Origin of the sequence: Planktothricoides raciborskii GIHE-MW2 (assembly GCF_040564635.1) — a bacterium.
In the GTDB taxonomy this organism is placed as follows: domain Bacteria; phylum Cyanobacteriota; class Cyanobacteriia; order Cyanobacteriales; family Laspinemataceae; genus Planktothricoides; species Planktothricoides raciborskii.
Genome location: NZ_CP159837.1, coordinates 4,558,232 through 4,615,535 on the forward strand (window position 1 = coordinate 4,558,232; position 57,304 = coordinate 4,615,535).

61 protein-coding genes (1 of these 61 only partly in view) are annotated in these 57,304 nt (G+C 43.1%); 34 read left to right on the plus strand and 27 right to left on the minus strand.

From position 1 onward, the window contains the following. Window positions 1-1,264: 1,264 nt before the first annotated feature. The gene (locus ABWT76_RS19585) at window positions 1,265-2,491 is read left to right on the plus strand and encodes a glycosyltransferase (RefSeq protein ID WP_054467221.1); all 1,227 of its coding nucleotides are present in this window, start codon (window positions 1,265-1,267) and stop codon (window positions 2,489-2,491) included. Between the two features lie 206 nt (window positions 2,492-2,697). Here ABWT76_RS19585 and ABWT76_RS19590 read toward each other — a convergent pair whose 3' ends face one another. Next, window positions 2,698-3,306, minus strand: coding sequence for a DUF3318 domain-containing protein (locus tag ABWT76_RS19590; RefSeq protein WP_054467222.1), 609 nt, complete (start codon window positions 3,304-3,306; stop codon window positions 2,698-2,700). Between the two features lie 288 nt (window positions 3,307-3,594). Between ABWT76_RS19590 and ABWT76_RS19595 the strand changes: the two genes are divergently transcribed. The 12 genes from ABWT76_RS19595 to ABWT76_RS19650 all read left to right on the plus strand — a co-directional run bounded on the left by ABWT76_RS19595 (window position 3,595) and on the right by ABWT76_RS19650 (window position 13,128). Next, window positions 3,595-3,879 carry a hypothetical protein gene (locus tag ABWT76_RS19595; protein ID WP_054467225.1) on the plus strand — a complete coding sequence of 95 codons (285 nt, stop codon included), beginning with the start codon at window positions 3,595-3,597 and terminating at the stop codon, window positions 3,877-3,879. Window positions 3,880-3,895: 16 nt separating this feature from the next. After that, window positions 3,896-4,735, plus strand: a complete 840-nt coding sequence (locus ABWT76_RS19600) for a class I SAM-dependent methyltransferase (RefSeq protein WP_190877250.1) — start codon at window positions 3,896-3,898, stop codon at window positions 4,733-4,735. Window positions 4,736-5,104: 369 nt separating this feature from the next. Then, entirely contained in the window at window positions 5,105-5,740 is a 636-nt protein-coding gene (locus ABWT76_RS19605; protein ID WP_054467227.1) for a two-component sensor histidine kinase, read from the plus strand. A gap of 33 nt (window positions 5,741-5,773) precedes the next feature. Next, window positions 5,774-6,511: an ATP-binding protein gene (locus tag ABWT76_RS19610; RefSeq protein WP_354634829.1), complete on the plus strand. Its 738-nt coding sequence runs from the start codon at window positions 5,774-5,776 to the stop codon at window positions 6,509-6,511. A 27-nt stretch (window positions 6,512-6,538) separates the two neighbouring features. Then, window positions 6,539-6,838, plus strand: a complete 300-nt coding sequence (locus ABWT76_RS19615; protein WP_054467231.1) for a ferredoxin — start codon at window positions 6,539-6,541, stop codon at window positions 6,836-6,838. A 638-nt stretch (window positions 6,839-7,476) separates the two neighbouring features. Continuing rightward, a complete protein-coding gene (locus ABWT76_RS19620) occupies window positions 7,477-9,126 on the plus strand; it encodes an NAD(P)H-quinone oxidoreductase subunit 4 (protein WP_054467233.1) in 1,650 nt (549 codons plus the stop codon). A 184-nt stretch (window positions 9,127-9,310) separates the two neighbouring features. Further along, complete coding sequence (locus ABWT76_RS19625) at window positions 9,311-9,859, plus strand: J domain-containing protein (RefSeq protein WP_354634830.1); 549 nt, start codon at window positions 9,311-9,313, stop codon at window positions 9,857-9,859. A 9-nt stretch (window positions 9,860-9,868) separates the two neighbouring features. After that, complete coding sequence (locus tag ABWT76_RS19630) at window positions 9,869-10,879, plus strand: hypothetical protein (RefSeq protein ID WP_354634831.1); 1,011 nt, start codon at window positions 9,869-9,871, stop codon at window positions 10,877-10,879. A gap of 314 nt (window positions 10,880-11,193) precedes the next feature. Further along, window positions 11,194-11,352 (plus strand): type II toxin-antitoxin system Phd/YefM family antitoxin, encoded by a 159-nt coding sequence (locus ABWT76_RS19635; protein ID WP_231636832.1) that lies wholly within the window; start codon window positions 11,194-11,196, stop codon window positions 11,350-11,352. 593 nt (window positions 11,353-11,945) lie between these two features. Then, window positions 11,946-12,443: a hypothetical protein gene (locus tag ABWT76_RS19640; protein WP_054467239.1), complete on the plus strand. Its 498-nt coding sequence runs from the start codon at window positions 11,946-11,948 to the stop codon at window positions 12,441-12,443. Between the two features lie 12 nt (window positions 12,444-12,455). Further along, complete coding sequence (locus tag ABWT76_RS19645; protein WP_197285322.1) at window positions 12,456-12,692, plus strand: hypothetical protein; 237 nt, start codon at window positions 12,456-12,458, stop codon at window positions 12,690-12,692. Window positions 12,693-12,891: 199 nt separating this feature from the next. After that, window positions 12,892-13,128 carry a hypothetical protein gene (locus ABWT76_RS19650; protein WP_197285323.1) on the plus strand — a complete coding sequence of 79 codons (237 nt, stop codon included), beginning with the start codon at window positions 12,892-12,894 and terminating at the stop codon, window positions 13,126-13,128. Window positions 13,129-13,315: 187 nt separating this feature from the next. Here the strand turns inward: ABWT76_RS19650 and ABWT76_RS19655 are convergent, their stop codons facing one another. The 5 genes from ABWT76_RS19655 to ABWT76_RS19675 form a co-directional block, all read right to left on the minus strand. Next, a complete protein-coding gene (locus tag ABWT76_RS19655; RefSeq protein WP_231636833.1) occupies window positions 13,316-13,510 on the minus strand; it encodes a type II toxin-antitoxin system RelE/ParE family toxin in 195 nt (64 codons plus the stop codon). After that, a complete protein-coding gene (locus ABWT76_RS19660; RefSeq protein WP_054467241.1) occupies window positions 13,507-13,773 on the minus strand; it encodes a hypothetical protein in 267 nt (88 codons plus the stop codon). Before ABWT76_RS19660 ends, ABWT76_RS19655 begins: the two co-directional genes overlap by 4 nt. 155 nt (window positions 13,774-13,928) lie before the next feature. Further along, on the minus strand, window positions 13,929-14,222 hold the full coding sequence (locus ABWT76_RS19665; RefSeq protein WP_242049750.1) for a WD40 repeat domain-containing protein: 294 nt from the start codon (window positions 14,220-14,222) through the stop codon (window positions 13,929-13,931). Continuing rightward, a complete protein-coding gene (locus tag ABWT76_RS19670; protein WP_242049752.1) occupies window positions 14,155-14,613 on the minus strand; it encodes a hypothetical protein in 459 nt (152 codons plus the stop codon). Before ABWT76_RS19670 ends, ABWT76_RS19665 begins: the two co-directional genes overlap by 68 nt. Then, window positions 14,610-14,921, minus strand: coding sequence for a hypothetical protein (locus ABWT76_RS19675; RefSeq protein WP_054465323.1), 312 nt, complete (start codon window positions 14,919-14,921; stop codon window positions 14,610-14,612). Before ABWT76_RS19675 ends, ABWT76_RS19670 begins: the two co-directional genes overlap by 4 nt. A gap of 220 nt (window positions 14,922-15,141) precedes the next feature. Here ABWT76_RS19675 and ABWT76_RS19680 point away from each other — a divergent pair, with 220 nt between their 5' ends. From ABWT76_RS19680 to ABWT76_RS19690, 3 genes are all read left to right on the plus strand, one after another. Continuing rightward, window positions 15,142-16,167, plus strand: a complete 1,026-nt coding sequence (locus ABWT76_RS19680; RefSeq protein WP_054465321.1) for a C39 family peptidase — start codon at window positions 15,142-15,144, stop codon at window positions 16,165-16,167. 353 nt (window positions 16,168-16,520) lie between these two features. Next, entirely contained in the window at window positions 16,521-17,291 is a 771-nt protein-coding gene (locus ABWT76_RS19685; RefSeq protein WP_354634832.1) for an RNA methyltransferase, read from the plus strand. A gap of 272 nt (window positions 17,292-17,563) precedes the next feature. Then, entirely contained in the window at window positions 17,564-19,234 is a 1,671-nt protein-coding gene (locus tag ABWT76_RS19690; RefSeq protein WP_199317242.1) for a serine hydrolase, read from the plus strand. 76 nt (window positions 19,235-19,310) lie between these two features. Here ABWT76_RS19690 and ABWT76_RS19695 read toward each other — a convergent pair whose 3' ends face one another. From ABWT76_RS19695 to ABWT76_RS19710, 4 genes are all read right to left on the minus strand, one after another. Beyond that, a complete protein-coding gene (locus tag ABWT76_RS19695) occupies window positions 19,311-19,592 on the minus strand; it encodes a type II toxin-antitoxin system PemK/MazF family toxin (RefSeq protein ID WP_231636669.1) in 282 nt (93 codons plus the stop codon). Between the two features lie 48 nt (window positions 19,593-19,640). Next, complete coding sequence (locus tag ABWT76_RS19700) at window positions 19,641-20,156, minus strand: hypothetical protein (protein WP_354634833.1); 516 nt, start codon at window positions 20,154-20,156, stop codon at window positions 19,641-19,643. 80 nt (window positions 20,157-20,236) lie between these two features. Then, window positions 20,237-21,049, minus strand: a complete 813-nt coding sequence (locus ABWT76_RS19705; RefSeq protein ID WP_354634834.1) for a hypothetical protein — start codon at window positions 21,047-21,049, stop codon at window positions 20,237-20,239. Beyond that, window positions 21,042-21,521 (minus strand): hypothetical protein, encoded by a 480-nt coding sequence (locus ABWT76_RS19710; RefSeq protein WP_054465314.1) that lies wholly within the window; start codon window positions 21,519-21,521, stop codon window positions 21,042-21,044. The genes ABWT76_RS19705 and ABWT76_RS19710 overlap by 8 nt, the downstream gene beginning before the upstream one ends. Before the next feature lie 355 nt (window positions 21,522-21,876). Between ABWT76_RS19710 and ABWT76_RS19715 the strand changes: the two genes are divergently transcribed. The 5 genes from ABWT76_RS19715 (at window position 21,877) to ABWT76_RS19735 (ending at window position 26,112) form a co-directional block, all read left to right on the plus strand. Next, window positions 21,877-22,284: a DUF3887 domain-containing protein gene (locus ABWT76_RS19715; protein WP_082348773.1), complete on the plus strand. Its 408-nt coding sequence runs from the start codon at window positions 21,877-21,879 to the stop codon at window positions 22,282-22,284. 251 nt (window positions 22,285-22,535) lie between these two features. Beyond that, on the plus strand, window positions 22,536-23,732 hold the full coding sequence (locus ABWT76_RS19720; protein WP_054465366.1) for a TPR domain-containing glycosyltransferase: 1,197 nt from the start codon (window positions 22,536-22,538) through the stop codon (window positions 23,730-23,732). A 101-nt stretch (window positions 23,733-23,833) separates the two neighbouring features. Next, window positions 23,834-24,763 (plus strand): calcium-binding protein, encoded by a 930-nt coding sequence (locus tag ABWT76_RS19725; RefSeq protein ID WP_054465312.1) that lies wholly within the window; start codon window positions 23,834-23,836, stop codon window positions 24,761-24,763. Between the two features lie 118 nt (window positions 24,764-24,881). Continuing rightward, complete coding sequence (locus ABWT76_RS19730; RefSeq protein ID WP_054465311.1) at window positions 24,882-25,826, plus strand: calcium-binding protein; 945 nt, start codon at window positions 24,882-24,884, stop codon at window positions 25,824-25,826. A 106-nt stretch (window positions 25,827-25,932) separates the two neighbouring features. Further along, a complete protein-coding gene (locus ABWT76_RS19735; RefSeq protein ID WP_156331585.1) occupies window positions 25,933-26,112 on the plus strand; it encodes a hypothetical protein in 180 nt (59 codons plus the stop codon). A gap of 463 nt (window positions 26,113-26,575) precedes the next feature. On the opposite strand, the gene ABWT76_RS19740 is transcribed toward ABWT76_RS19735, so the two are convergent. The 3 genes from ABWT76_RS19740 to ABWT76_RS19750 form a co-directional block, all read right to left on the minus strand. Beyond that, window positions 26,576-26,800, minus strand: coding sequence for a hypothetical protein (locus ABWT76_RS19740; protein WP_354634835.1), 225 nt, complete (start codon window positions 26,798-26,800; stop codon window positions 26,576-26,578). Then, on the minus strand, window positions 26,797-27,006 hold the full coding sequence (locus ABWT76_RS19745) for a hypothetical protein (RefSeq protein ID WP_054465310.1): 210 nt from the start codon (window positions 27,004-27,006) through the stop codon (window positions 26,797-26,799). The genes ABWT76_RS19740 and ABWT76_RS19745 overlap by 4 nt, the downstream gene beginning before the upstream one ends. Window positions 27,007-27,081: 75 nt before the next feature. Beyond that, window positions 27,082-27,222, minus strand: a complete 141-nt coding sequence (locus tag ABWT76_RS19750; protein ID WP_354634836.1) for a hypothetical protein — start codon at window positions 27,220-27,222, stop codon at window positions 27,082-27,084. 121 nt (window positions 27,223-27,343) lie between these two features. Between ABWT76_RS19750 and ABWT76_RS19755 the strand changes: the two genes are divergently transcribed. After that, complete coding sequence (locus ABWT76_RS19755; RefSeq protein WP_190877254.1) at window positions 27,344-27,601, plus strand: hypothetical protein; 258 nt, start codon at window positions 27,344-27,346, stop codon at window positions 27,599-27,601. Window positions 27,602-27,616: 15 nt separating this feature from the next. Continuing rightward, window positions 27,617-27,949 carry a hypothetical protein gene (locus tag ABWT76_RS19760; protein ID WP_354634837.1) on the plus strand — a complete coding sequence of 111 codons (333 nt, stop codon included), beginning with the start codon at window positions 27,617-27,619 and terminating at the stop codon, window positions 27,947-27,949. A gap of 52 nt (window positions 27,950-28,001) precedes the next feature. Here ABWT76_RS19760 and ABWT76_RS19765 read toward each other — a convergent pair whose 3' ends face one another. Then, window positions 28,002-29,249, minus strand: a complete 1,248-nt coding sequence (locus tag ABWT76_RS19765; RefSeq protein ID WP_354634838.1) for a UvrD-helicase domain-containing protein — start codon at window positions 29,247-29,249, stop codon at window positions 28,002-28,004. A 414-nt stretch (window positions 29,250-29,663) separates the two neighbouring features. Here ABWT76_RS19765 and ABWT76_RS19770 point away from each other — a divergent pair, with 414 nt between their 5' ends. Continuing rightward, on the plus strand, window positions 29,664-31,055 hold the full coding sequence (locus ABWT76_RS19770) for an NB-ARC domain-containing protein (RefSeq protein WP_354634839.1): 1,392 nt from the start codon (window positions 29,664-29,666) through the stop codon (window positions 31,053-31,055). A 253-nt stretch (window positions 31,056-31,308) separates the two neighbouring features. Here the strand turns inward: ABWT76_RS19770 and ABWT76_RS19775 are convergent, their stop codons facing one another. The 5 genes from ABWT76_RS19775 to ABWT76_RS19795 form a co-directional block, all read right to left on the minus strand. Then, window positions 31,309-32,154, minus strand: a complete 846-nt coding sequence (locus ABWT76_RS19775; RefSeq protein WP_054465303.1) for an ABC transporter permease — start codon at window positions 32,152-32,154, stop codon at window positions 31,309-31,311. Window positions 32,155-32,575: 421 nt separating this feature from the next. After that, window positions 32,576-33,514 (minus strand): ABC transporter permease, encoded by a 939-nt coding sequence (locus ABWT76_RS19780; RefSeq protein WP_082348772.1) that lies wholly within the window; start codon window positions 33,512-33,514, stop codon window positions 32,576-32,578. 189 nt (window positions 33,515-33,703) lie between these two features. Next, a complete protein-coding gene (locus tag ABWT76_RS19785; protein ID WP_054465302.1) occupies window positions 33,704-34,825 on the minus strand; it encodes a PotD/PotF family extracellular solute-binding protein in 1,122 nt (373 codons plus the stop codon). A 147-nt stretch (window positions 34,826-34,972) separates the two neighbouring features. Continuing rightward, the gene (locus ABWT76_RS19790; protein ID WP_054465301.1) at window positions 34,973-35,380 is read right to left on the minus strand and encodes a hypothetical protein; all 408 of its coding nucleotides are present in this window, start codon (window positions 35,378-35,380) and stop codon (window positions 34,973-34,975) included. Window positions 35,381-35,445: 65 nt separating this feature from the next. Further along, window positions 35,446-36,600 carry an ABC transporter ATP-binding protein gene (locus ABWT76_RS19795; protein WP_054465300.1) on the minus strand — a complete coding sequence of 385 codons (1,155 nt, stop codon included), beginning with the start codon at window positions 36,598-36,600 and terminating at the stop codon, window positions 35,446-35,448. A gap of 580 nt (window positions 36,601-37,180) precedes the next feature. Between ABWT76_RS19795 and mrdA the strand changes: the two genes are divergently transcribed. From mrdA to ABWT76_RS19840, 9 genes are all read left to right on the plus strand, one after another. Continuing rightward, window positions 37,181-38,971 carry a penicillin-binding protein 2 gene (gene mrdA / locus ABWT76_RS19800; protein ID WP_354634840.1) on the plus strand — a complete coding sequence of 597 codons (1,791 nt, stop codon included), beginning with the start codon at window positions 37,181-37,183 and terminating at the stop codon, window positions 38,969-38,971. Between the two features lie 499 nt (window positions 38,972-39,470). Next, window positions 39,471-40,169 (plus strand): hypothetical protein, encoded by a 699-nt coding sequence (locus tag ABWT76_RS19805; RefSeq protein ID WP_054465298.1) that lies wholly within the window; start codon window positions 39,471-39,473, stop codon window positions 40,167-40,169. A 54-nt stretch (window positions 40,170-40,223) separates the two neighbouring features. Continuing rightward, complete coding sequence (locus ABWT76_RS19810; protein WP_054465297.1) at window positions 40,224-40,811, plus strand: DUF1822 family protein; 588 nt, start codon at window positions 40,224-40,226, stop codon at window positions 40,809-40,811. Window positions 40,812-41,039: 228 nt separating this feature from the next. Next, on the plus strand, window positions 41,040-42,215 hold the full coding sequence (locus ABWT76_RS19815) for a F420-0--gamma-glutamyl ligase (RefSeq protein WP_054465361.1): 1,176 nt from the start codon (window positions 41,040-41,042) through the stop codon (window positions 42,213-42,215). A gap of 210 nt (window positions 42,216-42,425) precedes the next feature. Then, the gene (locus ABWT76_RS19820; protein WP_054465296.1) at window positions 42,426-43,658 is read left to right on the plus strand and encodes a GNAT family N-acetyltransferase; all 1,233 of its coding nucleotides are present in this window, start codon (window positions 42,426-42,428) and stop codon (window positions 43,656-43,658) included. A gap of 107 nt (window positions 43,659-43,765) precedes the next feature. Then, entirely contained in the window at window positions 43,766-44,260 is a 495-nt protein-coding gene (ruvX, locus tag ABWT76_RS19825) for a Holliday junction resolvase RuvX (RefSeq protein ID WP_190877264.1), read from the plus strand. Window positions 44,261-44,686: 426 nt separating this feature from the next. Continuing rightward, entirely contained in the window at window positions 44,687-45,265 is a 579-nt protein-coding gene (locus ABWT76_RS19830) for a DUF3727 domain-containing protein (RefSeq protein ID WP_054465294.1), read from the plus strand. Window positions 45,266-45,414: 149 nt separating this feature from the next. Further along, complete coding sequence (gene mltG / locus ABWT76_RS19835) at window positions 45,415-46,440, plus strand: endolytic transglycosylase MltG (protein ID WP_313890597.1); 1,026 nt, start codon at window positions 45,415-45,417, stop codon at window positions 46,438-46,440. A gap of 126 nt (window positions 46,441-46,566) precedes the next feature. Continuing rightward, entirely contained in the window at window positions 46,567-47,085 is a 519-nt protein-coding gene (locus ABWT76_RS19840; protein ID WP_054465292.1) for a YqeG family HAD IIIA-type phosphatase, read from the plus strand. 368 nt (window positions 47,086-47,453) lie between these two features. Here ABWT76_RS19840 and ABWT76_RS19845 read toward each other — a convergent pair whose 3' ends face one another. The 3 genes from ABWT76_RS19845 to ABWT76_RS19855 all read right to left on the minus strand — a co-directional run bounded on the left by ABWT76_RS19845 (window position 47,454) and on the right by ABWT76_RS19855 (window position 49,610). Further along, a complete protein-coding gene (locus ABWT76_RS19845) occupies window positions 47,454-47,612 on the minus strand; it encodes a hypothetical protein (RefSeq protein ID WP_231636662.1) in 159 nt (52 codons plus the stop codon). 24 nt (window positions 47,613-47,636) lie between these two features. Beyond that, window positions 47,637-48,125 (minus strand): hypothetical protein, encoded by a 489-nt coding sequence (locus tag ABWT76_RS19850; RefSeq protein WP_313890601.1) that lies wholly within the window; start codon window positions 48,123-48,125, stop codon window positions 47,637-47,639. Window positions 48,126-48,200: 75 nt separating this feature from the next. After that, window positions 48,201-49,610 carry an adenylate/guanylate cyclase domain-containing protein gene (locus ABWT76_RS19855; RefSeq protein WP_054465359.1) on the minus strand — a complete coding sequence of 470 codons (1,410 nt, stop codon included), beginning with the start codon at window positions 49,608-49,610 and terminating at the stop codon, window positions 48,201-48,203. A gap of 347 nt (window positions 49,611-49,957) precedes the next feature. On the opposite strand from ABWT76_RS19855, the gene ABWT76_RS19860 reads away from it, so the two are divergent. Beyond that, the gene (locus ABWT76_RS19860) at window positions 49,958-50,683 is read left to right on the plus strand and encodes a trans-aconitate 2-methyltransferase (protein WP_054465290.1); all 726 of its coding nucleotides are present in this window, start codon (window positions 49,958-49,960) and stop codon (window positions 50,681-50,683) included. A gap of 184 nt (window positions 50,684-50,867) precedes the next feature. Here ABWT76_RS19860 and ABWT76_RS19865 read toward each other — a convergent pair whose 3' ends face one another. From ABWT76_RS19865 to ABWT76_RS19885, 5 genes are all read right to left on the minus strand, one after another. Further along, window positions 50,868-52,751 (minus strand): DUF3370 family protein, encoded by a 1,884-nt coding sequence (locus ABWT76_RS19865; protein WP_354634841.1) that lies wholly within the window; start codon window positions 52,749-52,751, stop codon window positions 50,868-50,870. Between the two features lie 113 nt (window positions 52,752-52,864). Further along, entirely contained in the window at window positions 52,865-53,209 is a 345-nt protein-coding gene (locus ABWT76_RS19870) for a nucleoside triphosphate pyrophosphohydrolase (protein WP_054465288.1), read from the minus strand. A gap of 82 nt (window positions 53,210-53,291) precedes the next feature. Next, a complete protein-coding gene (locus tag ABWT76_RS19875) occupies window positions 53,292-55,364 on the minus strand; it encodes an AAA family ATPase (RefSeq protein WP_054465287.1) in 2,073 nt (690 codons plus the stop codon). Then, entirely contained in the window at window positions 55,361-55,609 is a 249-nt protein-coding gene (locus tag ABWT76_RS19880; RefSeq protein WP_054465286.1) for a hypothetical protein, read from the minus strand. The genes ABWT76_RS19875 and ABWT76_RS19880 overlap by 4 nt, the downstream gene beginning before the upstream one ends. A 491-nt stretch (window positions 55,610-56,100) precedes the next feature. After that, window positions 56,101-57,304, minus strand: the 3' portion of a protein-coding gene (locus ABWT76_RS19885; protein ID WP_197285233.1) for a DNA phosphorothioation system restriction enzyme. 179 nt of this gene lie beyond the right edge of the window; 1,204 of the gene's 1,383 nt are visible here — the last part of the coding sequence; its start codon lies beyond the right edge, outside the window; it ends in the stop codon at window positions 56,101-56,103.

The window sequence follows — 57,304 nt, forward strand, 5'->3', positions numbered from 1 at the left end:
ACTTAATATGGTTGCGAAAGGCAAAACTCAATGATCAACAAGACTCGACAATAGGATCTAGGGTCAAGTTCGTCCAAGCGATCGCTCCTTCTTCCATATTTTTGCTGCTTGCATTTATCTCTTACCCAAATACTAAGACCGATATATATACATATCTACATTCAGGTTTAATGATTTTGAATGGAATCAATCCATACATTGTTCCTGCCGGAGACTTTTACTCTCAAGTATCTCCATATTTTTCCTGGCTTCAAACCTCGACTTACGGCCTAATTTCTCAATTTTTATTTGTCATATCAGCCTTATTCACAACCATTAATATTAGTTTAGGAATATATATATTTAAGTTTTTATGTTTGATATTTCATGTGCTTAACGCTTGATTGATATGGAATTTACTGAAAGAGGATTATTTGAAAAAAATTATAGTAATTGCTTATTTGGTCAATCCTATATTACTTTTTGAACAAGTGAGTCAGGCTCACATTGATGTTTTTCTGTGTAGGTCTTTGATTCTACTTATCCGTAGCATTCGTTTTCAGTATTTGTTTCTATCAGTTATGCTAATTTGGGTGGGTATTCTCACTAAAACTATACCAATTATTTGGATGCCCCTAATGTTATTCTATTTAATTAGTAAGAAAAAATACAATACTATTATACTCTCTTTCCTGGCCTCGATCGCTGTCATTTGTATTGTAAGTTTTGTCTGTCTGGGGTCTTTAGATGCCTGGTCAAGCTTAACTAACCCTGGTGTTTCGTTCAGAACGAATAGATCATTACACATATTTTTGATAACTATATTTAGGAATATTACCAATATCCTTCCAAGCTTTTTGAGTGGAGAATACGCATATCGAGTTTATCTATTATCTAAATGGATAAGTTATATGGCCTATATTTTATACTATGCTGCAACTTTGTACGGAATGTATTGGAGAATTAGAAAAAAAAGCTATTCAGAGATTCATCTAATATTAACCATAGGATGGACATCTTTACTACTTTTCTTGTTTGCCACACCCTGGAATCCATCCTGGTACGTTACAATTCTGATTCCGATCGCATTCCTGGTTTTTCCGATCAAAGATTCCGATGTGCAACGATTTGTGAATACTAGCTTAATTTTTTGCCTGAGTAGTTATACTTATTATTTGTTCACATTGAAGGGAAGCTCTGATTTTTTACTGGGTGTTGATGGCTTGATTGCCTTTATACCAACGACAATTTACTTAATTCTACCAAAAACGTCTAAGGAATTAAAATGAATAAACAGCAAACCAATTCACTTCTTGATGTTCCCTCTAGTTCATTACAGATTTTGTCACACAATACAAGAGCAAATGAAAGTCAATTATTATTATCTTTAGTGCTGCCAACTTACAAGGAAGCGAAAAATATTCCGGCAATTGTAGAACAAATAACCCGGTTATTAAATTCAGTTATTCCTGGCCAATATGAGTTAATTGTGGTGGATGATAATAGTCCAGATAAAACCTGGGAAATTGCCCAATCTATCATGGGAGAATATCCTCAATTACGAGTCATGCGTCGGCGAGATGAACGGGGACTTTCTACGGCGGTGATTCGCGGTTGGCAAGTAGCAAATGGAGAAATTTTTGGCGTAATTGATGCGGATTTGCAACATCCTCCAGAAGTGTTATTACAAATGTTGGCCATTATCAAAGAACAAGCTGATGTGGATTTGGTGGTGGCTTCTCGCCATGTAGAAGGGGGTGGGGTGAGTGATTGGAGTTTGATTCGCCGTTTTTTATCGCGAGGAGCTCAGACATTAGGGTTAATTATTTTGCCCGGAGTGGTGGGGCGGGTTTCTGACCCCATGAGTGGTTATTTTATGGTGCGTCGCCAAGCCCTGGTTGGTAAAACCATGAATCCTCTGGGTTACAAAATTTTGATTGAAACCCTGGGACGGGGAGATATCGGCAAAGTGGCAGAAGTGGGCTATGTGTTTCAAGAACGCTTAGAGGGCGAAAGTAAGGTGACATGGAAACAGTATGTCGATTATTTGCGCCACTTGGTGCGTTTACGGTTAGATTTATGGCGGATTGGCCGTTTTTTGCGGTTTGGCATTGTGGGTTTTTCTGGGGTGTTTGTGGATATGGCGGTGCTTTATTTATTAAGTGACCCGACTACTTTGGCCTGGGGATTGACTCGCAGTAAAATTATTGCGGCGGAAGCGGCAATTGTGAATAATTTTTTGTGGAATGATGCCTGGACTTTTGCCGATATGTCCATTCATCAACGGGGTTGGAAGAAGCGATTTAAGCGGTTTTTGAAGTTTAATTTGGTCTGCTTAGGAGGAGTCGGATTAAATATTGTGTTGTTGAATGTGATGTTTAATTTGTTAGGGTTTAATTCGTTTCGCGCAGGTCGCTATGTGGCGAATTTTATTGCGATCGCAATTGTCACGCTTTGGAATTTCTGGCTAAACCTGAAACTTAGTTGGCGAGTGACAGAAGTAGATCGATAAATTGGTTTTTGATTGTTGGGTAAAGATTCTTTGATTGTTGATTGTTGTTTGTTGGGTAGGGATTCTTTGAGTGTTGAGTGTTGATTGTTGATTGTTGATTTTTGGCAAATGGCGAAAAGTAATAAAAAACAACAAAAAATAAACAACAAACAACAAAAGAATCCCTACCCAACAACAATCAACCAACAACAATCAACAAATAAAAACTATTCACGAATTTCTCCTTCGGGAACACTGAAAGCCGAAAGACCAGCGATCGCCCGTAAATTTTGACAGCGAATCAGTTCGGTAAAACTTAAGCTGGGTCGCCCTTCAATTTTGGCCACTATTTGAATTGATTCAAGCAAATATTGGGCGGCTTCGGCTTCGCTGTAGCCCCGCCGTTGGGCGACTTGAAGTGCTGCTTCATCGGCCAATAACTCCGATTGGGAACTGCGTTGATTGCGCCAAATTTGAGAAACAGCTAGTCCGGTTAGACTCCCGGCAATGACGATACCGACGGCATCCACTTGCACCATTTCTAACAAAGTTCCTAAGACCCCGGCTGCCACTAATCCTTGATAAATATCGATTTTGAACCATTGGATATTCAACTGCCAACAAACGGTTCTTAACATTAATAAATCTCGCTGACTTTGAGATAATCGCGCCCAAAGGTCAAAATTAACTAAAATCAATCTGGGTTTATCCCAAGGTTTGGGAAATGGACTCGAAATTACCGTGGGTTGTTGGGGCTGGCTTTGAATTTTTGTCAGCATCCGTCCGCTGGCAGGCATGATATCGAGTAAGCGGTAAGTTTCAATCGCTGGATCCATAATGAGTTAATTCTCAGACTTTGGGCAATATCTCTGAAAATAAAATACGATAACTTGTAACCTGGGTATTGTAGACCGCTTAAATCCACTGCGGCATTCACCGAATGCTAAAGCCGGGGGCTATTTGATTTCTCTGCTTTTCCGCAGGCTTTGCAGCGATCGCCACCCCAGAAAATCCGTGGCGACTTTTGATTTGATCAAAAAGGCTAAATTCAAAAGCCACCCCTGTGATGCCAAATCATTAACTTTAATATTGTCACCTAATTGTCACCTATAGTATTGTCACCTATGGATGCTTTTGCGCCAATTCCTCCCGAATGGACGAAAGAGGCTGTTCACGCTTATCAGTTTTGTTGTCCGACTTGCTACGCTAGTTCTTTGGAAGCCACCCAAGTTTGGATTAACCGGCGATCGCCCGTTTATACCCCAGAAAATCGCCGCAAGTGGCAGGAGTTTTATCAGTGTAAATGTGGCTGCGCTTGGTGGGCTTGGAGTAGCGATCGCCCCCCGTCTAATTTGGGCGATCGGGAAGTTGCAGATAATCCCATAGATCATCCAGATGATTTGGTTTAAATTAAGGAGCAACATTATGGCCAACCCAAATATTAATCTTCCTTATTTCGATCTCCTGTTTGAAGAATTTGGCAAACAAAACCCAGAGGCATTAGAAGCATTTGGCCGTCATGTTCACTGGGGATATTGGGATTATCCCGCTGCTGCCGATGGTTCGATCTCCGACTTTGCCAAAGCCGCAGAACGTCTGTCTCGTCGGGTTTGTGATGCCGGAAAAGTCGGCAATGGAAAGCGAATTCTTGACTGTGGTTGTGGATTTGGCGGCACTATCGCCAGCCTAAATGAACGCTTTTCTGATCTGGAATTAGTCGGATTAAATATCGACGAACGTCAACTCGAACGCGCCCGAGAACAAGTACAACCGCAAAATAACAATCAAATTCAATTTGTCCAAGGCAATGCCTGTGAACTGCCCTTTGAGGATAATTCATTTGATGTGGTTACAGCGGTAGAGTGCATTTTTCATTTTCCTAGCCGAGAGCAATTTTTCCGAGAAGCACGAAGAGTCCTTAAGCCCGGTGGCCAACTGGCGATTAGCGACTTTGTTCAAGCAGAAACTTTTATGCCTGTACTCAAATTTATGGGCAATTTTATCCCATTTGACATAGACTTTACTTACGGAAAAGTGGACAGTAATATTAGCTTGACTGACTATCAAAATTTAGCCAAAACCACTCAATTTATCAGCAAAATTGAGGATGATATTACCGTAAATACTCTGCCAACTTATCCCATAGTCAGAAAACTCCTGCATGATGGCAAGCTCAAGAAAGGCGAAAATGTCACCTTGGCAACTGAGTGGTTATCTCGGTTGGGAATTTTGCGCTATTTAATTTTGTCTTTTCAAGTCTCTTAAAGCATATTTTTGCCTCATGGGGTTTGGACAATCTAGAAACTTAGACTAATTCTAGAATATCTTCTCGTCTGCATTTTTCTGTATCTGAGTAAATTTACCTAAATGTTACACCCAAATTTTACTCAGATATCTGGTTCAATTAAATCTTAATTAATTGCTAAAATCAACCCTGATCAAGACGATGCAAACCTTCAGAATCAACTGCCAGAAATTAGACATCATTCAAATCAATGGGTATTGGGTATCACTGGATTAACCTTAGTCCTATTGCTTGTGCTTTTAGCTAGATTAAGTGAATTGTTCATTACCAGCTTAATCACTATTTAAGTGTATTTAATTCTCCATCGTCAATTTTTATTATAAGTAGCGGTGCAGCAGCGAACTAACAAAAATTTACAAATCAGTGAACAACTGGCAGCAGCAATCCGGGAACAGCAAAAAGCAGAGAAACTTTTAGCGGCATATAATCAGACTTTAGAGCAGGAGGTGATGCAGCGAACTGAAGAACTGATTGATTCTAATAAAAGACTGGAACTGGCTAAGGAAAAAGCGGAAATAGCCAGCCAATATAAGAGCAATTTCATTGCCAATATGAGCCATGAGTTCCGCACCCCAATGAATGCCATTCTTGGGTTTTGTGAATTGCTGAAAAATAGCCCACTTGAAAATAAGTCAAAAAGCTATGTTGAGGCGATCGCCTCTAGTGGCAAACTGCTCCTGGCTTTGATTAATGATATCCTAGACTTGTCGAAAATTGAATCCGGGAAACTAGATGTCAGTTATGAACCCGTTGACATCAGGATGGTGATTCAAGAAATTGAACAAATTTTCTCTCACCCCGCGAGTCAAAAAAATTTGTTACTTTTTAGTGAGATTGACGAAAAGCTTCCTCAGAACCTTTATTTTGATGAGGTACGGCCGCGTCAAATACTTTTTAATGTTGTCGGTAATGCTCTCAAATTTACCGAAGAGGGTTTTATTAAAATTTCTCTCAGCACCAAATAAAATACCCATAGTTTTCCAGAGAGTGAGTCATCCTTGAATGAGTGCTTACCAGGTTCGGAAATCATCAATCAATCTGCTTTACAACTCGTCAGTTTAACCCTGAGCATAGAAGATACGGGAATCGGGATTAGCCCTCAAGATCAATTGCATATTTTTGATGCTTTTGCCCAAGGCAATAGACAGAGTAAACGTAAGTATAGTGGTACAGGTTTAGGATTAGCAATTACCAAACGACTTACAGAAATTTTGGGGGGAACCATTGAACTCGAAAGTGAGTTAAATTCTGGTTCTATTTTTACGTTTAAGTTTCCTAATGTGAGGGTGTTTGATTCCGCGATCGCTGAGAGTAAATTGCCGATCGCGATCGAGCCAAATTTAGATCCAGTTCAATCCAGCGTCAAGCCTGACCGAGAGCCAAACAATTCTATTATAGATATAGATCGAGCCAGCGATCGCCTGAATCCTGAAATGATGCAGTCACCAGTGCCATTAATCAATGAGGCAGCATTTCGGGAATTAATGGATCAACTGGACATAGAACAAACACATATTTGGCCAGAATTATGTCAAAAAATGAAATTTAGAGAATTACAAGCATTTTCCGAGCGCTTAAACCAGTGGGCAGAGAAATATCCTTTAGGGGATTTGTTAAACTATGCCAATCAGGTGGCAAATCAACTAGAACCATTTGATTGGGATCAATTACCCGATACTATCGCTCAATTTACGGAAATTATTGAATCTATAGAAGCCAAATTTAATCAAAAATAAATGATATCATCAATCGCCGATAAAAATATGGTAATCGTACAGCAATCTCAGAGAAAAGTTTTGGTTTGTATTAATCGAACTTGTCGGAAGCAAGGGGCAGAAAAAGTGTTACAAGCGTTTCAACAAATGCCCATAGAAAATGCGATCGCCGAGGGGACGGGTTGCCTGGGACAATGTGGCAATGGTCCGATGGTATTGGTGGAACCAGAACAAGTTTGGTATTGCCAAGTTAGACCCGAAGAAGTTCCAGCGGTGGTCGAACGACATTTAAAAGGAAATCAACCGATTAAAGGGATGCTTTATCGCAAGTTTCACCCAAGGGAATAGGCAGCTTTTTGGGGTGTAGGGTGTAGGGTGTGGGGTGTGGGGTGCAGAGGAGCTTCTGGTGCGGGGGAGCAGGGGAGAAGAGGAGGAAAGAGGATAGAGGAAAGAGGATAGAGGAAAATTCTCTTCTCTCTATCCTCTTTTCTCTTTTCTCTCTTCGCGGGGGAGCGGGGGAAAATAATTAACAATTGCCAATAGTTAGGCACCGTATCTTATAATGACTATATTACCAAAAAATGCTGAATTGTCAATAGTTTTTATAATTTTTTTGATTTTACAAAGATATGTGAAAATAACATTTTGCGGAAAATTAATCTCTTTGCCGGTGATAAGTGGGGATTAAGTTAATCTCTATTATTGGGTTTGATAATTTGGTTTTTATAATTACTTATATTGCTTATGATTATTATCGATAAATTATTATGGAAAACCATTGAGCCAACGATCGCGATCGCCTCTGTCCCTTATGGCCTAGGCCGAGACGCGATCGCATCTCTAAACCATACTGGATAAGGTTTTCCCTAATGTACTACCAATCAGTTTCCGCCACAATGAAAAAAATTTAAATAAAAAGTAAAAAACAGAGATAATATTTTCACAGTTCTTTCACCGGCCCATGTTTGGGCTCAACTTCCACTGCAATGCTTACTGATTCATTTCCTTGGTTAACCACCACATTTGCCCTGCCCTTCCTGGCAGCATTCCTGGTGCCAATCATCCCCGATCGCGATGGAAAAGTGCTGCGTTGGTATGCCTTGTCAGTGGCGATCGCCGACTTGGTACTAATTTGCGTACTCTTTTGGCAAAAATACGACCCACAACTCGCCACCTTTCAAATCACCGAAAAATTCACCTGGATTCCCCAACTAGGCATCAGTTGGGCGGTGTCCGTCGATGGAATGTCCATGCCCTTGGTACTTCTCGCGGCATTTGTCACCACCCTTTCCCTGCTTTCCGCATGGCAACTAGATCGCAAACCTAGGATGTTCTACTTCCTAATGCTGGTCTTATACGCGGCGCAAATCGGCGTATTCATCTCCCAAGACCTGCTGCTATTTTTCATCATGTGGGAACTGGAACTCGTCCCGGTTTACTTGCTGGTCTGCATTTGGGGTGGCCCGAAACGGCAATACGCCGCCACGAAATTCTTACTCTACACTGCCGCTGCTTCCATCTTCATCTTAGTGGCAGCCTTCGCCCTAGCCTTCGCCGGTCCAGGTCCAATCACCTTTGATATTGCCGAACTCGGCTTAAAAGACTTCCCCCTAGCCTTGGAACTGCCGCTATATGCGGGATTACTCTTTGCCTTTGGGGTCAAACTCGCTGCCCTACCTTTCCATACTTGGCTACCGGATGCCCACGGGGAAGCATCTGCCCCAGTGTCCATGATTTTGGCCGGAGTTTTGCTGAAAATGGGCGCTTATGGCATCATGCGCTTAAACATGGGATTAATGCCCGATGCTCATATTTACTTTGCCCCGGTATTAGTCACCCTGGGTGTCATTAATATTATCTACGGTGCCTTAGCTTCCTTTGCCCAAACCAACATGAAACGGCGATTAGCTTATTCATCGGTTTCGCACATGGGCTTTGTGCTGATTGGCATTGCCTCCTTCACCGATATCGGCGTCAATGGGGCAATGTTGCAAATGATTTCCCACGGTCTAATTGCCTCAGTCTTGTTCTTCCTGACCGGCGTTACTTACGATCGCACCCAAACTATGACCATGAAAGATATGGGTAGCATCGGAATGTTTATGCCCAAAGTTTTCGCCCTTTATACCGCTGGGGCAATGGCTTCTATTGCTTTACCGGGAATGAGTGGCTTTGCCAGTGAAGTGGCAGTATTTATTGGCATTGCTACCAGTGAATTTTATAGTGTGGCTTTCCGATTTGCGATCGTCTTCTTAGGCGCGGTGGGAGTCATTCTCACCCCGATTTATTTATTATCAATGGTTCGGGAAGTGTTCTACGGTTCTTTTTACGGATCGAAAGAAGTGCCGGCTTGTGACCTCACCGACCCAGAGTTACGAGAAGACTTTATCATCAACCAAGCAGCGGTCTGCTTTGGAACTAATTGTATCTTACCGGGAGAAGCGCAGTTTTTAGATGCCCGTCCTCGTGAAGTAGCGATCGCCCTGAGTTTTTTGGTGTTAATTATTGCCTTGGGCTGTTATCCCAAGATTGCCATGCAAGCTTATGACACCACCACGGTAGCCATTAATCAAGAAGTGATTAACGCTTATGGTCATGTTCGACAGTCTCAAACCGTCGGCATGAACTTACCCTAAAAACCTAAAAACCCGGTTTCTCTATTTATTTTTACCCCAGAAACCGGGTTTCTATGACAATCTCTGCATCCTCACCGAAATATGGTTAAGAAACCCGGTTTCTTGTCCCTTACCCGAAATTTACTGCTAGAATTGACTAATGTAGGATACACATTTCTCAACCTGTCATTTTAAAATACGCTATATGGTTTTATTAGTCCTACCTCAAGAAGTACGGCATGAGATTGCTCGGATCGCGCAAAATGGGCAAATTGATGTACCAAGCCTGGAACAATTTGCTTATTTAGTTCTCCGAAGTGCTTATCAGGAAGAGACTCCAGAAAATTCACTCAGTATTGATGAGTTAAAAAGCGCCATTTACCGCCGTTTTAAGGTCAAAAATACCAAAGAACTAAAGCAGTCTGGAGCTTTTAAGATGGCCACAGAGGGCATAAAAATACCCGATTTTCGGTTGAAATCAACCTGGGAGATGTTATATCGTCGATTTATTGATATTCTCCCCCACGAGCGATATCAGCAGGGTTATGGCTGTATTAACGGTGTCAACGTCTTTAATTATTTCAAGCCGTGGCAAGTCTTTGACTTAGATCCCAAAACAGCGACAAAACAAGATATTAAGAATGCTTATTATCGGCTTTCAAAGATTTATCATCCTGATAATCCAGAGACGGGCGATCGCATGATTTTTGAGCGAATCGATTTAATGTACAAAAGTCTTAGTTTTGAAATTTAATCATGGTCATTGATTGAGAGAGATATTTTCTATATTGAAGAAAAAAAATTAGTCGAAGCATTAGAAATCACATTAAAAGAGTTTGATGATTTTGTTGAAAGGTTAATTTCCGTTGATTTAATACTTCAAGAATCGCTCCACTTTATTGTTCAGAATTATATTGCCGAAAAACCTATTAGGCTTTTTTCTCGTGAAGGTGCGATCGCCGTTACCAGGAGTTTAGAGAAAGAAGGAATTGTTAATGATGCCACGATCAAATCGGTGTTGATCTTAGTTGAACAATACCGCATTGAGCAGATTGATAATAAAGTTCGTCGTTCAATTTATGAACATAGTTCTTCTTTGCTGGTAAAAAATCAGAGACATTGGCTAAGTTATCGAGATGTTGTAAAAATATTCCGAACTAATAAGGATAGACTGGCTGAAGCCAGGGCATCGATTAGAATGTCTGATAACCCAATGATATTCGGTGAAGACTTCGATCTAATAGAAAAAGATGTACATTTCTCACTATCAGGTTTGGAAAAATTAAGTATAGAGCTATCTTTGACTTTGCGATCGCAAGAAAGGCGAGAGTATTGCGAGAGGGTTAGAGAAGTGGCTCCGCCCGTTTTAGAATACCTAGCTTTGGCTCCATCTCCATCGGATAGTCAGATTGAGAGTGCTGTTAGATTTGTCAAAAACCAGAACAACAAATGTTGTCAAATTACAGGTGCTACTCGTAACAAATATGACAATCCAACCCTACAACTGGTAGGACATCATTTATATGACAAAGAAAACTATAGATTTTTGGCGGCAGAACCTGAGAATATTATTCCCATTTGTCAAGAAATTAGTGATGGTTTTCATCTTTGGAATGGCGGCTTCAAAAAATCTTGTACAATTGATGATTTTCTTAAGTATATCAAATGGAAATATCCTGAAAAACATCACAAAATATTAATGCTATATCGGAAACGAAAAATTCTCTATGAAAAACTTAAAATGCATCAACCAACTCTACCTTATGGTGAATAAGTGACTATAAAATTAGTCTTGGTATCCCCAAATTTTGTTTTATCCTAATCTGCTGGCTCAAACCGATTCAAACCCTCCGCAGTAACACACCAACGGGGAAACCTTCTGATGAGATGGTTTTCACTCATTATTAATGTCTTACCTTCTCTGGCTATTGCTATAACGCCTTACCCTGAAACATTTTGCTATAGAAACCGGGTTTCTGTCAGACGGTTTGCATCTTCACCCAAACCGCCTCAAGAAACCCGGTTTCTTGTCTCCCATACTCGCCCCTTAGCATTGTACAATAATGTTGTACGAGTTATCTAGCAAAAATGATGTTAAGCAAAGAAACCACTTATTCTCAAGCGAGAATGAATTTAGCCACTATTTTGGATCAAGTGTGTGATGAGCGTCAGATTGTGGTCATTAAGCGCCGCAATGAGAAAAATGTGGCGTTAATTGCCGAAGATGAGCTAGAGAGTTTATTATAATGTGTCTATTTACTGCGATCGCCCGAAAATGCGAAACGTTTATTTCGTGCTTTAGAATGGTCAGAAAATAGCACCACAACTCCTCAAACGGTAGCTGAATTAAAAGAGGATTTAGGAATTGAGTCCTAAAAATAAAAAACAATTTAATGAAAACCATAATAAATTGAGTTAGAGCATTTTTTCGTTTACAAATTAACAAAAAATAAGGTTTATTTTTTACAATCACGTTCTGATTATAAATCAGATTAAACTGATGAAAAAAATCTATTTTTAATTGAATTTTAATTTAATTAAAAATACCAACTATATCCTAAGTAGAAAACGGGGAATTGGGTCAGACAAAAACATAACGAGAAACCGGGACCCAATGCCATAACCTTTGCATCCTCACCCAAATCTGATTAAGAAACCCGGTTTCTCGCATCCCCCCACCCGAAAACCCAGCAACCCTCAGAAACCGGGGCTGCCATAACCTCTGTATCCCCACCGAAATCTAGTATCGAAGGTTTCTAGCCCCCACCCACATCTTGAGAATTGTAAAAACATTGGCTTTTCGTTGGTTTTTTGCTATGATGTCCACAGGAGGTGGAATTATGGCGACGCCTGTAAAAAATCAAAGCGGGCTCAGCTTACGAGTTGGTCAAACCTGGAAGTCGTTTGAGCAATTTCGTCTAGAAGGGGCGAAAACCCTGAGTTCAGTCAAGGATCGGGTTATTGCCACCCTTCATACCAAATCAGGCCAATATCGTATTATTGAAGAGCATGATTTTCAGACCTTGTATGGTTTAGCCCGGGATGTCGATCGCCTGCGGGGAGGACTCCGGGTAGTGGTTCTAGCGGTACGCGCTGCCCAGAAGCATCCCGATGAAGAAAACTTAAATTTACTGGCGGAAGCGGTGGCTATGCTAGGCAATTTGCCGGAACTCCCGGTGCGCGATACCTTTGATGCTTTGGAACCGGAAACCTTAGACCAAAATGAGGAAGAGGAGGTGATACTCGATCGCGATCGCATTCCTCACCCCCTGCATGAAGCAAGGCTATCGCGTCAGCAAATCGGCGAAACTGCCCAGCCCAATGGACTAGAAGACTAAATCACGGGGACAATGAACAATCAACCGCCTCCCAGTCTAGCGGAGTTAGAAAAGCAGTTAAAAAATCTCTCCCATGATTCTCAGGCTTTAGAGATAATTCAGGAGTTCGCCAATAAACTGGGCAAAACCAAACACCGCCAGCTTGTCTTTGGAGAAGAAGGCGCACTGGTATGCCAGCCCATTGAGTATCAGGATGTCTTGGCAAGGGGTCTGATTGATGAGACAGAAGACCCCTTTACTCTTTTGTAGGGGCATATTATCAGCACAGATGCGGCTTATTTCCTCGGAGAACGGATCGCGGGGATTAAATTTGCCATTGCTACTTCTACGATCTTGTACCTGGTCGCCGTAATTACGCCTTTTTGTTGCGATTACAACCCATTCGTGCCAACGATCCGAATGCCAAACAGCTTCTAAGTGAAATGCTAAAGTTCACGTCCACCAGAGGATGTGTCTGCCACCTTTGCCCGGTGATCCAGAAGATGCGATCGCCAATGCGGTGATTTTTGATGGCGTTTGTCAAATTCGACTAGATGATTTATTGGTATCAACACGCCATGCAAGTTTAAGTCTGGTGGGGTGGCGCATATTTGGCTCTTTAGTGCGTTCAATTTTGGTGCGGACTGGGCCTAGTGAAGTGGCAATGCGAGAAGCTTTTCACTTCCGAGAAACCGGGTTTCTATGACAATCTCTGCATCCTCACCCAAATCTGATTAAGAAACTCCTCGCATCTGCAGTGAGTATGGCTTCAGCTAGTTTCATCCTTTGATTTATCAATCGCTAAACAATTCTTCTAGGTCTTGTCTGCCATGCACAACCCGCAAAAAATCGACCATTTCCCCTCTGACCCGATAAAAAATAATGTAGCCATATCAAGGTAAACCGCGCAAATCCGCCAATAAATAATCGTAACTTTTTCCCAGATAAGGGAACTGGGTTAAGTATTTGCATTTCTGGTTAAATTCTGCAAAAAAACGCTCCCCTGCTGTCAGATTTCGGGCTAAAAAATACTCATAAATCTGGTTCAAATCTTGACTGGCGGATAGGGATATCCGGTACTGACTCACTGCGCTTCTCCCTTGGCTTGGTGAAAACGCTCCAAAATGTCTAAAACAAAAGTTTCCCCATCTAAGCCTTCGCCATTATCCAATTCTAAGGCGGCAGATTGTACTTTAGCAAGGGTTTCGGTGAGCCAGTCTTGGTATTCAGTTTGCAATTTTTCTAGCAATTTAAACGCTGCATTCACCTCTTCATCAGGATGGTTAAAATTGCCCTGGGCTAACTGGGCAGCGATAAACTCCTCTTGTTGCTTGTTTAAGGTAATTGGCATCACTTTCTCCAGAAACCTGCTTTCTCGCCATTATAGCTGTAGGGCAGGTCACTCGGATGCAAGCAAAGAAGGTTTCTCCCCACCCCTGCCGATGGCGGGCACCCCTGCCGATGGCGGGCACCCCTGCACCCCTGCTCCCCAGCCCCTCTGCTCCCTCACACCCCCTCCAACCGCAGAAAATGCACCCGCCCCGACCAATCCCCCGCCACCACCGTCACCCCATCAGCTGCGATCGCACAACAGTTAAACCCACCAAACTCCCCTCTAAACGTCGCCACCTCATTTCCCGTCCCTAACTCCCACAGTTTCAGGGTGTTATCATAAGAACCAGAAACAGCGATTTTGCCATCGGGGGTAATGGCGACTGCATATACCGAGTCATTATGCCCGGTGAGGGTGCGAATCAGTGCTCCACCGGGAGGAGTGAGGGTGGGGGAGAGGGGACGCAACCAGGGTTTTTTTTTGGGCTTGTTTGACCTGTTCCAGTAACGCGACAATTTCAGGCTGAGAAAACGACAATAACCGCCCCAGCATTTGCCCCGCTAGTTGGGTCTTATCCTGGTCTAAAATATGTGCCGATAGCCGCAACGCCCCTTGAATTAGGCTTAACGTCTGTTGTTCCGTTTCCGATACCAAGGGTAATGCCAAATCATAATCATCAATTAACGGGTTGATCCCCACCGCCTCTAACTTTTGCTCCAAAAAGCCAAAATCCGTCAACCAAGCTACCAACCGCTGTACCTGTCCCCCCTTGGCAAAATAACTGGGTTGATGTCGGAGGAGGTGCAGGCGGTCTTCTGGTAACTGTTGCTGAATCCAATCTCCTAATTCTGTGGTCATAGAGGCGCTCCATCGGCTAAATTGTCACCCATACGGCGGTTAATCTCTTCTAGGTCAACTCCTGAATCTTTGGCTTGCTCGTTGAGAAAGTCGCTAAACGAGGCATGATAGACGCTGTAGCGAGGTTCTTCCTGAATCTTTTGTAACCGCAAAAACTGCCGCCATTCCTTCAACACTGGCGGCAGCTTATATTCTGCTATCCCGGTGAACTTAGCCAGCAACCGCTGGGAAATGGGTTCTCGCGCTTCCGAGAGGACATAAATGATGTAGATTTTCTCAGCGGGTAGCGGGTCAGCATTCATATCCATAATCAGCCTTTTTGGTAATATTGCCGCAGACTCCTTGGGAGTATTCTAGATTTGGTAGTCTATAAATGCTTTCCACTGTCAACCATCAAGCATCCTCATAGACTAATCTCACAGATAAAATAAGTAGGGGCAATCCGTTGGCGGTGGTTGCCCCAATGTCAGAATATAAATATGGTGCGTAAGTCATCTATTTCATAAACCCATAAAGAATTGCAGCCAAATGAGACTAGAACAAATTACCACTCGATTACCTTTATCCCAAGTAGCTCAGAATTTTGCTCTGAGCAGTCAAGTGCAACAACGTTTAATCGCACTGAGGTTACTTGATCCCCCGGTCGATGGCATTTTCGGCCCCAAGACTACCGCAGCGTTTCGGCGATTTCAAACCCTGGTGGGAATTACCACCGAACCAGATAGTCTTGGTCCGCAAACCGCCAGACAACTGTTAACGGTACAGCCACAAAACCTGCCGACGAATAATCCGGTTTTAAGCATAATTATCAAGACCAAGCTCAAACTGCGGCCTCTTCAGTCCAGGGAATTAAGCCCTAGTGAGATCCTGGACGCTGAACCGGGTCAGTCATTTGCTCTGGTAGATTATGAAGCGGGGCACCGGCGTCACTATAAGGTGACATTCTCTCAGCCGGTGAGTAGTCAAAGGGTTTGGTATGCCTACGACGAGCACGTCAAAATCGTTGATGGGACGCAACAGATTATTAACAGTGGCCCGCCGAGACAAGTCAGACTGAATGTGCCCTTTAAATCTCAGTTGGACAACTGGTATAACCCAACGGGTTCTTGTAATGTTACTTCGATCGCCATGTGTTTGGAGTATCTGGGGGTGAGACGCTATGATTTGCGGTACAGGCAGCTAGAGGACGAACTGTATCGTTATATGCTCGATAGCGGATTAAGTCGTCATTCTCCTCAAGACCTGGCGAAAGTGGTGCGTGATTATGGCCGCCGAGACGATTTCACCGTTTGGGGCACCATTGACCGAGCGAAGGAGCATATAGCCAAGGGCAACCCGGTAGTGGTGCATGGATACTTTACTTCTTTTGGTCATATTATTGTTTTAGTTGGCTACGATCAAAATGGATTTATTGTCCATGACCCCTACGGGGAGTGGTTTTCCACGGGCTATCGTACAGACCTGAGTGGGGCATTTCTCCACTACAGTTATAATCTGATTAGGAATACTTGTATGCCTGATGGTCAGTTTTGGACTCACTTTATTAGCCGCTAATTAGCCCCTAAATTTAGATCAATTGAGATTGATCATAGTAATTTAAATTTAGGGAAATGAACCCCTGAAAATTTTAGATCCTGTCCCCGCGAATGCGTTGGTTGGGTTGAAGACCGAAACCCAACCTACTAATAGCTAATAATAGCTATAATTATGGCTATAACTTTCAGGTTTATGCTCTATTAAAGTGGTAAATAAAATAGGTCAATTCTGATGATTTTTGGCCAAAAAATCTTAAAATTACTGAATCGGTATTCAAAAAGTGAATGGGGAAAAGTAGGGGCGCTTCGGGAAACGCCCTGGCGATCGCGAAGCGCCCCCTAGGGAATCGCTAGTTTTAGGGTGATGAATGGATGAATGAACAATTATTAGCTGCGGTAAGAATTATTTTAGTGGAACCGGCAGGGGCGCTGAATGTGGGCACGATCGCCCGAACTTTGAAAAATCTGGGACTTTCTCAGTTAGTTTTGGTAAATCCTCATTGCGATCCTTTGGGGGAAGAAGCCCGCCGGATGGCGGTTCATGCTCAAGATATTTTAGAAAATGCTCAGGTGGTGGGCTGCTTACCAGAAGCATTGACAGGGTGTGTGCGTGCGATCGCCACTACAGCCCGTCCGCGAGCGCTGGATACGGTATTAGAATCTCCTAGAGTTGCCTTACCCTGGCTTTGTGATTCATCCACTCCCTCGGCTTTAATTTTTGGCCCGGAAGATCGCGGTTTAAGTAATCAGGAATTGAATTATGCCCAGAGATTTGTCCGCATTCCGACTTCAGACGCTTATCCCTCCTTAAATCTGGCTCAGTCCGTGGCGATTTGTGCTTATGAACTGTCCCAGTCAGTGACGGAAAATATGCCACCGGCAGCCATGCGGGGTTTAACGCCTGTGGAGTCTAACCCCTCTGCCTCAATGGAAGCGATCGAGGGATATTATCAGCATCTAGAAAGCCTCTTGCTCAAAATTGGGTATCTTTATCCCCATACCGCTGCCACCCGGATGGAAAAATTCCGAAGAATTTATAATCGTGCAGGACTATCTAATCAGGAATTAGCGATGCTGCGGGGAATTCTTTCTCAGGTAGAATGGGCAATTTCCGACTTAAAAGTCAGTAGCACGGATGACTAAAATCAAGTCTCCAGGGATTTCGCCTGGGTGTGTCGAGAAGCGATCGCATCTATCTATTGATATATCTATCTATCGATAATTCGGATATGACTACTGCATTGAAATGGCTGGGTCAATTCAGCAATGTCCCAGAAATCTGTAGGGGAGTTTTCTGTGGCGGAGGTTGCCCCTACAGGGTAAGTCCTACCGGATAGAAATCCCATAATCGCCTAAATTATTTATGGATATTGATGGATTCAGATATTAATTAATGAAATAAACAGGAGTGAGGTGTGGCTCAAAGGTATCCGATTCGGTCTTTTTTGTCGGTTGTTTCCTCTAGTCAAGAGGTGGGACAGCCATATGAGAAATTCTCTGCTCAAGCATCCTCCCGTCAGTCGGCAGGAAAAACTATCCAGTTTCCCGATCTTGGGTCCAGCAAGCGATCGCGTGTCACTCCAGGCAGGGTATCAGTGAAAGTTCAGAAATCATCGCCCGTGAGTCTTCCGCCGGTGATTGCTTCGCCAGTAGCCGATCGAGTTCGCCCCAATTTGTTGCGAGACCCCCGACTGGATTCGGCGATCGCCCCTAATCAAAGTGCTTCATCCAGACCCCCTCAAGGTTCTGTGACGATTCCCAGTTCTAGAGGTAATTCTAGAGCCAATTCTAGAGTCAATTCTAGAGCCAATTCTAGAGCCAATTCTAGAGCCAATTCTAGAGAAGGTTTCAGTGATCGCGCTTCCTCCGTGAGACCCTCCCCAAGAATGTCTAGTCGTCAAAATCCCTCCGGTGATAGCGCCGGGACTGGATCAAAGGCTCAGAACAGTCAACCTGTTCGGGAGCGATCGCCCCAAAAATCTCGGCAACCAACCTCTCAGCAGAGAAAACAAAGAAAGACTAAACCCAGGCGAGAGATGCCTCCGGCACGCTTGGCGAGCGCCCGTTTCTCTCCGTTGTTGTCTGGGGTTCGGTTGTTGATTGTGGGTGTGGGTTTAGCGGCGATCGCCGGGACTTTGTTATCAATTCGTAACCCAGAGGCCCAAAATGTGGCTGGATTATCCGCTAGTGGGGATGCGGTGGCTACGGGCTCCCCCAATTCCGGGAACTCTGGGAATTTAAGAGTGAATTCCTTAAACGCACTACATTTAGGTCAAGAAATTGTCCAGTTAAAAAATGAAATCCAAACTTTAAGCGCTTCTTATTCTCAATTAACCCCTGGGGTCTTTTTTGTGGATCTCGATACCGGGGCTTATTTGGATATGAACGGCAACAATACTTTTTCGGCAGCCAGCACTATTAAGGTGCCGATTCTGATTGCCTTATTTCAAGAAGTTGATGCGGGCAAGATCCGCCTTGATGAACCTTTGACCATGCAAGCGGAATATGTGGCAGAAGGTTCTGGGGATATGCAGGATCAGCCCGTGGGCACTCAGTACACCGTACTGGAAACCGCCAGAAAAATGATTACCATCAGCGACAATACGGCAACGAATATGCTGATTGCTCGCTTGGGGGGGCAAAATGTCCTGAATCAGCGTTTCCAGTCTTGGGGCTTGGCTTCCACCCAGATTCAAAATTTTTTACCGGATATTCAAGGCACGAATACCACCAGCCCCAAGGATTTAGTTTCTCTGATGGCAATGGTGGAAAAAGGGGGGCTGTTGTCTTTGCGGAGTCGCGATCGCGTCCTGGACATCATGCAAGCCACCGAGAACAATAGCTTATTACCTCAAGGCTTAGGCGATGATGCCACCATTGCCCACAAAACCGGCAATATTGGCTCAGTGCTGGCGGATACGGGCATCGTGGATCTGCCCAACGGCAAGCGCTATCTGGCATCGGTGATCGTCAAGCGTCCCCATGATGACCCAGGGGCTTCGGAGTTAATTCGGCAAATTTCTCAAGCGGCGTATCAATCCTTTAGAGGGAAAAGTGGTATTGCCCAAAATCCCGCTCGTCCATAAAATAGTCGGTTGGGCTTTTTTAGCCCCACCGACTAACTAACCATTCCCTGACCAAGGGTTGACCCACAGAAAATTATTAATTATTGAGTAGCTGACTCAATTTTTGAGCGATTTCAGCTTGTGTCTGGGATGACAATTCTCCTAGTTCACGCTGAATTATTGACTGTCTCACAGTCATCAAATGATCCAACCTGATCGTAGATGACTTGTGCAGCCCACTCGCTGTAAAGTCTGAATGACTTTGATCTAAAACATAGTCACTGTCGAGTAACTTACCAGGAATTTTACTGGTAATAAACGCTAAAATAATATGCTGATATTGCCCGATAGGATTCGTCAGACAAACAGCAGGACGCACCTTTGTACTTGATAGATCATCAAATGGGAAAGGCACAATACTTTACCTTTAGTCATTAAATGGCTTCCCATCCGCTAATGTATAAATATCTTCTTCAGGATCTTTGAGGAAATCAAAGACTGGATTACTTGCCGCTGCCTGGAGCCATGCTTGCTCATCGATTTCATCAGGAATTTCCCAGTGTAACTCATCTTCTATTTCATCAGCATTATTAGAATCATTGAACATAAACACAAACTTACCTTTGGGAATAATCAACATCGGTAGATAGAGTGGTTGATCATCCCACTTTTTTTCCTTTTCGCCTTTTTCGTACATAACAACTAGAGTAGGAACATCTGGATAATCTCGTTTTGGTTTAGTCAGCCATTTACTGGTGGCAAAACCATATCCAGACCAATTGCCAGATTCTTGGCGTTGTAAGTCCAGTCCTTCAGCATTTTTATTTTGGCCACGACGAACATTGAGCCGTCCTTTTTCAATACCTTTAGCCTTCATTTGCTGGAGAAGTTCTTTGACTCGCTCATCCTCCCATTTTCCTAAGCCAACCTTCTGACTTGGCATATATGAGAGAATTTCAATTAAGAAATTAATATTTACTTCGTAGTATTTATCGTCATCGCTATACTCAGCTAAAAGTTTATTTAACTGATTAGTGTTTTCCCGAACATCTCCTGCTTTCCATAACGGTGCTTGGGGGAAAATATGCGATCCAAGTGTAGCGGTAATTTGTAAATAAATATGATTGGCAATTGCCTGATATCACAAATTTTATCAAAAATTGCACTATTGGGAATACTATTTTCGCCATTTTTTGATTGTTTAGATTCGTTGGTATTCAAACTCGCATTATCCGCTTCATCATCAAAAATCAAAGTGGGGACATTTTTGGCTTTAGCATACTTGAGAACTTGTAACAAATGATCTAGATGCTTGTTGTTTTTTGTGGAAACTAGAACAACTCCCGTATCTTCAATATAAGGAAGCAATTTACTTTCCGCAAAATCCCTGGGATCTTTTTTCCATTGTTCCCAATCAAATACAACCGGCCCACCTCTTAGCTGATTATTAAATCGATTGGCGGTTTGTTTTCCCAGCCAAGTATTGTCAGAAGTTAAAACAATAAAACAGCGAAAATTATTTTCTTGGGCGATCGCTAATGTGGCGATCGTCGTGTTCGTCTTGCCGCTTTGAACTCTGCCGTAAATTAAACCCGTAGTGCCATTAGGAATTCGACCTTTGTACGGACGGCTGACCCGACCAGTTCCGGTAGACCCCACATCCCCATCACCAAATTTTTGGGAGTAAACATCCACACAATTCTGAACAATTTCCACAGCCGTGGTCTTTAATTGATTAGCCGCTTCAACTCCAATTTTACCTTCAAGTTTTTGCATCAGCTTTCTGATGCAATATCCATCACTTTTTATATCAGGTTTAATTAGTGTATTACTCATATCTAGCATTTTTTGGTGACAAAATTACGCGAGGCCAATCACTCTGGGGTACAGTTTGTTCCATTTTCTGTCTCCCTGGGCCGCTTACATGATAGCTGCCGCGAGGGGTTCTGGACACGGAAATGTACTGATTACTTATGTTAGCATTTTTGTCCAAGACAGTCCGAAGCCGCTCCTCTGCAATGCAGCAAATCCCGTCTCTGTGACAGACTAGAGCCAGGAATAACGAATAATCAGGATACTGGGAATGCATAGTACCCAGAGCGGATTCTTCCTGGGTACTTAAGGTAAAAGACCATGCAGATTTTGGTTTTTTCGAGACTTTGAACAGAACAGCCGACTGATTACGATCGCTGGAAATCAAGTAAATTGATGGATGAATTTCGGCAAGATGGGCGATCGTAATTCGCTCTCCAGCATTAATCAGTTTTAAGAATGCTGCACCGTGAAGAAATTCTTGATCGTTGATCATGTAGATTTTCGGGGCTGGTCACTATATTCTATCTTAACTCATAGCCCGGTTGTGAAACAAATAGAGGTGTTGAGCAAAAGCCAGCTAAAAATGCTGATTATGCGCGATCGCACATCACAGACTAAGAAATCGCGATTTTTTTCAACCAAGAAGTAACGGGGAACCGGGAACCGGGAACCGGGAATTGATTAAGAGGCTTTTAGGCTATCATAAGACTGATGCATCAACCCATTTGGGTCAGCTTTAATCCCACTGGCAGCAGACGACAAGCCGAGGCGTCACAATTCTGGTACGGCTTGCCCGATGGGGTTTTTGAAGCCATGAATTAAAATGAAAGTAATCTTATGAGGACAAAATGATGAAAACATCGATTTCTTTGTGTTTGTTCGGTTCCTTGGTTTTTGGCACCGCTATTCCGGCTTATGCCCAAGCTTATTCCGATGTAGCCTATCCTGAAATCCTGGCTCAGTCACAGACCTCAGAGGCGATCGCGCAGGAGTTGATTAGGCTAATGGCTGAGGGCGACTTTGAAACAGCAGCAACGAAATATGATGCTGAACAAAAGGTGACTGCGGAGAATCTTGAGGCCGAGTGGAGCAAGTTTATTCAGCAAAATGGCGACTTTAAGCAGCAGGTTGAGATTCGCGAGAATCTGGGCAATGCGGTTGTGATTACCTGCGAATTTGAAAAGCAAACGATTGACTTGATCGTTGTTCTGAATGAGGCTAATGAAGTGATTAGCTTGAATCTGCCAGAAAATTAGTTATCTGTAGGGCGTAGGGAAGCCGCCGTCGTGTAGGGTGTAGAGTGTAGGGTGTAGGGAAGAGTGAAGAGTGAATAGTGAATAGTGAATAGTGATATTTATGCATAACTTTTCACTTGTACGGGCGAATGGCCATTCGCCCCTACCACTTTTCACTTTCCCCCCGATGGCGGCCGATGGCGGCCGATGGCGGCCCCGCCCCCCTGCTAAAATGGCAACGACGCTGTGAATTATGGGGAAGTTGTTGTCAGATGAAGTTAAGCTTGTGCGCGATCGCCAAAAATGAGGAAGCCGCTTTGCCGCAATGTCTCGGTAGTGTGGCCGGTTTAGTAGATGAGATGGTGGTGCTGGATACGGGGTCGAGCGATCGCACCCCAGAAATTGCCCAGGAAATGGGGGCAAAGGTTTATGATTTTGATTGGCATAATGACTTTGCTGCCGCTCGGAATGAGTCGTTAAAATATGTGACTGGGGATTGGGTATTGGTTTTAGATGCGGATGAAATGTTGACCCCAGAAGTGATCCCAGATATTAAAAACGCTATTGAAAGCGATCTCTATCTGTTAATTAATTTAGTGCGTCAAGAATTGGGGGCAAGTCAATCTCCTTATTCTTTGGTATCCCGATTATTTCGCAATCATCCAGATATTTACTTTGAGCATCCTTATCATGCGATGGTGGATGATAGTGTCAGTCGATTAATGCAGGCAGAACCGGATCGATGGGCGGTCGGTTCTTTGGCAAAGGTGGCGATTTTACATACAGGTTATCAACCAGGGGCGATCGCTGAAAAAAATAAACTGGCAATGGCACAAGAGATTTTAGAACAATATTTGCTGGATCATCCCAATGATGCTTATACTTGTAGTAAGCTCGGTGCGTTGTATGTGCAAATCGGTGAAGTGAATCGCGGCATTCAATTATTGCAGTTAGGATTAGTTAGCAATCAAACGATTGAAAATGCGGTAAAATATGAACTTCACTATCATTTAGGAATTGCCTATAGTTGCTTGAAAAAACTGTCAAAAGCTAAGGCAGAATATGCAGCGGCTATTAAACAGGAAATGTTCCTGCCATTGAAATTAGGCGCCTATAATAATTTGGGCAATTTATTGCTTGAAACTGGAGATTTAACCGGGGCGATCGCAGTTTATGAGACGGTTTTACAAATCGACCCCAGTTTACCAGCCGGTTATTTTAATTTAGCTTTAGCCCTGAGACAAAAAGGCCGCATCCCAGAAGCGATCGCCAATTATAAACAAGCCATTGCCCTGAAGCCGGACTATGCGGAAGCTTACCAAAATTTAGGGGTGACATTGTTAAAATCAGGGAACATCCTGGAAGCGATGGACGCCTTTAAAAGTGCGATCGCGGAATATGAACAACGTCAGTCTCCGGCAGCAGAGCAACTACGCAGCAAATTAGCAGAAATTGGCTTTAAACTTTGAGTTTTATGATTGATTTTTATCAACGAATTGGTAGGAGATAAACAATGGTGGGCAATGCCCACCCTACTAGATTATGTTATCATAAATTATGGAGAAAAACTATGCCTCAAGCAGTTGACAAAAACCCGACAATCGAAGAATTGTTAGCCGCCATAGAAGCGAGTAAAAACAGCACAAATTCAACCACATCAGGCAGTTCAACCTCAACCGCTGTAACCGGGGGAACCGTCTTCACGGACAGTGATTTTAAAGACTTAACCAACGATGATGATAATAAACGATTAAGCCCTAATGAACTGGCAAACTTTACCGGAGGTTTGCGATCCCTTGGTGGCAATGATACGATCGTCGGTTCATCAAGCGGTGAAGCCATCAATGGTAATCTGGGATTTGATAGCCTCCTGGGTGGAGGGGGTGACGATACATTGCGAGGTGGCCAAAATAGCGATCGCATCTTTGGGGAAGATGGCAACGATATTGTCAATGGGAATCGAGGAAATGACTTAGTATTAGGAGGTAATAGCAATGATATTGTGCGCGGAGGTCAAGATAATGACCTCTTGCTGGGAGGAGAAGGCCGCGATACTCTGATTGGTGATTTTGGCACCGACTATTTAATGGGTAACGATGGAGATGATTTGTTTATCCTCAGAACCGAAACCGCAGAAGCGATCGCCTCATTCGCAGATTGGATCATTGACTTTGATCCCAACAATGATAAAATTGGTCTAACTGGGGGACTTTCTAGAAGTGACCTAAGCTTTGAAACCATTAGTTTAAACTTAGGCAGTAGGCTGGATTTTTTAACAAGTTTCAACGGAGAAAATTTTTCTTCAGAGACAGAAATTCCTACCCAAGTCCTAGATCCAAATGGGGATGGCACCGTTCAAGGAGTCCTGATTCGTAATAATGAAAGAAATTCTCCGTTCCTCAATACAGTTTTGGGGATTGTCTTAAATGTCACTGAAGCCCAAATCAATAATAATTCAATTTTTCAAAGTGTGCCAGACTCCTTCTTATCTCTGGGATAGGATTTCTCGCAGCCAACCAATATTCACAAAAAATATTGGTAAGATTGGTTGGTTAATGCCTGAAAAGTAAGAAATCCTCACAGCAAATAATCTTGAAGATATAGCAAGGATATCTAAAATGACTCAAGCAGTTTTAATATTACCAGATAGAGACACATTAACCGGAGGGGCAACCACAACAAAAGAGACAGCCCCAGTATCTTCCCCTGTGACAACCCCAACTCCAACCCCAACCCCAACCCCAGCACCACCGCCTCCACCACCCCCACCAATTTACAAAAATTTAACCGAACAAAATGATAATTATTCACTAACTATTGGTGAATTATCAGCATTTCCCGAAGGGTTACGGGGACTCGCGGGCAATGATTTAATCACTGGTTCTTCAGGCAATGAACAAATCAACGGCAATGCCGGAGATGATACTTTATTTGGGGGTAATGGTGACGATATTTTATTAGGCGGAAGAGATAATGATGTCCTATTTGGCGAAAATGGCAACGATATTCTCAATGGCAACTTAGGTAACGATTTAGTGGTCGGTGGGGAAGACAATGATATTATTCGTGGTGGTCAAGGGGAGGATATTTTAATTGGTTCAGCGGGAAATGATACCTTAATTGGTGATATGAATCAGGATTTTCTCTTTGGAGGAGAAGGTCAGGATCTTTATGTGCTGAGAACCGATGCCCCAGCCTTTGACCCGAACCAAGCAGATTTGATTTTTGGCTTTAATTCATCGGAGGATAGTATTGGTTTGACCAATGGTCTGACTGCGAGTAATATTACTTTAGAAGTATTCACCATTGACCTAACCACTCAATTAAGTATTTTTAAGTTATTCCCAGACCAAACATCCGCCGTGAGTGGTTTTTCCCCGGACTTAATTGCCCCAAATGATACCACTATTGTGAATGCCAAAGTTGACGGGGTACTAATTAGAAATAATCAACCGGGTTCGGAGTTTTTTGGCACCGCTTTGGGCATTGTCGTCGGTGTGACTCCCGCTGAACTTATTTCCCGGTTTGTGACAGTTGCCGATGATTTATTAGCCCTAGGTTAAACCAGCCAGGGCAAGAAACCGGGTTTCTGGCATAACCTCTGCCAGAAACCCGGTTTCTCAGATGCTAAACTATCTGCCATAACCTTGCTGCCTGGGGTAACAAACTATGGACTATCTCCCACTGGTAAGACTAAATCAAGGACTGCTAACCGGAACCGCCCTCCTAGGCTTAGGTGCCATTGTCGCTGGAGGGTATCTCTATAATATTAGTTGTAGCATGAGGTACACCGTGGGGGACAGAGATTTCTCGCTCGTGGATCGGGGAATGTGTCAATTGAAGGAATAAAAGCGCGATCGCTTTTCTACTAAATAAAATAGCGATTCCCTCCGGTACGCTGTGCGATTCGCTTTGATCGATCCGCTTTGCGGAATCGCCTCTCGACAAAGAAACGAGCACACAGAAACCGGGTTTCTTTTTGTGCTGCCTAGGGGCGAATGGCCATTCGCCCCTACATATTCACCAAAGAAAACCGGTTTCTTTATGCAGGAATAAAATAGCGATCGCGTGAATGGAAAATAAAAGAGCGATCGCTTTTCTGAAATTAAACCGTATTTTTAATTAAGTGATGATGGGAAAATTTGAAATCCAGCTTGAATAAAATGATGATCTAAGGTTAAAGCTGTAATAATCCCTCGTTCTTCCATAACGATAAATGATAAACAATCAGTGAGGGAATAAGACTTGTCTTGATATTTTTGAAAATATTGCCAGCCCTGATTAAATAAAGTTCTATTAATCTCTACTAACTCTATATCGGGACTTGAAAAGAGGCGATTACCAACTTCAATTTATGATGAAGGTTTCGAATATTAAAAAAAGTGACAACTTCATCATAAATGTATTTTCTAGTTACTAAAACAGGTTTTGATTGTGCTAAAATAGCCCAATTTTGTAATACTTGTTTATCAGCCGCTTCATTTTTAATTTCCAGAGCCAAAATATAGCTGGTATCCACAAAATAAATGTTTTTCATTGGTTATACAGATAGCGATCGTGGTTGATGGCGGCATCTTTTACATCACATTCCACAGGATTTGAACCTAAATCCCAAATAGAAGATGGTTTTTTGATGACCGTAATAATAATTTTTCCTTGTTCTTGGGTAAGTTCAAATTCTTGACTGTCTCCTAATATGTCTTTAGGAATTAATAAGCCCTGTTCTGTTGCTGTTAATTTCATTAATCATTACCTCGACTGATTTAAGCTATTCGATTATAATCCATTTTGGTGCGATCGGCTACCTACCCTTACTTGCTATGTTCGCGATCGCTTTTCTGGAAATAAAATAGCGATTCTCTCGCAGGAACGCTGCGCGATCGCTTCTTGCCACAGAAACCAGGGAGACAGAAACCGGGTTTCTATAGAAAATCTCTGTAATCCCACCAAAATTGTCATAGAAACCCGGTTTCTTTTTCGGGGCAAAGAGGCGATCGCTGCAACGATTAAAGATGAAAATTATGTATAATCGATGGTTAAGCTTAAATATAAGTGTCGATGACAGGAGATAATAAATACCATGTTATCCCTCGCACAAAACCTCGTCGCCAAAAGCGATGATTGGGAATTTATCGAGTTATGGGTAGATCCGATTATTTTTCCACCTCGGATTTTGATGTTAGTCGGCGGCAAACAAGGAAATTGTTGTATTTATGATGCAACTGCTAACTACAAGCCTTTGTTTGAGAGCGCTATTTATGATGAAGCACACTCGTGGCTAATTGAAGATGACTACGAGCGCGTGGATGGTCGTCTTTTATCTGGAGAAATTTTTTAATTTAAGATCGCCCCAATGGAAAATAAAATAGCGATTCCCTCCGGGACGCTGCGCGAACGCCTCTTGCCACAGAAACGGGCACACAGAAACCGGGTTTCTTTTTGTGCTGTCACAGTTAACTGTTATTTCCGCAACAGAAACCCGGTTTCTTTTTCGGGGCAAAGAAACGGGTACACAGAAACCGGGTTTCTTTTTGTGCTGTCACAGTTAACTGTTATTTCCACCACAGAAACCCGGTTTCTTTTTCGGGGCAAAGAAACGGGTACACAGAAACCGGGTTTTTTTTGTGCTGCCACAGTTAACTGTTATTTTCACAACAGAAACCCGGTTTCTTTGATGCAGGAATAAAAAAACCGGTTTTCTAGCAAATAAGAAAGCGATCACCTTTTCACTAAACAAATTAAGCGGATTGCCTCATATCTATATCGAAAGATAAAACATCTGGGGAGGCTAGAATTTTTTCAATCTGCTTGACTACTGGAGTTTCATTATCATATAACATAATCATATGATCTCTTGCCCGTGTCATTGCTGTATATAACCCAGCTTTTTCTTTGAAATCTTCATCGGGGTCTGGTAAATCTTTTACCTTATCTATCCCGGCAATGATCACTGCATCAAATTCAACTCCTTTAAGAGCATTCCAGGAATCAATGATGACAAATGGTCTATCTACAACGTTACTATTTCGTTCTATTGAACGCATTGGTGCATGATGATCGATATTTAGATCCCACAAACAATCACTAATGTTTTTCTTAAAACTTTTATCCTCATTGGGATGTAGCAAAACGCCAACTGAAGATTCTGGATGGCTATTTAATGCCAACTTAATTTGATTAGCGATAATACTTGCAGATAGATCACCTTTAACCAGTATTGGTTTAATCGAAGAACTGCGGGCAGTTTTTTTTACAGGTTCGACTATGTGACCAATGTTTCCTCCCGCCTCAGCCCGCTTGGAAATTTTCATCTTAGCATTAGCCAAATAAGGTAAAATAAATTGCCAAGCTAATTCCAATATTTCCGGGGTGTTTCGATAGTTAAGATCAAATATTTGAGAACGACCACCAGGAATTGTAAACCCAAGAGATTTCCATGTCCAACGGTCTTTAAGCCGATGAGGTTGCCCATAAACTGATTGAGTGTTATCATAAACAAAAAAAATAGAATTTGTGTCTGGATTGACTGCTGGTAGCATTGCTTGGAACCATTCGTCGTAAAAGTCCTGCGCTTCGTCAATTAAAATTGCTTGATAGCGATGTTTTGAGTTTTCTTCGACTAAGTTGATAATTTTTTGTCGGGAATCCGGATGATCGTCCCATTTATAATCATATCCAATTCGATATGCCCAACTGTGGAAGGTTTTACAGGTTATATCTAAGTTTAACCTTTTTTCTCTTAGTTTTGAGTCAATCCAACCGTTCATAAAGCGGTTATAGCACAGCACTAAAATATTATCATAGCCATCATCAATGAGTTTTTCAACTCGATTTCTCAAGACAAGTGACTTTCCAGAACCGGCTACACCTCGAACTAAAGCATGGCCTTCAAGAGAAAAGTTTTTAGCTTTGCTTTGTTGTTGATCTAAAGCCTCACGGTTCAAGCGTTGATTGAGCGACCGATCAAAGTTAATCCACTGTTCCATAGTGATAATACGGCCTGCCGCATTAATAATTATATTTTTCTAAGGTGATAGGGCTTTTCATATAATTTGGATGAATTTTATTTATGAAAATTCCTATAAAATATCAGCTAAATTCATACCTTATTATTAAATATTTCTGCTGATTAATAAAGTAATAAAAAGTCTATTCTGGTATAGACTTTAACCGACCTTCCTAAACCATGATTGGTTGCAAAAAGTATATTTAAGTAGCAAAAAGTTGCAATAGGTAGCAAAAATCCGTAAAAATAACTAGAATATGCTTCGATCGCCTCTTCGGAAGCATCCTCTTTCGCCCCCCGTTGGTACAAAAAAGTAAAGTTTAGTTGCAAAAGGTAGCAAAAGGGTGCAAAAGGTAGTAAAATTGCCTAAAAATTACTAAGATATGTATCGCTGATGGATGTTAATGAAGTCCTCGCATGGGCTGATAAATTAGTATTTGCCAAAACAGGAGCGCACTTAAATAGTCTGCAACAGGCAATTTTAGCAGGGGCTTGGGATAGTCAAAAATACAGAGATATCGCCGAGGATTATCACTGTAGCGAACCAAATGTTAAGCGAGTAGCGGCTAGTTTATGGAAATTAATATCCGATGAGTTAGACGAAAAAATAGATAAGAAAAACTTCCGCGCTACAATGGAACGTTTTTATATTTCTAAATCTAAGATTCAAAACTTTGTCCAAAGTAATTTTAATCAGGGTGAAATAAAATTTTGTGGAGAAAGTTGGCACTCTGACAACACAGGAAAATTGCGATCGCCCTCTGCCAATTCCTCCACAAATTCCCCTAGCAAACAACCAGAACAACGCCACAATTTAACCGAAGCCCCGGACTGGGAGCATCATAACAACCGCCGTGCCGAAATAACCACCCTAAAAAAGTGGATTTTGGACGAAAAAATCCGCCTTATTACTATCTTTGGCTTGCCGGGAATGGGCAAAACCACCCTCGCTAGAGAACTGGTAGAACAAATTAAAGATAACTTTGACTATATTCTTTGGCGCAACTGTAGCGAAACTCTCACCCTAAAATCTTTCCAAACCAATTTAATTGAGTTTTTTTCCCAAAATCAGGAAACGAAATCATCATCCCTCATCGACTATTTGCGTTTAAACCGTTGCCTGATTATTCTCGATGACTTCCAAGAACTGTTTGCCCCTGAAAAATTCGCAGGCACTTATCTCCCAGAAGCCGAAAGTTATGGGAAATTCCTCAAAGAAATGGCGCGATCGCCTCACAAAAGTTGCTTCCTCATCCTCAGTTGGGAAAAACCCACAGAAATTGCCACCTTAGAAGGAGAAAACCGCCATTGCCGTAGCTTACAACTGGGAGGTTTGAGAGAAGCAGCAGCAGGAGAAATATTAAGCAACAAAGGGTTAAAGGATGACGATAAATGGGGGGAACTAATCCAAATTTATAGCGGCAACCCGTCCTGGTTAAATATCGTTGCCGCTACCATTGAAGACTTATTTAACCGCAGCGTCGATCGCTTCTTATCTTATCCTACCTTATTTCTCGGCGACTTAGAACCCAGATTACAAGAATATTATCAACGGTTATCGGCATCTGAAAAAATAGTCATCCAATGGTTAGTCAACCAAGAAGCCGCCGATATTTTCCAGAAACCCGTAGGGGCGAATGGCCATTCGCCCCTACCGGATGCGGATTTTTTGACCGCGATCCAATCTTTGCGGAAACGGGGTTTAATCGAAAAAGTCAGCGATAATAATGGCGCGTCCCTGTTGACCGTGCAAGGCTTATTTAAACAGTATGTGAAAAATCAGTAGATATAGCAATCCTACAGCGGTTTTCTACTGAGTAAACCACATTAATCGCCAGGGAATGAATTCCCGCCTGTAGGGGTCAACGGCCGTTGACCCCTACAGTCCGTTAAAACCGACTTGCGCGACATTAGGCGGGGTGAAATCCCCGCCGGCTGTGGTTTATTAATCTAAAAACCGCTGTAATCAACAGAAAAGCGCAGTAAAATAACCCCGGCTTTTCTAAAAAAACCGGGGTTATTGCGGATAAAATTCAGGATTATTTAGCGGTTTTTGTTTCTCCCTGAGAACGGAGAAATTCCCCGAAAAAGGCGATAGATCCAGAGAAGATAATCAACATCACACTCAAAGCATTAATATCCGGTTTTACCCCGGTACGAATGCGGCCAAATATTTCCATTGGCAAAGTAACAGCGCCACTGCCTGCGGTAAAACTGGCGATTAAAAAATCATCCAAACTCAGGACAAATGCCAACAGACAACCGGATACAATTCCGGGCATTAACTGCGGTAATAAAACTTGTAGAAAAGCTTGCACTGGGGTGGCGCCTAAATCTAAAGCGGCTTCTTCTAAATGAGGGTCTAAATCCGCTAATCGAGTGGAAACTACTAGGGCAATATAAGCGAGACAAAAGACGATATGGGCGGCAATAATTGTCCACAAACTTAGGGTAATTTGGACAGCGGCTAAAAATACCAGGGTAGCCACAGCGATCGCAATATCGGGAATAATTAAAGGCAGGTAAGAAATCCCTTTATATAAAGTTTTGCCGAAAAAATTATACCGAGCTAAACCCACAGCCATCAAAGTTCCTAAGACCGCCGAAACCGCGATCGCTAACAACCCCACCATCAAACTATTGCGGAGTGCCAGCAAAATTGACTCATCTTGAAATAAATTCAGATACCATTTGAAAGTAAAGCCACCCCAAGCCGCACTATAGCGAGATTCATTGAAACTATAAAAAGTCAAAACCAAAATAGGCAAATACATAAAAAAGAACATTGCCCCGGCAAACATCACCGACCAAGAAATTCGCAATTTTTGCTTACCTTTTAACATATCTACCGGGATGTCCTCCTGTGAAATTTTGGTGTCTATCATTGAAATCTATTCCAATTAATCAATTATTATAGGATTTGTTGTTTGTTGTTTGTTGTTGGGTAGGGATTCTTTGGGTAGGGATTCTTTGGGTAGGGATTCTTTGGTTGGGGAACGGGGAACAGTTATCAGGGAACGGAGAAAGTCGTAGGGGCTATATGGCCAGAAAGCCCGTACAAAAGTCGTAGGGGCTTTCTGGCCATATAGCCTGACGGATTATGCTCCGCAAGGACGCCCGTACAAAAGAAGTATCACTATTCACTATTCACTATTCACTATTCACCACTGTTGCCTGTTGCCTGTTCCCTGTTCCCTGTTTGTTGTTGGTTGTTCGTTGTTCAACAATCAACAATCAACAATCAACAATCAACAATCAATCAACAATCAACAATCAACAATCAACCAATAAACAAATAACAAAGAATTATTTTTTCGGGCTGGCATCACCAAAGCGAATCATTAAAGCGATCGCAATACTCACCGCCGTAATTAACACCATACTCAGGGCAGAACCAAAGCCCCAATCCCGCGCTGCCCCCAAAAATTGATCGTAAATTAACCGAGATACCGTCATGCTGGAAGCCCCGCCCAAAAGTTCGGGATCCACGAAATCCCCCAGACCGCTGATAAACACCAGCAAACAACCCGCTGCAATTCCCGGCAGGGTTTGGGGTACGGTTACTTTCAAAAAGACTTCCACGGGATTAGCGCCCAAATCCGCCGCCGCTTCCAACAAACGGCGATCGAGTTTTTCCAAAGAAGCATAAAGAATCAGTACCATATAAGGCAAAAAGCTGTAACTCATGCCAATCAGTACCGCTGACGTAGAGTGCAACAAATCCGTCGGGGGTAGTCCCACGGTGGCGATAATGCTATTCAGTACCCCAGTAGGCCGCAAAATGGTTTTCCAGGCATAAGACCGCAGCAGGGAAGAAGTCCACAAAGGCAAAACAAAACCTAATAACAGTAAATTTTGCCAGCGTTTGGGAGTTTGCAAGGCTAACCAGTAAGCGACAGGAAATCCGAGGATCAAACAAATGCTGGTGGTGCCAGATGCTAACAGGAGCGATCGGCCAATCACTTGTAAATAAACCGGATCGAAATTAGCCCATTGACACTGATCAAATCCCAAGACTCGACAATAATTATCCAGCCCGGACGGAATCACTTTTTCCCCAGGTTGGATTTCCGGCACCAAACTTAGTTGAAAAATCACCAAGGTGGGCAGCACCAACAATAACACTAACCAAATTCCTGATGGGCCAAGCAATGCCAAAGGGCCAAGCCAATTCGGTTGTAGGCGATGATTTCCGGCTGGTTCTGGTTTGGTCTTATTGGTCGATATAGTAGAAGGTGGAGTCATAATGACATGAGTAATTTTTCCAGGGTTAATTAATGATTGGGAGATAGAAGATTTTAGGGATTTTTAACGATGAATATTCATCAATTAAATAATTTATTTTGATAAATATAATTTGAGAATTTATGTATTTTTCAATCAAATTAAATTTACAATTTAAATCTGAAAATTTTTCACATCATTACTGATAATTTAGCTGCTTTTTAGTTTGATCCAATACCTGGCATAAGTTTTTTCTTTTTCAATACTTAAAGGAATAATTCCTTCACACTTTTCTAGTACGGATTCAGGGGGGAACAAGGTAGGATTTTCTTGTAAATCCTGAGATAATTGAGCATAAGCCTGCTTATTGGGTGTGGCAAAATACAGTCGCTCACAGAGCGATACGGTTACTTCTGGTTGCAACATGAAGTTTAGCCATTTGTAAGCTCCGGCTACATTCGGCGCCCCGGCGGGAATAACCATTGTATCTATCCACAAAGAAGTACCACTTTGAGGCACCAGATATTTTAAATTTGGGTTTTCATTGGCTACATTTAGGGCGTCAAAGGAAAAACCCATTGCCATTGTTAAGTCTCCGGCTAATATTAAATCTCGCCAACCATCAGTGGTAAATGTGGCCAGTGTACCTTTGAGGTTTAGCAATTTTTCATAAGCCGCTTGTATTTCTGCGGGGTTTTCGGAATTGTAGGAGTAGCCCAGCGATCGCAGGGATGCCCCTATCACTTCTCGCGGATCGTTGATCAAAGTCACTTTGCGAGATAATTCTTTTTGGTGTTCCCAGAGATAGTCCCAATCTTTCGGGGTAGAGGAAAGTTTTTCGGCGTTATAAATTAAGCCGGTGGTTCCCCAAGTGAAGGGTAAACTGTAACGATTTCCTGGATCGTAGTCAGGATTTTGAAACTTCTCAAATAGATTGTTTATCCCCTTCAGTCGAGAGTGGTCAAGGGGTTGTAGCAGTCTCAACTCCACCATCCGTTTGACCCAAGAATCCGAGGGATAAATAATACTGTAGGCTCCACCACCGCCCGCTTGAACCTTCGCCAGCATCGCTTCATTGGAGTCAAAAATATCCACAATGACTTTGATGCCGGTTTGTTTTCTAAAGGTTTCGATTAACTCTGAGTCAGTGTAATCGGCCCAAGTGTAGATATAGAGATCGTTGGCTGAGGTCTGAGTCATCGGCGGTCCGGTCATCTCATCCCCACTGTCATCAAAGGGATTACCCCCTAGAGTCCACCCACAACCGGACAGCGCCATACTAGAAAGCGCCGCCGCAGAACTTTGTAAAAATTGGCGTCGAGTTTGAGTCATATAGATGCGAGGTGTTCTATGTGATTTCGTCGGAGGTACGTTAGCGAAGCTATCGCGGAGGGCGAAACGTCTCTTGGGGGGTACGGGGGGGAATTTGATTTCTACCCGTGATATCTATCCGTAGAATCTGACCATAATTGGTTTGAATCAACAGTAGCGTACTGATTGTTCTAAAGCTAGTGGTTCACCAGTTTGAGCATCAGTATTTTGACAGGCAAACATCGTTTCTGGAGAAATTTTTTCAAACTCCAGGTGATTGCCCTGACGTTTGAGTAAATATCCCCGCAGTTCTTTGATGGGCAGTTGGGTCATCGGATCGATCTCAGAGGTAAAGGAACGCAATACGATCGATGCCACAGAATCGCAACAGGAATCAATGCGCCTGAGAAATAATTCTTGGCTGTATGCTTCCTCTCCATATTTGACTTGGTTGCCTTGGCGATACAGGTTAATCACGAAGGGTTGACCATCACTGCCCAAAAAGGTGAGGATCGCCTGTTTGGGGCAGTGTGATTCCAACTCAGCCAGTAATTGATTTAAGCCTTTGATTGTCATAGTTGGGTCTTGAAATGTTCACAAGATTTGCTTTGTGGTATGTAGGGGCGATTCCCGAATCCCCCCTATTGGGCGATCGCGATACAGTCCGTTGGCGACCAGTGAACATAAATCCGCGTGTGTAATTCTGGCAAGCTACCCAGGGTGTTCGGTTGCATAATTGTTAGCCGATCCCCTGAAGTTAACTTCACCACATAATGCACATGGGTTCCCAGATACATAATATGTTCCAGGCGGGCTTCAAAACAATTGATTTGGTTTTCCGGTTCATACAGACTCAATTGAATCCGTTCCGGTCGCACGCTCACAGCAACCTGAGTTCCTGAATGACTCCAGGGTTCTAAGGTTTGTACCCCAATTTTCAGGTTGCTATTGGTGCGGATTTGTAAATTGGTGCGTTCGCGAGGCGGCGCAGATGCGCTTTCGGCACATTCGATCCGCCCTTCCAGCAAATTAGTATCGCCGATAAAATCCGCCACAAAAGTTGTTTTGGGCCGTTCATAGATTTCCGTCGGTGAACCAATTTGCTCAACCCGACCCTGACGCATCACCGCAATGCGATCGGAAAGACTCAGGGCTTCTTGTTGATCGTGCGTCACCATCACAAAAGTTAAGCCCAAATCTTTATGTAAATTGGATAATTCCACTTGCATCTCTTTCCGCAGCTTCAAATCCAAAGCGCCGAGGGGTTCATCCAGTAAAATCACCGCTGGTCGATTTACCAGTGCTCTGGCTAAAGCGACCCGTTGCTGCTGACCTCCTGAGAGGGAAGTGGGAACCCGGTTAGCAAATTCTTCCATTTTGACTAATTTCAGCGCTTGCCGAACCCGGTCTTCAATTTCCGCTTTGCCCAAGCGTTTAATCCGTAATCCAAAAGCAATATTTTCCGCTACGCTCATGTGATTAAACAGGGCATAACTTTGAAATACGGTGTTGACAGGTCTTTGATAAGGAGGCACTTGGGTCATTGACTTGCCCCGAATGAGTACCTCTCCAGCGGAAGGAGTTTCAAACCCGGCAATTAAACGCAGGGTTGTGGTTTTCCCACAGCCAGAAGATCCCAGAATACTAAAAAACTCCCCTCGACGAATATCCAGGTCTACAGCCCGGACAACGGTATTGCCATCAAACACCTTAAAAACTTTCCGCAGTTCCACGTCCAAGGCCGTTTCCTGCCGTGTGGTGTCTGATGGTTGTGTAGCAGCAGTTGAAAAACTCATGGCATTTCCGCCCAATTTTACCCCTGTAATGTTTGAGTTAGCCTGATTGGTTTATAACTTATAATTGGCTTGATTCTATCGCTGACATCCAGAGATGGGGAGAGAATTCTCCCTATCTCTGGATTCCCAAGTTGGACTCAGGTCTACCGAGCCGATCGGAATTCGCGATCGAATCTCTTTCTGGAAATTTTAATCTCTGTTCAAATTTTTTCATTGCATTTTAGTAAATAGTAATGGATTAGTAATGGATTAGTAATGGATGCCTTCAGATATGGGGAAGAGCGATCGCCGATTTTTTCCTGAACTGGAAAGCCAAGAAACGAATGGGAAGATTGCCCTCTCCAGGAATCACTGATGAATCTCTCTCTAGCTTATGGCGGGATTCCCGCTTCGGGATCCGATATGCACGCGGAATCGCCCGCTGCCAAAGTGGGTTAAGCCGTGCCTAAGCCACTTCTGGTCGTCCCCTAAAAGTCAGAAGATCAACCCTTCAACTTCTGACTAAAATCAGCCAACAATAGCTGTTATTTACCATAACCTAAAGAAGGATATGCAATAATTGCCGCAAATAGCCATAATTATGACCTTGATGCAGTTTTACTCAGATCGCCAGAAATCTAAACTTCGTACCGTCGGACAACATTATCAGTCTTTTGTGATCATGGGACTGGTAAGTTTAATGCTGTTTGGTGGCATTGTCTGGCGTTTAGCCTATTTGCAATTAGTCGAAGGCGATCGCTTTCGAGCAGTGGCCGATGAAAACCGAATTCGTCTAATTGCCAAACAACCAGCCAGAGGCAATATATTCGACCGGAAAGGCAGAATTATGGCGACTTCTCGGCTATCCAAAGCGCTATTTGTTTGGCCGAGATCCCACAGTCGCGAAGAATGGCAGCCCATTCTTAAACGCATCTCTCAAATTCTGAATATCCCTGACACTGAGTTATCTAAACTGATCGAAAGAGCCGAAAATGGCTATGACTCTACGCAGCAAATCCGCATCGCCAGGGGTTTGACAGCGGAACAAGCCACCTTAATTGGCGAATTCAGTAATGAATTACCCGGAGTAGACGTGGAATATGAAGCCCTCCGTTACTATCCCAACGGCACTCTGGCGGCTCATGTTTTAGGTTATACCGGCGAAGTGGATGAAGTATCTTTAGTTGAACTTAAACCCAAAGGATATCGTCTGGGTGACATTATTGGTCAGTTAGGGGTTGAAGCTGGTTTAGAGCAGAAATTGCGAGGTAAATGGGGTGGTCGGCGCGTAGAAGTGGATAATATGGGTCAAATTATCAAGTTTTTGGGTGAAGAACCCGCCCAAGCTGGACAAGATGTGACTTTGACCATTGACCTGGATATCCAAAGGGCCGCCGAAAAAGCCCTGGGCGATACCCAGGGAGCCATTGTAGTCATGGATCCGAACGATGGGGCGATTTTAGCGATGGTCAGCCGCCCGGTCTATGACCCGAATGTGTTCTCTCAACCTGTGACCGAAGAAATTTGGCAACAAGTTCAAGGATCCGATCACCCATTTGTCAATCGGGCTTTGCGAGGCTTCCCCCCTGCCAGCACCTTTAAAATTATTACCACCGTTGCCGCCCTCAAGTCTGGCAAGTTTGATCCCTATACGGTGCTACCCACTTATCCGTACATTATTGCTGGCGGCATCCAGTTTTGGGATTGGAACCAGGCTGGTTTTGGCCCTTTAGGATTTGATGGAGCGATGGCTTGGAGTAGTGATACTTTCTTTTATCAAGTGGGCATGACTATCGGTGGACCAACTTTAATTGAATGGACGAGAAGGTTTAGCTTTGGCTCCAAGACTGGCATCGAGTTGGCCGCCGAAGAAGACCCCGGACTGGTGGCTGATGATGCCTGGAAACGCAAGTATAGAGACGAAGAATGGTTTGAAGGCGATACGGTGAATATGTCCATTGGTCAAGGGTTTCTGCTGGCTACCCCTCTGCAAGTAGCCTTGATGAATGCAGTCCCTGCTAATGGCGGCTATCTGGTGCAACCTCACTTGCTTAAGGATAATCCAGAAGCGAAAAAAAATCGGCGATCGGTTGGATTAAGTAAGGACGCCCTCAAGGTCTTACAATCAGGTTTACGACAGGTGGTGACATCAGGAACAGGTCAGGTGATGAATGTACCCACGATTCCCCCAAATGCGGGGAAGACAGGTACGGCTGAAGATCCGCCGCGTCTATCCCATGCTTGGTATGGCGGCTATGCCCCTTATGACAAACCAGAAATTGTGGTGGTGGTTTTTGGGGAAAATTCTGGCGGTGGTGGTGGGGGTTTTGCCGCACCCAAGGCACTGCAAGTTATGGAAGATTATTTTAAAATGAAGAAAGGCAAGAAATAATCTGAGATATTTGCTGCCGTGGGCGGATGTCCTGCTACGTCCGATTCATGTCTTGCTAGGTCGCCAAATGTCGCAACATAAAGACTGGCGATCGCGTCTAGTCCTTTGTTAGTTGTCCCGGAGTTTTTGATTGATTCAGCCCCGCGAATTCATCGGCAGTGACACGGAACAAGACGATCCCGCCAACCTGCCTTTTTAAGCTGGGGCGGGATTAGCCCACTGCCATTCTCCCCATCTCCCTGTTCGACTTGGCCGAATTTCTCAATCTGTAGCCTCTGGGGATCGGGCGTGAAGCGAAGAGCAACCAAGAGGAACCGCTGTCTTCCCTCGATAAAAATTAATCAAACATTAATTTTTGATGAATTTTTGATTAATGTTTGATGCATTGTTGGTCAAAGGCCGATCGCCGCAACGCAAAAATTACTCTCTTGGCAACGGAAGTGTAATATGATACAAGTTAGACAGGAAAAAAACTTACCTATTTTCAGGGGGATATGGTTTGCAGGCCAGGGAGATCGAACCGAAACTCAAACAACTGATTAAACTAGCCTCGGTCGTGGAGCCAATTCTCGCCAAACGGCTAGAGGAAATCTGGCGCTGGATTAAAGACATCAAGTCCGGTTACCTGCTGCAAAAAAAATTTTTAATGGGATTTCTCCTAGAACTGACTAAGGATGCAGAAATTTGGTTAGAGTTGGAAGTCCTAAATCCTGATGAAAGAAAATGTTTTTTAGATCAGCTAACTCCTACGGTAAGATATTGGTATGAAGAGCTATTTCCCACCTGGTTTCGCGATCGCGATCAAAAATTTTATATTTGGAAACAAAAATTAAGATCGGGAGAATTTAATCCCACGGATACTGAATTGATTAAGGCGATCGCGGATCAAATTCAACAGCGTCACGGCAACGTTGTTCATCGCTATATTGCTGATTTTTCTATGGCCACTGATGTGATTGTCAGTAGTGAGAAAGGCCAGCCCCTCTGTGTTCAAATTACCACGGTTTCTGATGAATATTCTCAAATGAAATATGATAAATGGGAATATACTTTACGCCAGTGGAACATAGAACGCGGGTTATTTATTAGTTTTAATCCCAGTCAGGAGGAGTTCATTGTTCAAGTGGTCAACTTAGTTTTATATAATAGTAAAAATTTGCCCAAGCAAAATTACTTAAAATTCACTTTTAACAAGTGAATTCAAATAAAAAACAAAAAATAAAAACATTATAACTGTTGAAAAAAGCCATCCATGAGCATAACTACTAGCAATCTCAGCAATAAAGACAGACTGGAGAGAATTTGGCATTTACTACAAGATGCAGAGAAATTACAGCAAGAAAGAATTAACTCTGGCTTTGATTATGTCAATCTTTATGTTGAAGATGTCGAAAGCGATTGGCTAGAAAATTGGGGTGAGGATGTCACCGAGTTGCCCGTCAGACTTCGGCAGTGGTTTCACAATGTTTTTGAACCTGATTGGCATTCAATTGAGGAGATTTTTGACCCCGCAGCCACCAAGATTTCTTTACAAACCGCTGGGGTAAAACGCGCCAAGTTGATTGACCTGGAATCTCAAGTTGCCCTAATTGTCACGCTGAAAAACGAGTCCTCGACAAAAACCAGCATTCTTTTACAAGTTCATGGGACGGATTTACATTATCTCCCAGAAAACCTGCTGATGACTGTGCTTTCTCCTTTGGGAGTCGTTCTCGGTTGCGCGATCGCCCATCAGACCAGTGAGGTGATTCAATTGGAGTTTACGGTTGAACGAGGAGAAGAGTTTACCGTTGAGATCAAATCTGGCTGCCTGACGGTGACACAAAACTTTTTAATGTAAAGTGGTTGGTTGTTGGTTGTTGGTTGTTGGTTGTTGGTTGTTGTTATAAAGCGAGAATAACGAATAACGAACAACAACCAACAAATAACGAACAACAACCAACAAATAACGAATAACGAACAACGAACAACAAATAACGAATAACGAATCTTGCGGAAATCCTGTGGTGATGCAAGCATAATAAACTCATTATGTAATTTTGAGTTTATTTTTGGAGGATTTGTGGCGATCGCAGAAACAATTGGACTGGGATTAGGTGCGGCAGCCCTCGTGCTCGGTGTCGCTGGTGTGTCCCTAGAGTTGCAATACCGCCGCCGACCGGGGAATGATTTAGAACTGACCACCGGCTTATGGCAACAAGAAACCTTGTCTCCCCAGCATTGGCAATTAGTGGGGGTAATGGAGTTTCGCAACCTGACGCCCAACTTGGAAATTATGCTGCCCCAAGTGTCTGCGGAGGTGACGTTACTGTCTGAGGGCAGTTTGACGAAAATTCAGACTCAGACTCACGTGAAATCGATGCATCCAGATACCCCAGCCCGGGCTGATGGCTATTGGGATGCCTATATTGTTAAAGTGCGTAAAATCACGCAAATGTCGGTTACGATTGATATTCAAGGGGAGAATCTCAGCGATCTGCAAACCGCTTGGATCAAAATTAATTACCTGACTTATGGCCCCGAAGGACGCATTCCCAAGGTTAAACATATTATTGTGCCGTTAAAGTTTCCCAATCCGGCAGAAAATCCGGCGTGGCGAGAAGTTCCCGCAGCCAAGGGTCAAGTGTTGCCGGTGAAAACTCATTTGCTGACCAATTCCGACGATCCGGTGGGGGTGGTGAAGCGATATGTCCTGCCTCATGCTAAACCGGGAGATATTGTGGCAATTGGGGAAACTCCCGTGGCGATTATGCAAGGACGGTGGCGAGATCCCAGTCAAGTTAAGCCCGGATTTGTGGCTAAACGATTATGTTATTTTTTCTTACCCACTTCCAGTTTAGCTACCGCTTGTGGGTTACAGTCTTTGGTAGATGTGGTAGGCCCGGTGCGAGTATTTTTGGCCTTTGTTGGTGGGGCGATCGCCAGGGTATTTGGTTATCGTGGCGCTTTTTACCAGTTAGCTGGGGAACAAGCCCGTTTAATCGATGATGTCACCGGCACTTTGCCGCCTTACGATCAATTTATTGTCCTCGGCCCGGAAAATCCCCAGCAAGTGGTGGATCGAATTAAACGAGAAACTGATATTTCAGCGGCGATCGTCGATGTGAACGACTTGAAAGCAGTTAAGATATTGGCAGCAACCTCTGATATTTCCTCTGACTTCTTAGAAGCCGCTTTAAGAAATAATCCCGCAGGCAATGGTAACGAACAAACTCCGGTTGTGTTAATTCGCCAGACTGCTTAATTGCTCTGAGGATTGCTCTAAGGAAATCACGTCTTGAAGCAAGCCGATCGGGGTTAGGCATGGTCTAACCCCGGAAAAAAAAGAAAATTGGCCAAAATTGTCTCACTGGGAACAGCAGAAAGCCGCACCGATCCTTTGTCACTATCGGTTTTGTGCGGCAGCGATCGCGCCCTAAAATCTTACCTTTATAATCTTTCTCCCTAAATCAATATGAGTGTCAGTCTTCATCGAAATCGAAATGTCACGATTCGTCCTTTACAACAAAGGGATCTCGAAGCGGTAGAGCATCTACTGCAAATCGGCATTGAGCTAGAAACTCCTAGCTGTTCCATTGAAAAATGTTCTCTAGATATTCACCGGCAATTCCAACCGATTCGCACTTGGTATGGGTTGCTTAGGTTATTCAGTTTATTTCCCAATCCTTTGCAGCACCTATTATGTGCGCGGGTGGCTGAACGAGATAACCAAATTTTGGGATTGATTCAGATTGCGCCGTTTAATAGTACCCGCAGCACTTGGCGGGTTGAAAGAGTTGTGGTGGATCCGGGCGCAGACCATTTATTGATTGGTTCGATGCTGTTGCGCCACTGCTTAGAAGCAATTTGGGAAGCCCGGATGTGGTTGTTGGAAGTGAATGTGAATGATAAGGATGCTTTGGCCTTGTATCGTCATAATGGGTTTCAACCGTTAGCCCAGATGACTTATTGGGCGATCGCGCCTGAGTTGTTGACTCAGTTAACCCAGCGGGAACCGGACTTACCGAACTTGTTGCCTGTGAGCAATGCGGATGCTCATTTACTCTGTCAACTGGATATCGCCGCGATGCCCCCTCTGGTGCGTCAAGTGTTTGAACGCCATAAAAGTGACTTTCAAACCAGTTTTTTCCAAGCCATCCTCCAAGGGATCCGCCAATGGCTCGATCGCACCGAAGTGGTGAGTGGTTATGTGTTTGAACCCCAGCGCAAAGCCGCGATCGGTCATTTTCAACTGCGCTTATGTAAAGATGGCTCTTTTGCCCACCGAGGTAGTTTAACCGTTCATCCCGCTTATACCTGGCTATATCCAGAAATTCTCTCGCAAATGGCCCGCATTGCCAAAGATTTGCCCCCGCAGTCACTCCAACTGGCTTCCGCAGATTATCAACCGGAACGAGAAGAGTATTTAGAACAAATCCGGGCGGAACGCATTGAACATACGATGTTGATGTCTCGTTCGGTCTGGCATAAACTCCGAGAATCTAAACGGGTTGCTTTGGATGCTTTGCAACTGACGGATATGCTGCCCGGTTTATCCCCAGTCCGCAAGCCCATCCCCAGTCGGATTACCTGGTGGGGGAGTGAAATAGAATCCGCCGCCCCCTGTCGTCCCCCAGAGTCCTCGCGACCGAATATTGAAGATTCTCGTCAATGTTCGACCGGTGACGAAGGTCAATTTTCTAGCTAATTGTCCCGTTGGTTCACCGTGTTCCATACAAAGCACCCGTGGGGTTAGACTGGGTTGACGATGGTACAGGCGTTTATGGTTCATTTTCAAGGTTTTAACAGTTAACGGTGACAAAAAAAATCTCTGCTTTAGGTTTGGATCTCGGTAGAAAGCGAATTGGTGTCGCAGGTTGTGATGGCACGGGGTTGATTGCTACCGGGTTGGAGACTATCTACCGCAAATCTTTTGCCCAGGTGGTCGCCAACCTAGAAGCAATTATCCGCGATCGCGAAGTCCAAGTCCTCGTCGTCGGTTTACCTTATTCGATGGATGGCACCGTTGGGCTCCAAGCTCGACAGATCCTCAAATTTGCTCAAGCGCTCTCTACGGCTTTACAGTTACCTGTGGAGTATGTGGATGAGCGCTTAACTTCTTTTCAGGCGGAAGAAATGCTCAAGGCGGAAAATATTTCCCCTTCCCGAAATAAGGGGCTGATCGATCGCAAAGCCGCTGCCCTGATTTTGCAGCAATGGTTAGATGACCGTCGGCAAAAGCTATCAGCCCTCACCCCTGAACCCGGAACCCTCAGCCAGGATGAGGAGAGAGGAACCGTTGACGGTTGACGGTTGACGGTTGACGGTTGTCCCGAATGACCCGAATGTCCTATTCCTTGCTCTCCGGCACTCCTATGATGGCGGTTCTTTGCTGAGTGTGAATTTCCCCGTTCCCTTAGCAAATAACTTTCTAGCAAATAATTTTATAACTAATAACGAATAAATAATAACGAGTAACTAACCAAGAACAAACAACCAACAACGACAGACCAACAACAACCAATGGTCAATCATTAATTTTTGACACTCGGCCAGATGTCCCAAGGCCGTGATATTCTGAATGTGTCTTTAGATTAGGCCACTATATGACCGAAGATATTTTAGCATGGGTAATTCATCGCCAAACTATCGTCTAAAGAGTGACCCATTAATCAGTGTGTTAAATCAGCACTGATTGGTACTATTTGCTACAATATTCAATTGTTCTATAAGGTTATGACCCAATCAGAATTCCCACAAGAAAATGGAACCTTTTCCGCGAAATCTGTGACTGTAACTGATGAATTTGGGCGATCGCTCGCTTGTTATGTTGAGCATTCGTTTGAACTAAATGGGGAAAATTATGTGTTGCTTTTGCCGGTAGATGCCCCGGTAGAAATTTTTGCTTGGGCAGAAGATGACGATGATGAAGAACCCATTGCGATCGAAGACCCTGATGAGATTGATGAGATTTTTGAAACCGCCAAAGCGGTGCTAGAAGAACAAAATCTCACCCTCAAACGCACTGCTGTCACCCTAACCGTCAGTGGTGAACTTCCCGATTTACTAGAGGATGAGGCGGAGTCTTCTGAAGAAGAAGAAGGGTATGAGGAGTTACAACTGCTGGCTAGTTTTTATAATGAAGAGCAGGAGTATGCCATTTATACACCGCTAGATCCATTTTTTATTTTGGCTCGATTGGACGAAAATGGACAACCGCAATTACTCTCTGATGAAGAATTAGAAGAACTCGAACCGATGTTACCAAGCTTGGAAGGAATGATTGAAGAACACTTATTTAGTGAAATGAATTAAGTTTCATCATAATCAGGGTCGGAAATCTTCAGTTGACAAGTAATTAGGGGGGGGGAGAGATCGTGCTGAAAAGCAAACCCAAAAAAAATCCAACTAGGATCGTTACTCGTGTTTTCTTTTCTTTTCTGTTTTTTTGCGGATTGCTAGGAGTGGCTGGGTTGCAAGCTGGGGCCTGGTGGATGTCCGCCAGTGCGCCAATGGCTTCACCGTTTACAAAAGAGACCGATGAAGAGTCAAAACCCAAAGCGATCTATTTAGAAATCGCTTCGGGAACTCCGGGACAGCAAATCGGTACAAAATTAATCAACCAAGGGTTGATTCGGTCGGAAACCGCGTGGAAATTATGGACTCGCTGGCAAACTTTCCGAGAACCCAATGGTGGATTCCAGGCAGGGGCTTATGAGTTTTACCCAACGGAAGATTTGAATGCGATCGCCACTAAAATTTGGCGAGGATCGGTCGTTCAAGATGGCTACACGATCCGGGAAGGTTGGACACTGAAAAAGATGGCGGATTATCTTGAGTCCCTTGGTTTTTTCAGCGCTAAAGAATTCATGGCTGCCGCGTCAGAAATTCCCACCAATGAATTTCCCTGGCTACCCAAAGATATTCCTCACCTAGAAGGATTTTTATATCCAGACACTTATCATCTCAATAGCGATCAGATCAGTCCACAAGCAGTGATCCGCCAAATGCTAGGGCAATTTGAACGATTAGTCCTGCCAGTTTATGAAGCCGGGAAAGCCCAAACTAATTACAGTTTAAAAGAATGGGTGACTCTGGCTAGTATTGTTGAAAGAGAAGCGGTGATCGCACAAGAACGTCCGCTGATTGCTGGGGTATTTGCCAGACGATTAGAAGAAGGAATTCCTCTGGGTGCTGACCCAACCGTTGAATATGGATTAGGGGTGACACAAACTCCCGATCGCCCTTTAACTTGGGAACAAGTTGAGACTCCTTCTCCTTATAATACTTATCTCAATGTGGGTTTACCTCCAACTCCCATTGGCTCACCAGGACTGCCGAGTTTAACAGCGAGTTTAAATCCGCAAAAAACTGAATATTTGTATTTTGTCGCTCGCTATGATGGCACTCATGTATTTAGCCGTACCTTGGCCGAACATCAAAAAGCGCAGGAGGAAATTCACGATCGCCGAGATGGGGCGCGACAATAGTTATCCTGGTCAAACCATTAAGTGTGAAGTTCGAGGCAATATCGCCTAACTTCACACTTTATTAATTCTTAATTGGTTGTTAATATTATTATTACTATTTTAGCGTAAAATAAAGAGTAAAATACCATGTCTTGGGGCAAACTTTTAGAACCGGATCTCGTTTTGGGCAGTTCAGTTTTGACGATTACTCCAGAATTAATTCAGCAACATCATCTCAAAGGACTGGTTTTAGATGTTGATGAAACTCTGGTGCCAATTAATCAAGATCATATCTCCGATGAGTTACAACAATGGGTGAGTGAAATTCGACAAGTCGCTAGTTTATGGTTGGTTAGTAATAATGTGATTTCAGCCCGGATTGCTCGTATCGGAGATGCCCTGAATTTGCCTTATATTGCTGGGGCGGCTAAACCATCCCGTCGGAAGTTAAGACAAGCGGTGGAGCAAATGCAGTTGCCGGTGGAACAATTAGCGATGGTGGGCGATCGCCTCTTTACCGATGTTCTCGCAGGCAATCGGTTAGGAATGTTTACTATTTTAGTAGAACCATTAGTCGATCCCGCTGAAGGATTGGGCATGGCTCGCTTACGCTCGTTTGAAGTTTGGTTTTCCCAAGTTTTGGGGGCGACACTCACCCATAAGTAGCGGCTATAACCTTTTACCATCCTAATTTTGCGAGATTATAAAGAAATTATTAAGGTATTGGCAATTTTGCCAAAGTTATGCAAACATATAGTTAGTTCAAATGGGGTCAGCCCAGATAAAGACCCTAGCCATCAAAACATATATACCTTGAAAGCCAAACTTCAGTCTGAAGTTTGGTTTTCTATTTGAAATCCATCAGGAATCCATCAAAAAAACGATGGTTTTTTAAACAGTAAAATAGGCTACATTTTTTCAGGTTTTTCCTGGGACAGAGAAACCGGGTTTCTGCCTAAAATTTGATATAACATTTACCTGAATCAAGAAACCGGGTTTCTTGACTCTAAGATACCCATGATGTAGGACGTTGCCTATTTTTTCACCCCATCACTTTTCACCCCATCACTTTTCACCCCATCACAAAGGTTTCGGTCTTTTGCTTCCACCAGAGGATTGTGGTGCAAATAATCCCGTACCCAGTCGCAGCCATAAGCTAGTTTTTTCAGGTATGAATTTTTGCTAAATCCCAAATAATCACGGTGCGTTCGCGAAGCTCAGGAAAGGGAATCGTCGCTCCCAGAAACCACAAAGTCAGCATCCGGGGTAAAGGCAACCCTGACCACCATGCCGGTATGTCCGGGCAAATTGGCTAGTAATTCTCCTTGCCAGTTCCACAGCTTTACCGTATTATCTACACCCCCAGTGGCAATGGTTTGACCATCGGGACTAAATGCGACTCTGGTGATGCCTCTACTCTGCCCGTTAATGGTTTTCACTAGGGTGCCATCTAATTTCCAGAGTTTTACGGTGTCATCCCGACTGCTAGAGGCAATCAAATCCCCTTGGGGACTAATGGCGACGCCCCAAACCGCACCCCCTTGATGATTCAATGTGGCCAAAAGTGTGCCATCGGTTTGCCATAATTTCACGGTGCCATCTTTACTGGCAGAGGCGATCACTTTACCGTCTGGGGTAAAGGCTAATTTCCAAATTCTTTCATTATGGGCGACTATACTTGAGAGCGCTTTTAGAAATTTCTCTATTTTTTGCTTTCACGGTCAATCGGCCACTGTCAGCGGTCTACTGACTATTCGATCTCTAAAAATGTCAAAATTAGTCTAACTATCTGATTTTTTCAGTAAATAGGTCGTCATTTTTCCTTTGCCTTTAATATGAATTTTTCCCCGTGGCTGGAAAGAATATTTGTTTTTCAGCAGATTGTAGGTAGATTCTGTCACCTGAATTTCTCCAGGAATGCCGTGGGACTCCATGCGAGAGGCAGTATTGACCGCATCACCCCATAGGTCATAGATAAATTTTTTGGTGCCAATGACTCCAGCGATCGCTGCCCCGGTATTGATGCCAATTCGCATGGTTAAATCGGATTTATTTTGGGCATTAAAATCGGCGATCGCATCTTGCATATCCAGGGCCATTGCCGCGATCGCTTCGGCGTGATCCGGTCTGGGAATGGGCAAACCTCCCACCACCATATACGCATCCCCAATGGTTTTTATTTTTTCTAATTGATGTTTTTCGCTTAAGCGATCAAAGGCAGAAAAAATATGGTTTAATAATTGGACTAAATCAGCGGGGGATGTTTGTTGGGAAAGTTGGGTAAAGCCGACAATATCCGCAAACAAAATCGTTACTGAGGCAAATCCATCGGCAATGTGATTTTCTCCATTCTTTAATTTTTTTGCGATCGCAGTGGGTAAAATATTTAAGAGTAAAGTTTCCGATTTTTGCTGTTCGCCTCGTAACATTTCTTCCGCTTGTTTTCGTTCGGCAATTTCTTGATGGACTCTTTCAAACATTTGCTTAAACGCTTGCATAACTTCTCCTAATTCATCAGTTCTTTGCACGGAACAAGAATAAAAGTCTGGGGTGGGTAAGTCTTGACTCAGGGCTTCTCCCGCCCCTAGGATGTCATCGCGCAGTTGCAATACAGGAAAAATTACCGTTTTTCCTAAGACAAACATCGTTGTTGAAGTGACTACGAGAGAAATTAAGACTACTAAGCCAGCAATTCGGGCTTTATATGCCCATAATTCTATGCCAATTAAAGATACATCATGGCGCAAAATTAATATGTAGTTTCCCGGAATATGTTCTAATTTCCAAGCCAGATCGTATCGATCCAGATCGTGCGGCTTGAGTTTGAGGCGATCGCTCATTACCTGTTCCCAATCAAGGGAGGGAATTTCTCCAAATTGATGGAGAGTCTTTCCCTGACTATCATAGAGAATTCCGCCGATAATTTTGCCAAACATTGTTTCAATTTTTAGTCGCCGTAATTGCACTATAAATTCTTGACTAGAAATCATCGGGTAGGTTTGAATTAGCCAACTGACTTTGGCCGAGGATACCTCGGTTAATTGCTCTAGAAGTTCTTGTTCTCGTCGCTGCGCTGAAGGGATTAAAATTATGGCTTCAATGGCAATTAAACTGAGAAATACCCAAAAAACGATTCTTTTAGATAATCTAGCTTTAATCAAGTAAAACAATGAGAGCTTTTTGTCATGCATAGAGAAAATTAAAAAGACTGAACCCAATAAAACCATGAACACCCTGGGTAAATTCTAGCGGATGAAGTTACGATTGCGCGATCGGTGCTGATGGTCGAGAATTATTGCTTATTGCTTATTGCTTATTATTTTTAACAAAATAACCAATAACCGTCAGCCCCCGTGCAGAGGGGGGTCAACAGTCAAAAGTCAACAGTCAACAGTCAACAGTCAACAAAATAGCGATCGCGATCGGGAATCATCCGGAAAAATCACTGAAATATTAGATTAATCAGGTACAATAAAATTGGGTGAATTTCTACAATCAAGAGGCAATTCTCCAATTCAATTTAAGGGAATTTGAATTTATGCAAGAGATATTTCCTGGAGAACTTTTCCTAAATCTGACTGACTACGATCGCAACATTCGACAACTATTGCCCCGTTATGATGAAATGCTGGATCTGCTTGTACATTGCATTCCACCGAATACTCGACAGTTGTTAGAACTGGGTTGTGGGACGGGTGAACTCACGGGCAAAATCCTCAGTCGATTTCCGGAAATTGAAATTGTCGCCGTGGATTATTCTCCTCGAATGCTAGATTTTGCCAGTGTGAAAATTGACAAATTTGGCTATGGAGAACAAGTCCATTGGATTAAAGCTGATTTTGGCAATTTAGCCAGCCTGAATGCACCTTTGGCTCCCAAAAATGGGTTTGATGTTTGTTTGTCATCTTTGGCTATTCACCATTTAACAGATCCAATGAAAGAAAAAGTGTTTCAATGGATTGGCGAAAATTTACAGCCAAACGGTTGTTTTTGGAATGGGGATTTGGTGTTGCCCGATTTACCTAACCTCGTGGAATTTTATCAAAAAACTCGCGAAGAATGGGCGGTGAGTCACGGAAATACTTTGAGCAAACTTCGAGAGCAAATTGCCCCAACGAAACCCGAAGGGTATTCCCATGAACAGGAAATGGGTGATTTATTAGATCAGTTGGCTATGTTGAAAAACGTCGGCTTTCATCCGGTGATGGTGCCCTGGAAATATTATCAATTAGCCATATTTGGCGGCTATCGATCGCCGGGTTAATGCCGGTTTAATCTTGATTTTTAATTAAGCAAGCGATCGAGAACAAGAGACTAGACAATTCTTTAATACCGGCATCGATGCCCCCAACCGATAGCGGAAAAGGGCGCCACTCGGCTTTTTAGCTTGGGAAAGCCTGAATTGTCTAATATCTTGTTTTTTCTATCAATCATATAGGGACGGGGTTTTAATTTTTCGACCCCTCATTTTTTACCGTTAAAACTTGGGGAGGTGTAGCATCTGGGGGATAAAGGAAATTCACTTGAATGCGGGTGTGAGAACCCGGTAACATGGTCAAGGTGACTAAAGGTTTGCCCTCATTTCCTTCCGGTTGAACTAAGTGAAAATAGCGGGTATGTTCTTCCCCCACTTCGTCCAGATAACTGACTCGGACAGTTCCTCGGAAAAAGATGCGATCGCTCCCATTTAAAAATACTAATTCACTTTGATTCGGTGGGTCGGCTTCGCTATTTTTTAAAGGGGAAGAAAATATCACTGATATCGTCTGAGTTGCACGGGTTTTATTCTGCAATGGCACAATTAAGTCATATTCTATGCCATAATTGGCATGAGCAAAATAGGCGGTATCTGGATAACGAACTAACATTTTAGCACTTTGCACTTGTTGAGTACCCAATGTGACCTGATGAATGGTGGCAATGGGATAAGAAAAGGCTTGTCCAGGGTTGGGAATACTCAAGAATGAACTGTTAGAATTATCGGTAATTTGCCCTTTCCATTGGGTGCCCTGGGATACTCCCGCTACTCGACTAAATACAATGGGAAATTTCACCTCCGGTTCTAAGGGAGTGGGCACCGAATCCCTAGGAGAAACTAATTTACCTGTGACTAATAAATTGCGCCATTCCTCCACCGTGGGCGATCGATAGCTACCATCGGCATTTTTCGGCGCTTTCATGGCCAAATTCGCCAAATAAATTCGGCCATTACTCGACAACCGCATCATGGTAGATCGCGCATTAGAAACCGGCACCCGATTACCCAGAGGAATCGGTAAATTTAATAACATTTGATATCCTTTGGCAGGAATATCAATATATTTAGGAAAAATGGCCTGTCTTCGTTGGCGTAAAACCTCATTCATCACCCGACTACCCGGCCCAGAAAAAACATCCCCAAAGCTGTTATCCACCATCGGTGGTAAATTGATAAAAAAAGCATCAGGAGAAGTCAAATAACTCGCTCCTGTCAAAACTTCCACCACCACCGTTTCATTCGTAGGATTATGCATCAAAATTCCTTGATAAAACGGATGGGTTTCTGCCTGATCTCGGGCGCGGGTAATATGGTGAGTGAACACATCAAACCTACCCGTAAAAGGAAAATTTAAATGCGCTGTTGGCACTTGTTTGCCCGTGGGGGGAAATGTAGATAATAAAATTCCCGAATTTTCCACTACTTCCGGACTATTACTATTAAAAGTAGGAATTGAATCTAGCCCTCCCGGTAAGGGGCGAATTTCTCCAGATAATTGCTGCACTCTGGAAATATATTCTTCAGGTACACCGGGAATTTGTAACGCTTGAGTTAATAAAGTGGCAATTTCACCTCTGGTGGCACTTTGATTCGCTTTTAGTTCTTTTACGTTGGGATAATTTACTACCAGGGAGCCAATTGTGGCAGCGGCAATCATGTTTTTAGCGTAATTAGGAATTTGCATAGCATCATTGAAAGCACTGGCAAGAATTCGATCAACATCGGTTGGGGCTTTTAACTTCAGTTGGGCCGCCACCACAATAATAGCTTGAACTCTAGGAATTTGCTGATTGGGCTTAAAACTAAAATCGGGATATCCCACAAAAAATGCTTTTTCTGAAGCGGTTTTAATGGCTCGATACGCCCAGTAGTTTTCCGGTACATCTTTAAAGTTAACCGCCGTCTGTACCACTGGGGCATTGGCAAATAAATTACACATTAGTACCGCAAATTCTGCCCGAGTCACTGGGGCATTGGGGCGATAATTGCGATCAGGATAACCGCTGACCAGGTTTCGTTTAGCTAGTTGGATAATGCATTCTTTTGCCCAATGATTATCAATATCAGAAAACATAATCTTCCTCACTGAATAAATTACTTATGGTAATAGGCAACGGGGAACGGGGAAGAGGGAACGGGGAAGAGGGAAGAGGGAAGAGGGAATAGTAAAAATTTTTGATCGATAAATTATTTAGCCTGAGAATCCGAGGATTCTTCAGTCCAAAGCAGTTGAATTCGCTGTTTAAAGCCACCCCGTTCTATGCGGCGTTGTTTTTGTTTTTTCAGGATAGCATCTAGGGATAAACCATAAGTCTCGATTAGGGCATCGAGGACTTCATATAAATCGGCCAATTCCGTTAATAAATGTTCCGCATCAGATTCAGCGAGTTCTTGGGCTTCTTCGATAATTTTTTTTCTTAATAACTGACGATATTCTGTTTCCGATAGGGTACTAATCTCAAAATCTAGACCCGCTTCAAGCAGAATTTCTGGAATGCGATCGCGCACTAGCTTATTATATTCTTTTTTCATATAGTAAAAAATGCATTTAATTGGGGTTATCGATCGGCTGGACATTGCCCACCCGACCATCGATCGCTAATCGTTAATTGCCCTAAAAATCTCTCGGTTCTACTTCTAAAATCTCCGTATATTCAAATTGATTAGGACTACGGCGAACCAAGGGATACAACACTCCTCCCAACTCAATCGAATCTTCCTGACAATCAGATTTTGGGGAATTATATACCAGCACATATTCTCGACCAATATAATTAGCCATTTCAGTTTCCACCTCTCCCCTCCATTGAGTTTTTGTGACTAAAACCACTAACTGATTGGCCAATTCTGGTAATATTTTAGCAATTTGTCGCCGATAAATTTGATCCAAACTGCCAAAGGGAGAATCCATCACAATGGGAAAAGTGCTACTATCCGGCGCCATCATTAAGCTATTTTTTTTACTCCATTCTCGCACCCCATCAATAATCCCGCCAATAAATGACAAGCTCAAAATTTGATTTTCTCCAGTCGAAGCAGCCACATAAGCCTCTTTTCCGGTAGTATTTTCTACCAGGGTCAACTCATATTTATCGCTAATTTTTGGCACATATGGGGTAAATGAAATACTGCTAAATATCTCCTGTACCCGCTTTTCTAATTGGCTTTTAAACTGAGACTCTAAGCGATTTCTCACTTCAGTTAGTCGCTCGATCGCATCTTGGGTAGCAGCAATTCGACGCTGGGCGAGGACTTGCCGATACTCATTCATTTGTTGGGCATCAATTTCTTTGTCTAACCGTTCGATTTCCTGCTTTAAATTATCAATTTGTTGCTGAGTGGATCCGACTTCTCGGTCTAAATCGCTAATCGCTTGTTCGGTTTCGTCCAATTGATTTTGGAGATTTTGAATATCTTCATCGGGATATTTTCTTAATTTATTTTTTGTGTCATCTAGGTGATTTTCCAACTTAGAAATTTCAATTCTATACTGATTAATATTATCTTGCTGTTGGTCTACTTCTTGCCAAAACTGCGGCTGCATTTTATCCAGTTCATCTACTTGGGCAATCATGCGAATCGTCGTTTCTTCCACATCAGCACTCCCAGCTTTTTCCATCCAAGCGTGAACTTGTTGATAGCGATCGCTTCCCAAAGTCAGGGGTTCTCCACAAATACACTTTTGTCGTTCTAATAAATCTTGGAGAAATTGCTGCTGAATCCCACTGGTTAACTCACCTTTTTCCCGCAATGATTCCACAATCGAACGAAAATCGGCGATTCTTTCTAACAATAACACCGTATAGCCCCGGGTTGAAATTTCCTTTTTTAAATTATCTTTTGCCTGCTTTAGTTGTTCGCGTAACGATTCCAGTTGGGCTTCGATTTGATTTCGTAAAGTTTGCAACTCTTCAGCGCCACCGAGTTCTAATAACCGCTGATTTAGGGTGCGTTTAACTTCCGACTTTTCCGTTAAACTAGCGGCAATTTCTTTTTGCCGATTTGCCATTTCTTCTATTTCTTGTTCTTGCTTACGTTTATCTTGTAAGAACTTTTTAGTTAGGGGATTGCCAATTCCCCGTAAATCAGTTTCTAAAGATTTTTTGGCTTCTTTCAGATGTCTAATTCCTCGGTTTAAGACTTCTACGCCCAAAAGTTCTTTAGTGGCGATCGCAATTTCATCCTTTTTATCATCTCGAACGATATGTTCAATGCGTTCCCCATCAAAGAAAAAATATTGATGCAAACTTTCCGGCAAAATCCGCCCAATCACATCTTCTGGAGGTTGGGGGGGTGGCGACCAGCGACCATCTTCTCCAGCCACCAACATAAATAAATCACTTGGGCCATAATCAATACTATCTTGTTTCTTATAAGCCCGACATAACCGCTTCACTTGATAGCGTTTATTATCATGTTCAAACACAACCTCAACCCAGCATTCTACAGGTTTTCCCAAAGGGGCTTCGGTCATTGCCCGTTTATTTACCAGTTGATCTTCCGCCGCAAAAGCCGCTGTAAATTTATCGTACAATACCCAAGTAAACGCATTCAGTAAAGTGGTTTTTCCTGCGCCATTATTCCCGTGAATAATCGTCGTATTTAGCGTTCCCTTGGAAAAACTAATTTCTGGGCTTTTAGAATAAAATTGCCGAAAATTACACAAGTGCAAGGAAATTAATTTCATTGGATCACTTCTTTAATAATCTTTAAAATATCATCGTTAATGTAGCGAGGATTCTTTTGGTAGAGTTTGTCTTTCTCTACTTCCAAAACTTTCTGGATAATTGCTTGAACCTCCTCGGTAGCACTATTAATCGGTTCTTGAACATCATTTAGCTGTAATTTAGCGTGATAAGACGAACGCTTTTCCGCTAATGCTTTAGAAATAGTAGCAATTTTTGGCGGAATCGGATAATCATAGGCATTCATGCTTTAACCATATCCTTAAAATTACTAGATGTTTGGGGCTGATAAATCCGGCTACTGAAATAATCACTCTATTTTAGATCAACTTGACCAGGTACATGGAAATCTTTGCCTAAATACTTCTGCTTTCTTCTCCCTCCAGTCAGCGGGGGTTGCTTTTGGGGTGTGGGGCCGCTATCGGTGTGGGGTGTGGGGTCTGGGGGAAGAAAGTGATGCATTCGTAGGGGCTATATGGCCATTCGCCCGTACAAAAGTCGTAGGGGCGAATGGCCATATAGCCTGACGGATTATGCTTCGCAAGGACGCCCGTACAAAAGAAATATCACTATTCACTATTCACTATTCACTATTCACTATTCACTATTCACTATTCACTATTCCCTCTTCCCTACACCCTACACCCCAGACCCTACACGACGGCGGCTTCCCCCTACACCCTACACCCTACACCCTACACCCTACACCCCACACCCCAGAAGCCCAGAAGCCCCATGTCACAACCCATACTTGGCTTCAACTTTTCGCAAGGTGGCGCAAGCTTCCACCGCGTTATCCGCTAAATTAGCAAATTCTAAGAACCGTTTTAACTCTTTGCGTAATAAATTTCTTTCAACTTCTAAGGCATCACGATTTAAATTTGCTGGAGTGACAATGGTATCAAATAAAGTTGCATATTCTTTCCCCGGATAAGGGCGTAAAATTCTGCCCCGTCGTTGAATAAATTGTCGGGGATTTGTGCTACTGGCAAGAATTACGGCGGTGCGAATTGCCGGAATATCCACCCCTTCATCCAGACAGCGAATGGCTACTAATCCTTGCAGTTCTCCCGTTTCAAATTGTCGCCGTAATTCCTCTCGTTGTTCAATGGGATTTTCTGCCGTATATGTATTAATTCTATAGCCTAGTTCTAATCCCAAAATTCGGCAAACGGCAGTAATTTGACGCTGGCTTTCACTATCCAGAGATTGACTAGAACCTTCGCCACAATAAAATAACGTATGGCTAGTATGCAGGCGATTAGACATAATTTCTCTTAAAGCGGTTAACTTATTTTGGGCATTACCAATTAATCTCGCTCTTTGGATTAATAAATTACTGACTAATTCATTATCATCAAGATCGAGATCGGAATTTTTACTTAAAGCCCAGCCAATTCTGGTAGTTAATTTGTGATAAGTGATGCTTTCTTCTTCCGTGAGTTGGACTAAAGTTGGATAATAAAGATAATGAACTAGGGCGCCGAGGCGAATGGCATCCGCTAAGTTTAATTCTGGTTGCAATATTGAGCCAAAATAGTCAAAAATTGCTTGAGTGCCAATTTCGTCAAAATGGCGTTCAGGAGTGGCGGAAAGTGCTAGACGTAAACCTAGGTTACGGGGTAAACTTTCTTCTAAGCGTAAACTGCCTAAGTTATGGGCTTCATCGCCGACAATTAGGGTTTTTTCGGGAAAGTATTTTAGTTGAGATTGAAAGCTATCTTTGATTAGGGTTGAGTTGGTGGTGACGACTGTCAAAAAAGCTTGATTTCCCGCCCGAATATTGTATAATTGACTGGAAAGTAAACTCTGCCATTCGTAAACGCTTTCAAAGGCAAGCACCGGCTGAAGATTAAATCTTTCACATTCTCTTGCCCATTGGGTGACTAAATGTCGGTAAGGGCAAATGACTAGCAATACTTGCAAGCCAATTTTGTGATAA

Bases quoted from the DNA above. Each gene is read 5' to 3' on its own strand.
- ABWT76_RS19625 (WP_354634830.1), top strand. From the start codon at position 9,311: ATGGTTTTATTAGTCCTACCTCAAGAAGTACGGCATGAGATTGCTCGG.
- ABWT76_RS19725 (WP_054465312.1), top strand. From the start codon at position 23,834: ATGCCTCAAGCAGTTGACAAAAACCCGACAATCGAAGAATTGTTAGCC.
- ABWT76_RS19700 (WP_354634833.1), bottom strand. From the start codon at position 20,156: ATGCCAAGTCAGAAGGTTGGCTTAGGAAAATGGGAGGATGAGCGAGTC.
- ABWT76_RS19730 (WP_054465311.1), top strand. From the start codon at position 24,882: ATGACTCAAGCAGTTTTAATATTACCAGATAGAGACACATTAACCGGA.
- ABWT76_RS19775 (WP_054465303.1), bottom strand. From the start codon at position 32,154: ATGATAGACACCAAAATTTCACAGGAGGACATCCCGGTAGATATGTTA.
- ABWT76_RS19795 (WP_054465300.1), bottom strand. From the start codon at position 36,600: ATGAGTTTTTCAACTGCTGCTACACAACCATCAGACACCACACGGCAG.
- ABWT76_RS19705 (WP_354634834.1), bottom strand. From the start codon at position 21,049: ATGAGTAATACACTAATTAAACCTGATATAAAAAGTGATGGATATTGC.
- ABWT76_RS19880 (WP_054465286.1), bottom strand. From the start codon at position 55,609: ATGAATGCCTATGATTATCCGATTCCGCCAAAAATTGCTACTATTTCT.
- ABWT76_RS19810 (WP_054465297.1), top strand. From the start codon at position 40,224: ATGAGCATAACTACTAGCAATCTCAGCAATAAAGACAGACTGGAGAGA.
- ABWT76_RS19660 (WP_054467241.1), bottom strand. From the start codon at position 13,773: ATGCCAATTACCTTAAACAAGCAACAAGAGGAGTTTATCGCTGCCCAG.
- ABWT76_RS19635 (WP_231636832.1), top strand. From the start codon at position 11,194: ATGATGTTAAGCAAAGAAACCACTTATTCTCAAGCGAGAATGAATTTA.
- ABWT76_RS19735 (WP_156331585.1), top strand. From the start codon at position 25,933: ATGGACTATCTCCCACTGGTAAGACTAAATCAAGGACTGCTAACCGGA.
- ABWT76_RS19785 (WP_054465302.1), bottom strand. From the start codon at position 34,825: ATGACTCAAACTCGACGCCAATTTTTACAAAGTTCTGCGGCGGCGCTT.
- ABWT76_RS19765 (WP_354634838.1), bottom strand. From the start codon at position 29,249: ATGGAACAGTGGATTAACTTTGATCGGTCGCTCAATCAACGCTTGAAC.
- ABWT76_RS19640 (WP_054467239.1), top strand. From the start codon at position 11,946: ATGGCGACGCCTGTAAAAAATCAAAGCGGGCTCAGCTTACGAGTTGGT.
- ABWT76_RS19755 (WP_190877254.1), top strand. From the start codon at position 27,344: ATGTTATCCCTCGCACAAAACCTCGTCGCCAAAAGCGATGATTGGGAA.
- ABWT76_RS19720 (WP_054465366.1), top strand. From the start codon at position 22,536: ATGAAGTTAAGCTTGTGCGCGATCGCCAAAAATGAGGAAGCCGCTTTG.
- ABWT76_RS19600 (WP_190877250.1), top strand. From the start codon at position 3,896: ATGGCCAACCCAAATATTAATCTTCCTTATTTCGATCTCCTGTTTGAA.
- ABWT76_RS19710 (WP_054465314.1), bottom strand. From the start codon at position 21,521: ATGATCAACGATCAAGAATTTCTTCACGGTGCAGCATTCTTAAAACTG.
- ABWT76_RS19590 (WP_054467222.1), bottom strand. From the start codon at position 3,306: ATGGATCCAGCGATTGAAACTTACCGCTTACTCGATATCATGCCTGCC.
- ABWT76_RS19745 (WP_054465310.1), bottom strand. From the start codon at position 27,006: ATGAAATTAACAGCAACAGAACAGGGCTTATTAATTCCTAAAGACATA.
- ABWT76_RS19830 (WP_054465294.1), top strand. From the start codon at position 44,687: ATGACCCAATCAGAATTCCCACAAGAAAATGGAACCTTTTCCGCGAAA.
- ABWT76_RS19770 (WP_354634839.1), top strand. From the start codon at position 29,664: ATGGATGTTAATGAAGTCCTCGCATGGGCTGATAAATTAGTATTTGCC.
- ABWT76_RS19615 (WP_054467231.1), top strand. From the start codon at position 6,539: ATGGTAATCGTACAGCAATCTCAGAGAAAAGTTTTGGTTTGTATTAAT.
- ABWT76_RS19595 (WP_054467225.1), top strand. From the start codon at position 3,595: ATGGATGCTTTTGCGCCAATTCCTCCCGAATGGACGAAAGAGGCTGTT.
- ABWT76_RS19790 (WP_054465301.1), bottom strand. From the start codon at position 35,380: ATGACAATCAAAGGCTTAAATCAATTACTGGCTGAGTTGGAATCACAC.
- ABWT76_RS19750 (WP_354634836.1), bottom strand. From the start codon at position 27,222: ATGACAATTTTGGTGGGATTACAGAGATTTTCTATAGAAACCCGGTTT.
- ABWT76_RS19820 (WP_054465296.1), top strand. From the start codon at position 42,426: ATGAGTGTCAGTCTTCATCGAAATCGAAATGTCACGATTCGTCCTTTA.
- ABWT76_RS19675 (WP_054465323.1), bottom strand. From the start codon at position 14,921: ATGGATATGAATGCTGACCCGCTACCCGCTGAGAAAATCTACATCATT.
- mrdA (WP_354634840.1), top strand. From the start codon at position 37,181: ATGACCTTGATGCAGTTTTACTCAGATCGCCAGAAATCTAAACTTCGT.
- ABWT76_RS19875 (WP_054465287.1), bottom strand. From the start codon at position 55,364: ATGAAATTAATTTCCTTGCACTTGTGTAATTTTCGGCAATTTTATTCT.
- ABWT76_RS19865 (WP_354634841.1), bottom strand. From the start codon at position 52,751: ATGTTTTCTGATATTGATAATCATTGGGCAAAAGAATGCATTATCCAA.
- ABWT76_RS19620 (WP_054467233.1), top strand. From the start codon at position 7,477: ATGCTTACTGATTCATTTCCTTGGTTAACCACCACATTTGCCCTGCCC.
- ABWT76_RS19780 (WP_082348772.1), bottom strand. From the start codon at position 33,514: ATGACTCCACCTTCTACTATATCGACCAATAAGACCAAACCAGAACCA.
- ABWT76_RS19855 (WP_054465359.1), bottom strand. From the start codon at position 49,610: ATGCATGACAAAAAGCTCTCATTGTTTTACTTGATTAAAGCTAGATTA.
- ABWT76_RS19740 (WP_354634835.1), bottom strand. From the start codon at position 26,800: ATGAAAAACATTTATTTTGTGGATACCAGCTATATTTTGGCTCTGGAA.
- ABWT76_RS19760 (WP_354634837.1), top strand. From the start codon at position 27,617: ATGGAAAATAAAATAGCGATTCCCTCCGGGACGCTGCGCGAACGCCTC.
- ABWT76_RS19860 (WP_054465290.1), top strand. From the start codon at position 49,958: ATGCAAGAGATATTTCCTGGAGAACTTTTCCTAAATCTGACTGACTAC.
- ABWT76_RS19585 (WP_054467221.1), top strand. From the start codon at position 1,265: ATGAATAAACAGCAAACCAATTCACTTCTTGATGTTCCCTCTAGTTCA.
- ABWT76_RS19680 (WP_054465321.1), top strand. From the start codon at position 15,142: ATGAGACTAGAACAAATTACCACTCGATTACCTTTATCCCAAGTAGCT.
- ABWT76_RS19685 (WP_354634832.1), top strand. From the start codon at position 16,521: ATGAATGAACAATTATTAGCTGCGGTAAGAATTATTTTAGTGGAACCG.
- ABWT76_RS19650 (WP_197285323.1), top strand. From the start codon at position 12,892: ATGTGTCTGCCACCTTTGCCCGGTGATCCAGAAGATGCGATCGCCAAT.
- ABWT76_RS19870 (WP_054465288.1), bottom strand. From the start codon at position 53,209: ATGAAAAAAGAATATAATAAGCTAGTGCGCGATCGCATTCCAGAAATT.
- ABWT76_RS19840 (WP_054465292.1), top strand. From the start codon at position 46,567: ATGTCTTGGGGCAAACTTTTAGAACCGGATCTCGTTTTGGGCAGTTCA.
- ABWT76_RS19670 (WP_242049752.1), bottom strand. From the start codon at position 14,613: ATGACCACAGAATTAGGAGATTGGATTCAGCAACAGTTACCAGAAGAC.
- ABWT76_RS19645 (WP_197285322.1), top strand. From the start codon at position 12,456: ATGAACAATCAACCGCCTCCCAGTCTAGCGGAGTTAGAAAAGCAGTTA.
- ABWT76_RS19715 (WP_082348773.1), top strand. From the start codon at position 21,877: ATGATGAAAACATCGATTTCTTTGTGTTTGTTCGGTTCCTTGGTTTTT.